Origin of the sequence: Pseudooceanicola aquaeponti, assembly GCF_050897975.1 — a bacterium.
Taxonomy (GTDB): Bacteria; Pseudomonadota; Alphaproteobacteria; order Rhodobacterales; family Rhodobacteraceae; genus Pseudooceanicola.
In genome coordinates this window covers 446,891-500,753 of the sequence record NZ_JBPAXY010000002.1, presented here as the reverse complement: position 1 = coordinate 500,753, position 53,863 = coordinate 446,891, and the positions used below count along the sequence as shown (strand labels likewise).

The window sequence follows — 53,863 nt, the reverse complement described above, 5'->3', positions numbered from 1 at the left end:
CTTCCTCGCGTTCCTTTTCCTCGCGGGCGCGGCGTTCGGCGTCTTCGGCCTCACGCGCCTTGGCGGCGGCCACGGCCTTCAGGCGGCGTTCCATTTCGGCATCGGTGATGCCCTTGGGCCGCTTGTTGGGATCCCCCAGTGCCGGGTTGCCACCAGATTTGCCCGAGCCCGGCTTGGGCACGACAACGCGTTTGCGCTTCGTCACCACTTCGACGTTCTTGGTGCGGCCGTGGCTGAAGCTTTGCTTCACGTTCCCCGCACGGGGACCGCCGCCTCGAACACCCAGAGTCTTTTTACCGTCGTTGTCGCTCATATTGGCCAATCTTCCTTTCAGGCGGGACCCTCCCGCCTCATGCGTCAGGCACGCAGACCTCGCAGTCTTGCGGCCTCCTCTACAACACGTTTGCTCAAACCGCCAGTTCCTAAGGCGGCGTGTATGACAGTTTCCCGACCGAAGGCCAAGCCCAGCTCATCTGCCGTAAGCCAGCCGATGTAGTTGCCCCGGTGGGGGGTCGACAGTTTGGTCTTGCCTCGGGTCGACCCGTCGCTGGCCTGGATGAGGGCGGTGGCCTCTTCCTTCGCCAGCATGTCCTTCACCTTCTCATAGCCCGCGACCGCATCCCCGGACTTCCGCGCCAGCGCCAGAAGTTCGCAGACCCGCTTCGCCAGAAGGGTCTCGACCATGTCCGACAGATTGTCGGGCACGGTCACCTGTTGCTTGGCCGACCGCGAAAACAGCTTCTTTTTCGCGGCGGTGTCGATCGCCTCGCGCTCGGAGGTGACCCAGATGCCCCGGCCGGGCAGCTTGCCCGCAAGATCCGGCACCACCTGGCCCTCGGGCCCGACGACAAAGCGGATCAGACCGGCCTTGGGCTGTGCCTCGCCGGTGACGATGCACTTGCGTTCGGGCCCGTCCTCACGGTCCTTGGTCTTGCCGCCTCGGCTCATCGACGCGTCTCCGTTCCCGGTTTCAGCTTTCGGCCTCGTCGCCCTCGGCCTCGCCCTCGATCTCGTCGTCCTCGACCTCGGGGTTCAGCTCTTCGGGATCGACCCAGCCCAGCAGGACGCGGGCGGTCATCACCAGCTGCTGCGCCTCTTCCAGCGAGACATCGAATTTCTCAAGAAGACCGTCGTCCTTCTGGCGTTCGCCATCGACGGTGGTCCAGCCGCCAGCCAGTTCCCAGTCGGCGCAGGTGGCGAAGTCTTCCAGCGTCTTGATGCCGTCTTCCGCCAGCACTTCCACCATCTGGGGGGTCAGGCCGTCGAATTCAATAAGGCTGTCCTCGGCGCCCAGCTCGCGGGCCCGGTCCAGGGCCGCCTTGGCCTGGGCCTCGAGCACGTCACGCGCCCGGGCTTGCAGCTCGTTGGCGGTGTCCTCGTCCACACCGTCGATCACCAGCAGCTCGTCGATCTCGACATAGGCCACCTCTTCGAGGTTGGTGAAGCCTTCGGACACCAGAAGCTGGGCAAAGAACTCGTCCAGGTCCAGGGTGTCCATGAACAGCTTGGTGCGGTCCTCGAACTCTTTCTGACGGCGGGCGGATTCTTCCTCTTCCGTCATGATGTCGATGTCCAGGCCGGTCAGCTGCGAGGCCAGGCGCACGTTCTGGCCGCGACGGCCGATGGCCAGGCTCAGCTGCTCTTCCGGCACCACGACCTCGATGCGCTCGGCTTCCTCGTCCAGAACCACTTTCGACACTTCGGCCGGTTGCAGCGCATTCACCAGGAAGGTGGGCATGTCTTCCGACCAGGGGATGATGTCGATCTTCTCGCCTTGCAGCTCGTTGACCACGGCCTGCACACGCGAACCGCGCATACCGACACAGGCGCCCACGGGGTCGATCGAGCCGTCATGCGAGATCACGGCGATCTTGGCGCGCGAACCCGGATCACGGGCCACGGCGCGGATCTCGATGATGCCGTCGTAGATCTCGGGCACTTCCATCTTGAACAGCTCGGCCATGAACTGCGGATCGGTGCGGCTGAGGAAGATCTGCGGCCCGCGGGTCTCGCGGCGCACATCCTTGATGTAGCAGCGGATGCGGTCGTTCGGGCGATAGGCTTCGCGGCCGATCTTCTCGTTGCGGCGCAGGATCGCTTCGCCCCGGCCCACGTCGACGATGACGTTGCCGTATTCCTCGCGCTTGACCACGCCGTTGATGATGGTGCCGACGCGATCCTTGAACTCGTCGTACTGGCGGTCACGCTCGGCCTCGCGGACCTTTTGCAGGATCACCTGCTTGGCCGACTGGGCGGCGATCCGGCCCATTTCCACCGGCGGGATCTCTTCGACGAAGGTGTCACCGATCTGCGGGTCGGCCATGTACTGCTTGGCCTGCTGGACGGTCATCTCGGCCTGGTAGTTCTCCAGCTCCTCGTCCTCGACCACGGTGCGCACGCGGGTAAAGGTGGCGCGGCCGGTCTTGCGGTCGATCGACACGCGGATGTCCATCTCGGACCCGTAGCGGCTCTTGGCGGCGCGGGCGAGGGACTCTTCCATCGCTTCGACCACGAGACCGGGGTCGATCATCTTCTCGCGCGCAACCGCCTCGGCGGTTTGCAGCAGTTCAAGCTGGTTGGCAGAGGTAATCGCCATAATCAGTCCTCCTGGGAACCCGGATCGGTCTCGATCTCGTCGAAAGTCTCTTCGTTCAACACGCCGGCGGCTTTCCGGGCCTTCAGCATTTCCTTGATCAACTCGTCGGTCATCACCAGCTTGGCATCCGCCAGCCAGTCAAAGTTCAGACCCACGGTGACCTCTTCGCCCTGATCCTCGATGTTGATCAGAACGTCGTTCTCTTCGACCCCGGCCAGGATGCCACGGAACCGCTTGCGGCCGTCGATCAGCTCGGCGGTTTCCACCTTGGCCTCATAGCCTTCGTAGGCGTCGAAATCCTTCAGCCGGGTCAGCGGCCGGTCGATCCCGGGCGAGCTGACCTCGAGGTTGTACATGTCCGAGATCGGATCCTCGACATCCAGCACGGCAGAGACCGCGTTCGAGATATCGGCGCATTCGTCCACCTCGATCCCGCCGTCGGGCCGTTCGGCCATGATCTGCACGGTCTTGGTGTTCTTGGTGCCGCCCATCACGCGGATCCGCACCAGCTCGAACCCGAGGTCCTCGATGACGGGGCCCACGATCTCTGCCAGGCGGCGGTCGATGGCGGTTTTTGCGATAAGGTCGGTCATGCTCTTCCGGGTCGGGGCCGTCGGGCGCGGGGCCGTCTGGGCACAAAAAAACGGGCGCGCGGCCCGTCGAAATTCCGGTGGAGTGTCGTTCCCAGAGGGTCCGACGCGCCGCTGTTGACGGGCATATACGCCTTGACGCGGCGAATCGCAAGCCCCGCTGCGGTTCAGCCCCCGCGGGGGCGCCCTCAGCCCCGCGCAACGCGGTCCATGACCTGCACCAGTTTCGCGGTGATGCCCGGTTCCGACAAGGCGTGGCCGGCATTCGGGATCATGTGCAGATCCGACCGGTCCCAGGCGCGCGACAGGGCCCAGGCGGTGCGCGGCGGGCAGATCATGTCCAGCCGCCCCTGCACGATGTCGCCGGGGATATGGGCGATGCGGTCGATGTCGCGCAGGATCTGCCCCTCTTCGATCCAGCCCAGGTTGGTGAAATAGTGGTTCTCCAGCCGGGCGAAGGCGCGGGCATATTGCCCCGGCGGTTCGCCCCCCATGCCGTTGCTGGCCACCGAGGCCAGGGCGTTTTCCCAGGCCGACCAGGCCTTGGCAAAGCGCACCTCCTCGATGGGATCGCCGGTGAACAGCCGCCGGGCATAGGCGCCGATCAGATCGTCGCGTTCCGCCGCCGGGATCGGCTCGATGAACCGCGCCCAGGTCTCGGGCCAGAAGGCCCCGGCACCGCCGCCATAGAACCAGTCCAGCTCGGCCCGCGTCATCAGGAAGACACCGCGCAGCCCGAGGTGCAGCACCCGGTCGGGGTGGGTTTCGGCGTAAAGCAGCGACAGGGTCGCCCCCCAGGAGCCGCCGAAGACGCACCACTGGTCGATGCCCAGGGTCTGGCGGATCGCCTCGATGTCGCGGATCAGATGCCAAGTGGTGTTATGCTCGACGCTGGCGAAGGGGCGCGAGCGGCCACAGCCGCGCTGGTCGAACAGGATGATCCGATAGCGGGACGGGTCGAAATAGCGCCGCATGGCCGGGGAACAGCCGCCCCCCGGGCCGCCATGCAGAACGATGACGGGAAGGCCCTTCGGATTGCCCGATTGCTCGACATAGATGTCATGCCCCTCTCCCACCGCCAGCATTCGCTGATCGAAGGGATCGACAGGCGGGTACAACATCTGGCTTGCGCTCTTTTGACCCGAGTTTCTATCCATCTCCGTCCCATATAAGAGGGGTTACGCCACCATGACCCCAAGGAGCGCGGAATGCAAACCGACAACACCACCGTGGACCCCGCGGAAGTCGCCAAGTTCGAAGCCATGGCGGCCGAATGGTGGGACCCCACCGGCAAGTTCAAGCCGCTGCACATGATGAACCCGGTGCGGCTGGACTATATCACCCGCCAGATCGCCGCGGAATATGACCGCGACCTGGGCCAGGATCGCCCCTTCGACGGGCTGCGCCTGCTGGATATCGGCTGTGGCGGCGGCCTTTTGTGCGAACCCATGGCGCGCCTCGGGGCCACCGTGGTGGGCGTCGACGCCGCCGCGCGCAACATCCCCGTGGCCATGACCCATGCCGAGCAATCGGGGCTGGAGATCAACTATCGCCACGACACCGCCGAGGCGATGGCGGCGGCGGGCGAACAGTTCGACGTGGTGCTGAACATGGAGGTGGTCGAGCATGTGGCCGATCCCCTGGCCTATCTGACCGCCTGTCACGATCTGTTGAAGCCCGGCGGCCTGCACCTGTGTTCGACCATCAACCGCAATGCCAAAAGCTTTGCCATGGCCATTGTCGGTGCCGAGTGGGTGATGCGCTGGCTGCCCAAGGGCACCCATGAATGGGCCAAGTTCATCACGCCCGACGAGCTGTACGAGCTGATCCGAAAGGCGGGCATGACGCCGGTGGACCGCAAGGGCTACGTCTTCAACCCGGTCAGCTGGCAATGGTCGATCTCGGCGCGGGATCTGTCGGTGAACTACGTCACCGCGGCGCTGCGCCCCGAGTAAGGCCCCCCGGGGGGCCTTGCCCGGGCGGGAACCTGCGCGGGCGGGCGGCGTTGAGGCTGCGATGAGACAGTCCCGCCCCTGCCCCGCCAACCCGGTCCGCGCCGCCGATGTTCGCTGATCTGCCCCCCGCCCTGGTGCTGGGGCTTTTCGCCGCTTTCGCCCTGGTGATCGCCCTGGTGGGCGTGCGGATGACCGATTACGCCGACCGCATCGCCGACCGCTCCGGTCTGGGCGAGGCCATCGTCGGCGGGGTGATTCTGGGCGCCGCCACCTCGCTGTCGGGCACCGTGGTCTCGGTCTCGGCGGCGATGGAGGGGCGTGCCTCGCTGGCCTTTTCCAACTCGATCGGCGGTATCGCGGCGCAGACCGCCTTCCTGGCGCTGGCCGACATGGCCTTTCGCCGCGCCAACCTGGAACATGCCGCCGCCGAGCTGACCAATGTGTTCCAGGGTATCCTGCTGATCTTCCTTTTGCTTCTGCCCCTCGGCGCCCTGGTCACGCCAGAGGTGACCTGGCTGGCCATCCACCCGGTGTCCTTCCTGATCCCGACCTTCTACGTGGCGGGCCTGTTCATCTCGAAGACGGTGCAGGAACGGCCCATGTGGACCCCCGTGCGCACCCGCCACACCCGCACCGACGCCCCGGAAGAAGAGGATGCGACCTCGGCGCGCAAATCCAACGCGCGCCTCTATGGCGAGTTCGCCCTGCTGATGACGATCATGGGCGTGGCGGGCTATGGCATCGGCCAGGCGGGCTCTGCCCTCAGCGACCGGATCGGGCTGTCGGCCTCTCTGGTGGGGGCGCTGATGACCGCCGTGGCGACCTCGCTGCCGGAACTGGTCACCACCCTGGCCGCCGTGCGGCGCGGCGCGCTGCAACTGGCCGTGGGGGGCATCATCGGCGGCAATACCTTCGACACGCTGTTCCTGCCGCTGGCGGATGCGGCCTATCGCGACGGCTCGCTTTACCACGCGGCGACCAGCCAGGATTACTTCTGGGTGGTCACCGCCGGGCTGATGACGGCGGTACTGATCGGCGGGCTGGTGGTGCGCGAACGGCGCGGCCCTGCGGGCATCGGCTTTGACAGCTCGGCCCTGCTGGTGATCTACGCGGGCGCCATTGCGGTGCAGGTGCTGGCCTTCGGCGGTGTTGCTGCGGGGAGCGGCGGTTAACGCTCGTCGTCCAGCTTGCCACGCAGCTCGCGCAGCATGGGCAGCATGGCGCGCACCTTCTCGTCGGGTATCTCGTCCAGCATCCCGGCGAACAGCGGCGCCACCGCCGACAGGGCGGCGTCGCGGGCCTGGCGCCCGGCGGGGCTGATCGCCACCATCTTGCGCCGCGCGTCGTCCCAGTCGGGGCGAATGTGCACGTAGCCCGCCCATTCCAGCTTGCCCAGGGTGTTGGTCATCGCGCCGCGCGTCACGTGAAACGTCTGCGCCAGCTGCGCCGGGCTGCGTTCCGTGCCGGTGCGCGCCAGGTGGTTCAGCACCGAGAAATGCGACAGCTCCATCCCCTTGGGCAGCACCTTGGACAGACGGTTGCGCACCATCTGGTCCAGCGCCAGGATTTCCGAGAACAGCGCGATGGCGAGGGAATTTCTGGGTCCGTCCATGGGTCTCAGAGCGCGGAAGAATCGAGGGTGAAGGGCCGGTCATGGCCCAGCGAGGGAACGCGCCCGCGCGCGCGGGCGACGGCGGCGGGGTCGATCTCGGCATAGCCGATGCCCGGTTCGGTGCCCATGTCCAGCAGGACCTCACCCCAGGGCGCCACCACCAGGGAATGGCCATGGGTGCGGCGTTCCTTCTCGCCCGGGCGGGTGTGCAGCCCGGTCTGCGCGGGCGCCAGCACGTAACAGCCGGTCTCGATGGCACGGGCCCGTTGCAGCGGTTCCCAATGGGCGGCGCCGGTGACCGGGCTGAAGGCCGCGGGCGCCGTCAGGATCGTCGCGCCCGCCTTGGCCAGCGCCCGGTGCAGATAGGGGAACCGCACGTCGTAGCAGATGGTCATCCCCACCGTACCAAAGGGCGTCGCGGCCACCACCGCGCGGTCGCCGGGGCGGTAACCGTCTGATTCGCGGTAGGTTTCATGGGCATCGACCTGCACGTCGAACATATGGATCTTGTCGTACCAGGCGGCGATGCCGCCCTTGGGGTCGATCAGGAAGGACCGGTTGGCGAAGCGCCCGTCGGCCTCGCCCGTCTTGACGCCTAGCGAGCCGATCAGCAGCCAGATCCCCAGTTCTGACGCCTGGGCGCGCAAGCCCGCCAGCACCGCATCCTCGTCCTGCATCCGCAGCACCTCGCGCTGGTGCGCGCGCGAATTGGACAGGCAGTTCGACACCTCGGGCGTCAGCACGAAGCCCGCGCCATTGCCGGCGGCCTCGGCCACCATGGCGCGGATCATCGCCAGATTGTCCTGCGGCTGATCGGTCGAGGTGATCTGAAGAAGGGCGGCTTTGACGGGCTCGGCCACGGCGCTCACTCCATCGCCAGCAGCGGATCAAGCTTGCCCGCGCGTTCCAGCGCGAACAGGTCGTCGCAGCCGCCGACGTGGATCTCGCCCACGAAGATCTGCGGCACGGTGGACCCGCCAGAGGCACGGCTGATCATCTCGCCCCGGCGGTCGGGGTGCAGGGCGATGTCGATCTCGGTGAATTCGGCGCCCTTTTGGGTCAGCAGGCGCTTGGCGGCATGGCAAAAGCCGCAGGTCGGCTTGGTGTAAATCTCGATGGGCTGCATGGGGAGCGCCTCCGTTTTCCGGTTCGGCGGCCAACCTAAGGTGCTTTGCCGACCCGCGCCAGTGCCAGTACCGCGACCGTGACCGCCCCGGCGCGCAGGCAGGCCCGGGTTGCCGCCGAAAGGGTCGCCCCCGAGGTCAGAACATCATCGACCAGCAGAACCGGGCGGCCCCGCAGCGCGGCCCGGTGCGCCGCCGTCACCGTGATCGCGCCCTCCAGCAGCGCCCGCCGTTCGGCCCGGCTGCGCCCGTCCAGCGACGGCGTGGCGCGGCGCCGTTCCAGCAGGTCGGGGCAATCCATGATCCCGCTTGCGGCCAGCTGCCGCGCCAACCCGCGCGACAGCAGCGCCGACTGGTTGTAGCCGCGCCGCACCCGGCGCCGCCAGTGCAGCGGGATCGGCGCAACAAGGGCACCGTGCGCCACGATCCCGGCGGCAGCCTCGGCCAGCCAGGCAGCGGCGGGGGCGGCGATGTCGTGGCGGTCGCCATGTTTCAGCCCCAGGACCAGCTTGCGCCCCATCCCATCATACAGCATCACCGCACGGCCCTGGGCCCAGGGTGGCGGATCGGCCAGGCAGCTGTCGCAGCGCGCCACCTCGCCCGGGCGCCCGCCGGGCAGCGGCAGGCCGCAGCCATCACAGGCCAGCCCGCCGATGAAGGGCGTATCGCGCCAGCACGGCCCGCAAAGGCCAAAGTCGCTTTCCACCAGCCCGCCACAGCCCAGGCAGCGCGGCGGATAGATCAGCCGCAAGGCCATTTGCACAGCACCGCCGAAGCCCCTATCTAGTCGCGCATGACCCATCCGATCCTCACCGATACCCGCGCCCTGGCCCGTAACCGGGCCCGCGCCCGCGCCGAGGCGCTGTTCCTGCATGACCGCGCGGCGCTGGACCTTCAGGATCGCGTCGAGATGGTTAAGAGAGAGTTTACCGATCCCCTGCTGATCACCCCCTACCCAGACCATTGGCGGCAGCTGGTGGCGCCCTTCCCGGTGACGCCCCGCATCCTGCCCACGGCCCAGGTGCTGGAGGTCGAGCCCGGCTCGGCCGATCTGGTGATGCATGTCTTCGATCTGCACTGGTCCAACGACCCGGTGGGCCAGCTGATCCAGTGCCGCCGCGCCCTGCGCCCGGACGGGATGCTGCTGGCGCTGTTCCTGGGCGGCCAGACCCTGACCGAGCTGCGCGCCTGCCTGGGCCAGGCCGAGATCGAGGTGACCGGCGGGCTGTCGCCCCGCATCGCCCCCATGGGCGAGATCCGCGACATGGGCGCCCTGCTGCAACGGGCCGGCTTCGCCCTGCCGGTGGCCGACAGCGACGTGGTGCGCGTCGATTATTCCTCGCCGCTGAAGCTGCTGTCGGACCTGCGCGCCATGGGCGAGGGCAACGCCCTGAACGAACGGCTGCGCCGCCCGACCCGCCGCGCGGTGATGATGCGCGCGGTCGAACTGTACCTGCAAACCCATGGCGACGCCGAGGGCCGGGTGCCCGCCACCTTCGAGATGGTCACCCTGACCGGCTGGGCCCCGCATGAAAGCCAGCAACAGCCGCTGCGCCCCGGCTCGGCCCGGGCCTCGCTGGCGCAGGCGCTGAGCACGGTGGAAAACCCGCTGAAACCCTGACCGCGCGGCGCGGCCCTGCGGCCATATGACGTGACGCATTGACCCGGGGCGTGAACCCTCTATCTCCGGGAACGACAGAGCCAGGAGAGCCCCCATGGATGACGCCACCCGCCCCGACCACGCCCCCGCCAGCCACCCGGCCATCCCGCGGGAGAAGGTGGGCGTTCTCTTGGCCAACCTCGGCACCCCGGATGCCACCGACTACTGGTCGATGCGTCGCTACCTGTCGGAATTCCTCAGCGATACCCGGGTCATCGACTATCCCAAGTGGAAGTGGCAACCGATCCTGCAAGGCATCGTCCTGTCGATCCGCCCGTTCAAGTCGGGCAAGGCCTATCGCACGATCTGGAACACCGAAGACGACGAATCGCCGCTGATGACGATCACCAAGGCGCAGACCGCCGCCCTGACCGCCGCGCTGGAAGAACGCTATGGCGAAGACGGGGTGATGGTCGATTTCTGTATGCGCTACGGCAACCCCTCGACCCCTTCGGTGGTGCGCCGGATGATCGCGGCGGGCTGCACCAAGATCCTGTTCTGCCCGCTCTACCCGCAGTACGCGGGCGCCACCACGGCCACCGCGAATGACCAGTTCTTCCGCGCCCTGATGACCGAGAAATGGCAGCCCGCGACCCGCACCCTGCCGCCCTATTTCGACAGCCCCGCCTATATCGAGGCCCTGGCCGCCTCGGTCGAACGCAAATACGCCGAGCTGGACACGCCGCCCGACGTGCTGGTCTGTTCCTACCACGGCCTGCCGTTCCGCTATCTGACCGAGGGCGACCCCTATCATTGCCAGTGCGTGAAGACGACGCGCCTGCTGAAGGAACGGCTGGGCTGGGAGGACAGCCGGATCACCACCACCTTCCAGTCCAAGTTCGGCCCCGAAGAGTGGTTGCAGCCCTACACGGTGGAAGAGGTCGCGCGCCTGGCCGAGGCCGGCAAGAAGAACATCGCGGTCATCGCCCCGGCCTTCTCGGCCGACTGCATCGAGACGCTGGAAGAGATCAACGAAGAGATTCGCGAAAGCTTCGAACATGCGGGGGGTGAGCGGTTCGCCTATGTGCCCTGCCTGAACGACGACGAAGAGCACATCGCGGCCCTGGCCTTCGAGATCGAGAAGAACCTGCAAGGCTGGCTGGACTGACGCCGCCCCGGGCGGGCCCCCGCGGCCTGCCCGACGCACAGGCGGGCCAAGGCGGCTGGCCTGGCAGACGGGTCCAAACGGCAGACATGAAAAAAGGCGGTGGATTGCTCCACCGCCTTCTTTGTTTGCTTTGCGCCTGCCGAATTAGTCGGCGATAGCGGCAGCAACCACGGCCAGCAGGATCAGCGGCAGGATGATGCCGGCGGACGAGCTGGTGGTTTCTTCGACAACGACCGGTGCTTCGATGACCGGCTCGGAGTATGCGCCAGCGGAAGCGGTGGTTGCAGCTGCGGCCAGAGCGGCGGCGAGAACGAGTTTTTTCATTTTATCCTCCAGATAAAGGCCTGCCGACAAAAAGACATAGATCGACCGGCACCCAAGACTTACCTCGTGATTCCGTCATACGCGGGGCGGGGCGCAAAATGCAATTGGCAACATGCGTAAGGTCCAACCCGCACAGGGAAATGTCGTCAAATAAGCAACACCTGAGTGCCCACTTGCGACAGTTCGAACAGCTCGAGGATGTGTTCGTTGTACAGGCCGATGCAGCCGTTGGAGGACCGGCGGCCGATCTTGCGGGTGTCGTGGGTGCCGTGGATTCGGTAGTAGGTCCAGCTGAGATAAAGCGCCCGCACCCCCAGAGGGTTGTCCGGTGCGCCGCCCTCGACCACGTCGGGCCACTCGGGATTGCGCTCTCGCATCGAGGGCGTCGGGCGCCAGGTCGGGTTCTCGACCTTCTGCACCACCGAGGTGCGGCCGCGCCGGGTCAGATCCTCGGTCAGCGGGACCGAGGTCGGATACAGGCGATAGACCGACTGATCCTCGGACCAGAAGTGCAACGCGCGGCTGTCGATATCGACCAGGATCGCGCCCTTGCGGGTGTTGCTGAAATAGGGCCGCCAGTCGAGCGACCGGAAGGACGAAATATTGCGGCGCGCCGTCTCGTTCGGGTCGCGCTCGACCTCGGTCGAGTTCTCGAACGGGGTCGCGTAACCGCCACCGCCGGGTGCGCTGCCGCCGACGACCTGGCTCAGGGCCGGGCTGGCAAGCACAGCCGCACCGCCGGCAAAGAAGGCGCGCCGCGTGGGAAATTTGGGGAAAGTCATACTAAACTCCGTATCCGATCTGGCCAAATGGCGCCGGACCTGCGGCGGCATCTTATGGCGAAGTTGCCGCAGTCGCAATTCAAACGCATGTCATTGAACCCCTTCACGGGCATGTGCGTTTGAAAAGGTCACCGCGCCGCGCTAAGCGGTCATAGCTAACCCCAACTCGGCGGAGCCCCGATGCGTTTCATCCTTCTTCTACTTCCTGCGTTTCTTTTCCTTTCCGGCTGCGTCAGCACCTCGGTGCCGCAGACCACCACCCTGGCCGCCGACGGCAAGCCGCTGCCGAAGCTTTACCGGATCGGGGTCAACGGTCGGAACAAGATCCCCTACGAGGTGCTGGATTCGGTGAACACGCTGCGCGCCGCCGCAGGCGCGCCGCCGGTGCGGCTGGACCCGCGCCTGACCGCCGCCGCCGCCACCCATTCGCGCGACATGTCGAACCAGAACCGGCCCTGGCATTTCGGCTCTGACGGCTCTTCGCCCATCGACCGGGTGCAGCGCGTCGGCTATCCCGGCGGCCTGATCGGCGAGAATATCTCGGAAACCTACGAAACCGAGATGGAGACGATTTCCGCCTGGATGGACAAGGACGACACCCGCCGCGTCCTGCTGTCCAAACGCGCCACCGACATGGGCTTTGCCTGGCATCAGGAAACCAACGGCAAGATCTGGTGGACCCTGATCATGGGCGCCCAGCCCCCCGCCAACCTGGCGATGGCCCAGTAAAGGGCCCGGGTTCCCGAAATAGTATCAGCCAGTTACGCAAAAGGGCGGCCCTCGGGCCGCCCTTCGTCTGTCTGTGCCGCGCGCCGGTCTGGCGAGCCGATCACGGGTGGATGTAGATCGGCGTATCGTCCTGCACCATGGCGTAGATCTCTTCCATCTCCTTGTCCGAAACCGAGATGCACCCCGCCGTCCAGTCGCGCGGCGTGTCGCGATACTTGCGCGGCTTGCCATGGATGAAGATGTCACCGCCGGGGCTGCGGCCCTGCTCTTCGGCAAAGGCCACGTCGGCCTCGTTGGGATAGGAGACGCCGATCGACAGGTGGAACTCGGAATTGGGGTTCCGGCGGTCGATCATATAGGCGCCCTCGGGGGTCTTGCCGTCGCCCTGAAACTGCTTGTGACCGACCGGCGCGAAGCCCAGGCCGATGTCATAGGCCTTCAGCACCTCGCCCTGATGCATCAGGTACATGCGCCGCTCGCCCTTCAGGACGTGAATGCGCGTGACCTCGGGGCCACGGTAGGTCTGGAACTTGGAACAGGCCGAGGCGATCGCCGCCAGGACCAGGGAAAGCACTGCCCGTCTTTTCATTGATCTGCTCGTATTCGGGGTTTTCCCCAGTCTACCAGCCCGCCCCCGACGCCAAAAGCGGCAAGGGGGCGATCACGACTTGTTGAGCGAAAATCCCGCCACCAGTTCCACATGGGGCGACCAGCGGAACTGGTCGACCACCGTCACCGGCCCCATGGCATAGCCCGCCGCCAGCAGGTGGCGGGCGTCGCGGGCGAAGGTGACGGGGTTGCAGCTGACGGCGGCGATCACCGGCATCCGGGCCTCGGCCAGGGCGCGCATTTGCGCCTCGGCGCCCGCCCGCGGCGGGTCGATCACCGCGGCCTGGATCCCCTTCAGATCGTCGCCCTCCAGCGGGTTGCGGAACAGATCGCGCTGCATCGCCCGCAGGGCGTGCAGCCCCCCGGCCCGGCGCCAGCCCTCTTCCAGGGCGGCGGTCATGGCGCGGTCGCCCTCGACCGCCAGCACCTCGGCCCGTTCCGCCAGCGGCAGGGCAAAGGTGCCGCAACCGGCAAACAGGTCGGCCACCTTCTTGGCGCCCTGCACGATCTCCAGCACATGGGCCAGCAGCGTCTCTTGCCCGTGCAGCGTGGCTTGCAGGAAGGCGCCGGGCGGCGGCACCACCTGGGCGCGGCCGAAGCGCTGGAAGGGCGGGTTGCGGGTGACGATCAACTCGCCCTCCCACGACAGCCGCGCCAGATCCAGGGTCTGGGCCTCGGCGCTCAGCGCCAGGCGCAGGGGTTCGTCCAGGGTCTTGCCGCCGGTGACCGAGATATCCAGGCCCGCCTCCGACAGGGTGGCCAGCACCGACAACTCGCCCTTGCGGGCGCCGCCCGCCACCGCCAGGGCCTGGGCCACGGGGATGGCGCGCATCAGATCCGGGTGCAGCAGCTGGCAGTCGGGCACCTCGACGATGGCGCCCGAGGCGCGCCCGTGAAAGCCCGCGATGGCCCCCGATTTCGTGCGCCGGGCCGACAGGGACGCGCGGCGGCGGGACTGCGCGGGCGAGGTGTCGACGCCCGAGATCTCCGCCTCGATCCCCTGGGCGGTCAACGCGGTTTCCACGATGCCGCGTTTCCAGGCGGCCACGTAATCCTCGCCCGCGTGCTGCACCGCGCAGCCCCCGCAAGAGCGGAAATGGCGGCAGGGCGCGGCGACCCTCTCGGGGGCGGGATCGAGGATCTTCACCCCCTCCAGCCGGTCGCCCGAAAGGGTGCCGGACACCCGTTCCCCGGGCAGGGTCATGGGGGCGAAAATCGGGCCTGTGGGACCGGCGGCGATCCCGTCGCCGTGATGGCCCAGTCGCTGGATCTGGAACTCTTGCATGGCGCAGCCCCTACAGCAGCCGCAGGGTTTCGCCTAGCCCCCTTGGACCCGGGGCGCGCTGTTCGGGGGCCTCGCACGGCCCTGGCGGGCCTACTCGGCGGCGGCCTCTGCGTCCTCGGCCTCGTCGGTGCCCAGGAAGCCGCCTGATTGCCGCGCCCAGTAGCGGGCGTAAAGGCCTTCGCGCGCCAGCAGGTCGCGGTGGCTGCCCAGTTCGGCGATCTGGCCGTCATGCAGCACCACGATCCGGTCCATGTGGGAAATGGTCGACAGCCGGTGCGCGATGGCCAGCACCGTCTTGCCCTCCATCACGTTCTCCAGCGCCTCCTGGATCTGCGCCTCGACCTCGCTGTCCAGCGCCGATGTCGCCTCGTCCAGCACCAGGATCGGGGCGTCCTTCAGGATGGCCCGGGCCAGGGCGATGCGCTGCCGCTGCCCGCCCGACAGTTTCACCCCGCGCTCGCCCAGCCGGGCGTCGTAGCCGGTGCGCCCCTCCAGGTCGATCAGATCCTCGATGAATTCATGCGCCTCGGCCTTGTCCGTGGCCTCCAGCAGCTCGGCCTCGCTGGCGTCGGGGCGCCCGTACAGGATGTTTTCCCGCGCCGAGCGGTTGAACATCGAGGTGTCCTGGGTGACCAGCGCGATCTGGCGGCGCAGGCTGTCCTGGGTCACCCCCGCGATGTCCTGCCCGTCAATCAGGATGCGCCCCTTCTCGGCGTCGTAAAGGCGCAGCAGCAGCGAGACCAGCGTCGATTTCCCCGCCCCCGAGGCGCCGACGATGCCCAGTTTCTCGCCCGGGCGGATGGTCAGGTCGAGGTCTGTCACCCCGCCCTTTTCCTGGCCATAGGCAAAACCCACATGGTCGAACCGGATCTCGCCCGCAGGCACCACCAGATCGGTGGCGCCGGGTTTGTCGTGCAGGCGCACCGGGCGGCCCAGGGTGCGCATCCCGTCCTCGACCTCGCCCACCGAGGCATAGATCCCCATCAGGGCAAAACTGACCCAGCCGGTCATCTGCGCCACCCGCACCGCCACGGCGCCCGCCGCCACGATGTCGCCCACGCTGGCCGTGCCCCGCGACCAGAACAGCAGGGTGCCGCCCACCAGAAGCACCGGCAGCAGCCCGCCGATGATGGTCAGCAGCGCCCGGAAGGCGGTGGAAATGCGCCCGAAGGCCAGCGAGGTCTGGCGAAAGCTTTCCAGCGCGCCCAGGGCGGCGCGGTCCTCATGTTCGGTATGGGCGAACAGCTTGACCGTCTTGATATTGGTGATCGTGTCGACCACCACCCCCGAGACCATGGCCCGCGCCGCCGCCCGCTTGGCCGAACGTTGGCGGATGCGCGGCATGAAGGCGCGGATCAGGGCGAAATAGCCCGCCAGCCAGACCAGAAAGATCACCCCCAGCCAGCCGTCGATGGACAGCAGCAGGGCGACCGAGCCACCCAGGGTGGCCAGGGCAAAGGCCACCACGTTGATCATCTCGAAGGCCACATCGGTCATGGCGCGCGAGGTCTGCATCTGTTTCTGGCTGATGCGCCCGGCGAAATCGTTGTCGAAATAGACCACCGACTGGCCCATGGTCCAACGGTGCACGCGGCTTAGCACCAGCGAGAAGAGGTTGGGTTGCAGGATCATCGAGGTCGCGGCGGTGGACAGGCCCATGAACAGCGGCCGCGCGATCAGGAAGAATCCAAGCGCCCCCAGCAGAAGCGACAGGTTCTGCACCGAGAAGAAATCCTCGCGCCCCATGGCCTGCGCCCCGTCGACCACGGCGCCCAGGATCCAGGCGGTGCTCGCATCCGCCGCCCCCGACAGGGCCGCCAGCAGCGCGCCCAGGATCAGCCCCGGCCAGGCGCCCTTCAGGCACCAGCCCATGAAGGCCAGCAGGGTTTCCGGCGGTGCCCCCTCTGCGGGGCGGTAAGGGTCGATCAGTTTCTCGGAGAGGGTCTTGAGATTGAGCATGACGGGCCCCTTTCGCCCCCTTATCCCCGCGCGCGCCCGGGGATACAAGCGCCGCCCCCGACCGGCGCGGGCGTCCGGGCAGAAGCTAGAGCGCGGCCAGCAATGCGCCAGCCCCCAGGGTGAAATCCGAGGCGATCCAGGCCGCCTCGGCCCGGCGCAGGGCGGCGCCCAGCTCGGCCCCCTGAAAGCGCGGTTGCAGGTCGCGGGCGGTCAGCGGGAAGGTCTGGGCGGCGCCGAAGGCGGCCCGGGCCATCGCCTCGGGGGGCAAGGGCATTTCCAGCAGGGCGGCGCGCAGGATCAGCATGGCCTGCGCCTCGGCCGCGCCATGGCGCCAGCCCAGCTCGGCGGGCGCGCGGGGGCCTGCGGCCTCGTCGCGCAGGCGGGCGATGCGGGCGGCGTCCTTCTTGGGCAGGCGCAGGGCGGCGCCGGGGTCTTCGCCGCCAAGGGCCGCCAGGCGCAGCACCGGATCGGGGGCCAGACCCCCCTGCCCCGCCAGATGCACCAGCGGGCCAAGGGCACGAAGGCCGGCACCCGGCAGGACATGGCGCAGCACGCCGGTCTGCTCCATCGCCGCCAGGGCGCGCATCGGGTCGGGCACCGACAGCAGCTTCAGCAGCTCGGCGCCTATGCGTTCGCGCGACAGGCTGTCGATGCCATCCGCATTGGCGGCGATGGCGGCCAGGGCCTCGGGGTCCATCCCGGCCTCGGGGTCGCCAAAGCGGGCGTGAAAGCGGAAATAGCGCAGGATGCGCAGGTAATCCTCGCGGATGCGCTGATCTGGATCGTCGATGAACCGCAGGTGCCGCGCGGCCAGATCGGCCAGCCCCTGGCCCAGCGGATCGGCCACGCGGCCCTCGGGGTCGGCATAAAGGGCGTTCATGGTGAAATCGCGCCGATGCGCGTCCTCTGCCATCGTGTCGGCAAAGGCCACCACGGCGTGGCGGCCATCGGTTTCCACGTCGCGGCGCCAGGTGGTCACCTCATGGGGGATACCGCCCGAGATCACCGTGATGGTGCCGTGATCCAGCCCCGTGGGCAGGGCCTTCAGCCCCGCCGCCTTCGCCAGGGCCAGGGTCGTCTCGGGCCGGGCGTCGGTGGAAATGTCGATGTCGCCCACGGGCACGGACAGCAGCGCGTCGCGCACGCAGCCGCCGACGAACCAGGCCTGATGCCCCGCCCCGGTCAGCGCGTCACAGACCGCCCGGGTGGCAGGCGCCGTTAGCCAGGCGCCAGTGATCCGGGGGGCGTCCTCGGTCATGGCCCGGCCTCGCCAGCCTCGACCGCCTCGGCCAGCACCCGCAGCATCCGCGCCGTGGCGCCCCAGATGTAATAGGGCCCCCAGGGCACGGTGAAATAGTGCCGCATGGAGTTCTGCCAGCGCCGCGACTGGATGGAATAGTTCCGCCGGTCCAGCACATGGGCCAGGGGCACACGAAAGATCTCTTCGACCTCGCCGGGTTCGGCCCGCTCGGCGAAGGGGGCGGTGACCCGGGCGATCACCGGGGTCACCTGAAAGGCGGTGACGGTGCGATGCGTCGGCAGGGTGCCCAGCACCTCGACCGCGCCGGGCGGCAGGCCGATCTCTTCGTCCGCCTCGCGCAGGGCGGCGGCGATCGGATCGGCATCGCCCGGATCCTGCTTGCCACCGGGAAAGGCGATCTGGCCGGGGTGATGTTTCAGCCGGGACGAGCGTTTGGTCAGGATCACATGGGGCACACCCCGCAGATCCTGGATGGCGCAAAGCACGCCTGCGGGCCGCGTCTTTACCCCCGCCAGCAGATGCGCGTCATCGTTCAGATCGAAATCGGAAGAGGGCTCCGTGGCGCGGGTCAGCGCCACGGAGAGCAGGTCATAGGGATCGCGCGGATCAGTCCTTTGCCACGGGGTTGCCAAGGGCATCCTTCCCTTCGGCCTCGAACCCGACGGTGGCCGGATCCAGCACGTAATGGGCGCCGCAGAACTGGCAATCGGCGGTCACCGTGCCTTCGTCGGTGGTCATCTTCTCGATGTCCTTCGACGAATAGATCGACAGCGACTGGCGCACCTTGTCTTCCGAGCAGGAACAGCCGAACTTCACCGGCTGGGCGTCGAAGACGCGCGGCCCTTCCTCGTGGAACAGGCGCACCAGAAGGTCGGTCGGCGCCACCGAGGGGCCGATCAGTTCCAGCTGATCCACCGTATCCAGATGCAGGTTCACCCGGTTCCAGTTCTCTTGCTTCTCTTCGCTGCCCTCGACCAGGTCATTGGCGGTCAGCAGGCCCTTTTCGCCGGTGCCTTCGGTGACATGCATCCCCGCCTCGGGCATCATCTGCAACATCACGCCGCCGGCGCGCCAATGCTCGACCCCGCCTGCCTCGCGCGACAGGCCGTAGGACAGGTTGAACCGGGTCGCGATCTGCTCGGACTGGGCGAAATAGGCCTCGGCACAGGCGCGCAGCGAGCGGCCGGTCAGGGGAGAGATCCCCTGATAGGGCTGCATCCCCTGCCCCTGGTCGATCAGGATCGCGAAATAGCCCTCGTCGCCCAGCTGGGCCCAGGGGTCATCGCCGGTCACCTTGTCCTTGTCGTAAGAGGCATAGGCGCGGATGCGCGCCGGTTCGCCCTCGGCCGAGGGGCCGTAGTAATCGGTGGCGATCATCCGCACCGCGCCGCCCTTGGTCTGCACCTGCAGGGACAGCTTCCAGCGCAGCTTGATCGTCTGGCCGATCAGCGCGGTCAGCAGGGCCATCTCGGCCACCAGCGCCTCGACGGCGGGCGGGTAATCGTGCTGCTTCAGGATACCGTCCAACACCCCATCCAGCCGCGCGACGCGGCCGCGAATGTCGGCATTGTCCAGTTGGAACGGCAAAACGGTGTCGTCCCAGGCGATCTTGCTGCTGAGGGTCATATGTGGGGTCCTATCCGCTTGCTCTTGGCATAACCCGGTGCCACGTAAGGGGCAAGCAAGCCTGCTTCAAGGAGAAGATATGCGTCGCTATGGCAAGCCTCCCCTGTCCGACACGCAATACACCCTGCGGCCCGGGGCCTATGCCATCCTGCCACGGGACGGAAAACTGCTGCTGACCTTCCAGGCGCGGCCCGAGCCCGAGGTGCAGCTGCCCGGCGGCGGCATCGACCCCGGCGAAAGCCCGGTGCAGGCCCTGCATCGCGAGGTCTGGGAGGAAACCGGCTGGACCATCGCGGCGCCGCGCCGTCTGGGGACCTATCGCCGGTTCGTCTGGATGCCCGATTACGACATCTTCGCCGAGAAGCTGTGCCATATCTACCTGGCCCGCCCGGTGCTGGCGAAATCCGACCCGATCGAGCCCGACCACACCGCCCTGTGGATGGCCCCCGATCTGGCGGTCGACCTGCTGGGCAGCGAAGGCGACGCCGCGCTGCTGCGCCAGATCCTGTAATCCCGGCCCATCCTGCCCGCCGCGCGCCCCCTACCGGGGCGGCGCGACGGGATAGTCCAGCAGCACGGCGGAAATATCGTCGGGCATCTCCTCTTCCCCGGCGTAGTCCCCCAGCCGCCACAGCAGCCCTTCCAGAAAGGCGGTGCCCGAGGCGCCGCGCAACTCGCGCAGCATGGGGATCAACCCGTCGCTGTCCAGCAACCGCCCCGAGGGGTCGGGGCATTCGGTGATCCCGTCGGACTGGATCAGCAGCCGGTCGCCCGGGCGCAGGTCCAGCACGGTTTCCTCGAAACTGACCTCGGGCAGCAGGCCCACGGGGACGCCGGGCAGGCCAACCTCGGCGATCCGGCCATCGGCGCGCTGCAACAAGGGATGCGGATGGCCCGCCTGCACCAGCCGCACCCGGCCCGTGGCCATTTCGACATGGGCCAGAACCATGGTGAAGTAATGCTCGGTCGTCATCTCGCCCAGCACCAGGTCGTTCAGATGCGCCACCACCTGGGCCGGGTCGCGCGGGGCATAGCCGCCATCGGGCAGCGCGCGGATCGCCACGTTCTGTTCCGGCACCGCCGAGGACAGATAGCCCGCCAGCCGCGCCGTCATCAGGGCCGAGCTGATGCCATGGCCCGAGACGTCAATGGCGAAACAGCCGAAGGTCGCCGCGTCGATCGGGTAAAATCCCACCAGGTCGCCCCCCACCCGTCCCGCCGGGCGCAGCAGCAGCGAGATTTCCAGCGGCCCAAAGGCGCGGTGGCGGTCACGCACCAGACTTTGCTGCAACTTGCGCGCCTCGATCAGGTCGCTGTCGATCACGTCATGGGCGGCCTGCAAGCGGCTGAGGGTCTGGCGGATGATGCGGTTCTTCGCCGTCAGTTCGTCCTGCATCGTCAGGATCCGCTCGCCCGCGTTCAGCCGCGCCCGCAGCTCGGCCTTGTTCACCGGCTTGGTCAGGAAATCGTCGGCCCCGGCATCCAGGCCCTGGGCCGCGTGGACCTTCTCGTTCTTCGAGGTCAGCAGCAGGAAATAGCCGTAGGTCTCGCGCGGCAAGGCGCGGAACTGCTTGCAGAATTCCAGGCCGTCCATGCCGGGCATCATCCAGTCGCTGATCACCAGATCGGGGGGCCAGTCGCGGCAGATCGCCAGCGCCGCCTCGCCGCTGTCGGCCTCGCGCAGATCGTAGCCCCACAGCGCCAGCGAGGACATCAGGATGCGCCGCTGCAACCGGCTGTCGTCCACCACCAGCACGCGCCGCGCGCTGGCCGGGCCGGGTGATGGCCCGGTCAGTACCGCCCCCGCCGCGCCTGGACGTGGCCCGCCGCGCCGCTCTGGCGCCGCCGCCCTTTGGTCATTGCCTAGTTGCACGGTCCCGCCATGACTGCCCGCCTTTGCCGTCCTGCCCGGCCCGCAACCGGACCAGCCCCGCAGCCATAGGCGCCCACCCTTAAGAGCCGCTTAAAGCTCGACTTTTCCCTAAAAGCCCGGCGGCTTTCAGCGGCGGTTAAACCTTTGGCCACAGCCTGAGCGGGCCCCCGCGGCAGGAAGGGTCGCGCAGAACACGGGGTATTGCAGGGGCGTCAAGGGAAAGGGCCGCAAAGATGATCACCTGGTCCCAGGTCACCGAACTGCGCAACGATGTCGGCGCCGAGCATTTCGACGAGGTGGTCGAGATCTTTCTGGACGAGGTCGAAGAGACCCTGGCGCATCTCGCCGCCGGGCCCGATCTGGAACAGGTGCTGCACGCGCTGAAGGGCTCGGCGCTGAACCTGGGGTTCAGCCATTTCTCGGGGCTCTGTGCCGAGGGCGAGGCCCGGGCCGCGCGGGGCGAGGGCGCGACGGTGGATCTGGGGGCGATCCGCACGAGCTATGCCGAGAGCAAGGCCATCTTCCTGGCCGAACTGCCCGCGCGGTTGGCGGCCTGAGGGCGGCACCCTGGCGTCTTTACAGAGATCACGCAGATCACACGGTGGATCTGAACCTCGACCCTCTCGCGATTGCCCAGATCAAATGTCCCGCCCGGCGGGCACCGCCGGGCAGCGCCCGACCCGCCCCCAGGGCGGGCGCTACACGTCCCCCCCTCGGGCCGGGCGCTGCCCTCAGCACAAGGCGGCACGGATCAGATCAAAAATTCCGACAGCACCGGGTCGGTCGTGATGTCACGATAGGTAAAGCCCGCCGCATCCATCCGCGCGTAAAGCGCGTCCAGGTTCTCGGCCCGCTTGGTCTCGATCCCGATCAGCACCGAACCGAAGTTGCGCGCCGATTTCTTCAGGTATTCGAACCGGCTGATGTCATCCTCGGGCCCCAGCATTTCCAGGAAATCGCGCAAGGCGCCGGGGCGCTGCGGCAGGCGCAGGATGAAGTATTTCTTCACCCCCGCGTAGCGCTGCGCCCGCTCCTTCACCTCCGGCAGGCGTTCGAAATCGAAGTTGCCCCCCGAGGTGACGCAGATCACCCGCTTGCCCGCGATCTGACCCTTCAGATCCTCCAGCGCGTTGATCGACAGGGCGCCCGCGGGTTCCAGCACCACCCCCTCGACATTCAGCATGTCCAGCATGGTGATGCAGATGCGATCCTCGGGCAGGGTCAGCACATCGGCCGGATCCACATCCGCCAGCCGCGCGAAGGGCCGCGCGCCGATCTTGGCCACCGCGGCCCCGTCGACGAAGTTGTCCTCGATCTTCACCGTCACCGGCGCCCCGGCCGCCAGCGCGGCGCGCAGCGACGGGCCCCCCGCCGGTTCGACGAACCGATAGGCGATGCGGTCGCCGAAATAGCTGCGCACCCCAGACGACAGGCCACCACCGCCCACGGGCAGGACGATCATGTCCGCCAGATCGGGCAGTTGCGCCTCGATCTCGGCGGCGACAGAGGCCTGGCCCTCGATCACGTCCAGATCGTCGAAAGGCGCCAGGAAATGCCCGCCCACCTGGGCGCAATGACGCTGCGCCTCGGCCAGGGTGTCGTCGAAATAGTCGCCCACCAGCTTGATCTCGACGAAATCGCCGCCAAAGATCCGCGTCTTGTCGATCTTCTGCTGCGGCGTGGTGACCGGCATGAAGATCACGCCGTTCACCTGGAAATGACGGCACATGAAGGCCATGCCCTGGGCGTGATTGCCCGCGCTGGCGCAGACGAAGGCCGAGACCTCGCCCGCCGCCAGCACCTTGCGCATGGCGTTGAAGGCCCCGCGCAGCTTGTAGCTGCGCACCGGCGACAGATCCTCACGCTTCAGCCAGATCTCGGCGCCGTACTTGGCCGAAAGGTGATCGTTGCGCATCAGCGGCGTGGCGGGAAAGACCGCGCGCATCGCCTCCATGGCGTCGCGGGCGGCCTGAACGAATGTATCCATGCCTCAGGGGTGCCGCAGGTCGCGCCATTTGGCAAGAGCGGGCAGCACGGGACCGCGCCCCTCAGTCCAGGCTGCGCCCCTCGACGTAGTGGCCGTAGAAGACGCAAAGCAGCGTGGCGCCCAGCACCGTGGCCACCATCTGGAAGACCGCCATATAGGCCACCATCAGGATCATCATCACGACCATCGCCCCGCCCCCGGCCTGCGCCAGGAGGACCAGCAGGAAATAGGGGATCTCGGCCAGGATGACGAAGACGATCACCAGCAGCAGCACCGCCAGATAGGTCCAGCCCTGGCCCTTGGTCCGCGCCAGGGTCTCGCGCAGGGACAGCGGCGCGCCGATGGCCATGCCCGGCAGGCTGGTCGACAGGCGCATCCCGAGGACATACAGCGCCAGCATCGCCGCCAGGCCCAGAAGCCCCAGCAGGATCATTCCCGCCCCGGCACCGCTGCGGGTTTCGGCCATCAGCGCAACGGGCACCCCCAGCACCACCCCCAGCGCCACGAAACAACCCAGCATGATCAGCACGATCAGCAGGCCGCGCAGCAGGCTGGCCCAGATCTCGGGGCCGCGCCATTGCGGCAACAGCCCCCCGGGCCGTTCGGCCAGCAGGATGTAGCGGAACCAGGCCACGAACAGCCAGGTCATCAGCACGATATTGGCGAGGCTCGCCAGCAGCAGGAACAGGCCATAGCCCGCCGACATGCCGCCATAGGGGTTGGCCAGGCTGGCCGCCATGGCCACCGCCATGATCACGGCGAACAAAAGGATGGTCGGCACGAAGATGCGAAAGGCCATGCCGAGATTGCGAAACACGATCTGAAGCGCCTTACGGAACAGGTTCCAGGCCATTTGAATACCTCCTTGAAATAGGCAGTCGCGGCACGGGGATGCCGCAGGAAATAGCGCCAGAATGCCCCGCCCCGCCGCCAAGGCAAAGAAAACCCGACCCCGGATCCCTGTTGGCGGCAATCTGTGGCCCGGGGGCCGCGCCCGGGCCCGGGCGTTTCGGCGGCAGAAGGCCAATCCGGCCCTGACAGAAAAGGGGCTTTGCAGGCCCGTCGCTTGCCCTGCCCCGCAAAACCCGCTATCGCCGCTCTCGCATCCGCGAAAAGGGAACAGATATGTCCGCGCCCAAGAAAGTCGTCCTGGCCTATTCCGGCGGCCTCGACACCTCGATCATCCTGAAATGGCTTCAAACCGAATACGGTTGCGAAGTCGTCACCTTCACCGCCGATCTTGGCCAAGGCGAAGAGCTTGAGCCCGCCCGAGCCAAGGCAGAGATGCTGGGCGTGAAGGAAATCTTCATCGAGGATGTCCGAGAAGAATTCGTGCGCGACTTCGTCTTCCCGATGTTCCGCGCCAATGCGGTCTACGAGGGCCTGTATCTGCTGGGCACCTCGATTGCCCGCCCGCTGATTTCCAAGCGGCTGGTGGAAATCGCCGCCCAGACCGGCGCCGATGCCGTGGCCCATGGCGCCACCGGCAAGGGCAACGACCAGGTGCGCTTCGAGCTGGCCTGCTACGCCCTGAACCCCGAGATCAAGGTCATCGCCCCCTGGCGCGAATGGTCGCTGAACTCGCGCACCTCGCTGCTGGACTTCGCCGAGAAGAACCAGATCCCGATCGCCAAGGACAAGCGCGGCGAGGCGCCCTTCTCGGTCGACGCCAACCTGCTGCACACCTCCTCGGAAGGTCGCGTGCTGGAAGACCCCGCCGTCGAGGCGCCCGATTACGTTTACCAGCGCACCGACGACCCGGTCCTGTCGGCCCCGAACGAACCGCAATACGTTGAAATCACTTTCGAAAAAGGGGATGCGGTTGCCATCGACGGCGTCGAGATGAGCCCGGCCACGATCCTGACCAAGCTCAACGAGCTGGGCAAGAAACACGGCATCGGCCGCCTCGACTTCGTCGAGAACCGCTTTGTCGGCATGAAGTCGCGCGGCATCTACGAGACCCCCGGCGGTGAGATCCTGCTGGAGGCGCACCGCGGCATCGAGCAGATCACCCTGGACAGCGGCGCCGGTCACCTGAAGGATTCGATCATGCCGCGCTACGCGGAACTGATCTACAACGGCTTCTGGTTCTCGCCTGAGCGCGAGATGCTTCAGGCGCTGATCGACAAGAGCCAGGAGTTCGTCACCGGCACCGTGAAGCTGATGCTTTACAAGGGCTCCGCCCGCACCGTGGCGCGCTGGTCCGATTACTCGCTCTACTCCGAGGCCCATGTGACCTTCGAAGACGACGCGGGCGCCTACGACCAGAAGGACGCAGCCGGGTTCATCCAGCTGAACGCCCTGCGGCTGAAGCTGCTGGCGGCACGCAACAAGCGCGTCAAGTAACCTCGTCCGCCGGGTCCTGGGGCCTGTCGGATACCTCGTCGGAACGGCGCCTTCGGGCGCCGTTTTGCGTTTGTGGACGGCGGGAGACGCGGCTGACGTGACGTTTACGTAAGCGCCCCCAACGTCACCCTTGGCAGGGCCGGGCCTGCCCCCTCAACTGCGCGCGACCATGAGGGAGGGACGACAATGACCATGGAAGAGATCGCCGCCAAGATCGCCCGCGGGCTGGAGAAGCGGCCGGTGGAGGATCGGTTCAAGTTCGACTGCGGCGAGGACGGCGCGATCACCATCCGCGACGGCGGCGTGGTGCTGGGCGACGAAAAGGCCGATTGCACCATCCACATCAGCCGCGCCAACCTGGTGAAGCTGATGGCGGGCGACCTGAACCCGATGACCGCCTTCGCCTTCGGCAAGATCAAGGTTTCGGGCGACATGGGCCTGGCGATGAAGCTGGGGAAGGTGCTTGGATAGAAAAGAACAGCCGTAGAACATACGGTATGGACTCCACTGACGCGGATTCGCTACACTATATCTGCGGATGGGAATCGCCCCCGCAACAAGACCTAGCCTCATCAGGCTTGGGCAGTAGCTCAGGAAGGAGGTGAATTGGATGGCGAAAACGACCCGCAAGGTGGGCCGAAGCGCGGTCACTGGCCGCTTCACTTCGGTCTCCACGGCTCGCAACAAACCAAAGACGCATGTTGTCGAGACCGTGAAAAAACCAAAGTCCGGTAAGGGCAAGTAAGGTTCAGGGCGGTTTACTCTTGGCGGGGTGACCGCCCTGTTTCTTTAGTATCCCATCGTAAGATTGTGGATTCAATATTTATTTTCAACGCGTTAATTATCCGCTTCGCCGATGGAACGCGGGAGTCTTTTCAAAGACTTAGTGCTTTTCAATCGGTCAAACACAACATAACCGCATCGCACCGAGGGCAGCGACCGACCCGGGGGGGCGCGATAGCGCCGCCCATGGGGCGGGTCGGCGCTGCCCGGCGGTGCCGCCGGGCGGGGCAGAATTCCCGGCGTCGGCTCTGAAAGTGGGGCACACCCCGTTCACCAAAAAATCGACACCCTCCCCGATATCTCAACTTTCCCTTGTGCGACTCGACCAAGCCGCGTAGGGGTCGCGCGCTTACGTTTTTCTATTTCGACAGCTGTCTCCTCTAAACCGGCGCTCAGTCTTTCTCGATCCAGACCGACCACGCCACGCTGCCGCATCCTGCGGGCAGGTTTATTGAAGGAGTACACGACATGGCCAATGGCGTCGTGAAATGGTTCAACACCACCAAGGGCTTCGGCTTCATCGCACCGGAAACCGGCGGCAAGGATGTCTTCGTGCACATCTCCGCCGTGGAACGCGCAGGGCTGACCGGCCTGGCCGACAACCAGAAAGTGACCTTCGACGTGGAAGCCGGCCGTGACGGCCGCGAATCCGCCTCGAACATCGCCCTGGCCTGAGGCCACAGCGATCTTCACGATCCGAAACGCGGTGCCCACGGGCGCCGCGTTTTGCGTTTCAGCCCCCGCGCCCCCCTTGCCCCCCGCGTTTCACGTGACACAGTCAGGGCAACCGACAGGAGGCCCGCCATGTTCTGGAACGACCGTTTCGACACCCCCGACTATGTCTATGGCACCCAACCCTCGCAGGGGCTGCGCCGCCATGCCGAGCTGCTGCTGCCCGGCCAGACCGCCCTGTCCATCGCCGATGGCGAGGGGCGCAACTCGGTCTACCTGGCGGAGAAGGGCCTGACGGTCACCGCCTTCGACGGCGCCCCCAATGCGGTGGCCAAGGCGCAAAGGCTGGCGGGAACGCGCGGCGTGACTGTGCAGACCCGTGTGGCCGACATCCTGACCTATGACTGGGACGCGCAGAGCTATGACCTTGTCGTCGGCATCTTCTTTCAGTTCCTGACGCCCGCAGAGCGCACCCAGGTCTTCGACGGAATGATCCGCGCCACCAGACCGGGCGGCACCATCCTGCTGCATGGCTATACGGTCGAGCAGCTGGCCCATGGCACCGGCGGACCGCGCGTGGCCGACCAGCTTTACACCGCTGACCTGCTGCGCGACGCCTTCAGCACCTGCGAGATCCTGGATCTGACCTGCTACGAGGCGGTGCTGGACGAGGGCGCGGGCCATTCCGGCCCCTCGGCCCTGGTGGATCTGGTGGCGCGGCGGCCCCTCTAGGGCCGCAACCGGCAGGCCGCCAGGGCCTGATAGGCGGGCATCGCCCCCTCGGCCAGCCGGGCCATCTCGCCGGTCAGCGTCGGCATCTCGCCCTCTGCCCCGGCAAAGCCGGTCGAGCCATGCACGGCATTGTACCAATGCGCAGCCCAGACCCCGTCAAAGGGCTTCGGCCCCGCATGCCAGGCCAGCATCGCCGGATCCCAGTCCAGCCCCAGCCGGTCGCAAAGCGCGCGCAGCATCCCCTCGGGGTCGGCGCGGATGTCCTGGCTGTCGATGACCACCGGGTCGTGCCCCTCGGCCAGCAGCTGCTCGAACAGCTCGGCCTGTTGCAGAAAGCCGATCTCGGACAGCTCCGGGTTGTCGTATTTGGCCGAGAAACTGGCCACCACCCGCGCCGGATGGCGGATCAGGAAGACATGGCGCATCTCCCCGAACCAGTCGCGCGGGATCTGGGGGATCATGTGCTGCGCCATATGCTTGTGATAGACATGGGGCGTGGCATCGGGGGCGGTCAGGGCGGCGATGACCTCGGCCGGATCCTGGGGCTGCGCCGCCAGGATCTGGTCCTGCATCGGATGCACCCGGCCCGTCAGCGCCAGATAGGCGGCGTAAAAGGGTTCATCCACCGCCGCGCAATCGGCACGGTTGCCGAAGGCATACATCATCGCGGTCGAGATATTGCGCGGGCCGGACCAGCAGGCGATCTTCATTTTGCCGCCTCCGACGCCACCAGATCCTTGTAAAGGCCGCGCAGCCGTTCGGTGACAGGGCCCAGCTGGCCGGTGCCGATCTGCCGCCCGTCGATCGACCCCACCGGGGTCTGGGCGCCGAAGGTGCCGGTCAGAAAGGCCTCGTCGGCGCCGTAGGTATCGACCAGAGAGAAATTCCGCTCGAACACCGGGATGTCATTGACACGGCACAGGTCGATCACCTTCTGCCGGGTGATCCCGTTCATGCAGTAGTCCCCGGTCGAGGTCCAAACCGCGCCCTTCCGCACGATGAAGAAGTTGCAGGAATTGGTGGTGTTCACGAAGCCGTGCACATCCAGCATCAGCCCCTCGTCGGCGCCGGCCTTCTCGGCGGCGATACAGGCCAGGATGCAATTCAGCTTGGAATGGGAATTCAGCTTGGGATCCTGGGTCATCGGCAGGCCGCGCAGATGCGGCACGGTGGCCAGACGGATGGGGCGGCCCAGCACGGGTTTGGAATGCTCCATGATGATGGCCACGGTGGGGCCCGAGCGCGACAGCGAGGGATGCTGGAAGGGCCGGTCCTTCACGCCGCGGGTGACCATCAGCCGGGCATGGGCGTCTGTCTCCATCCCGTTGGCGGCGCGCAGCTCTTCCAGGGCCACCTCGATCTCGCCTCGGGTCAGGCCGATGTCCAGGTCGATGGCCAGGGCCGCCTCGAACAGCCGGTCGAGGTGTTCATCCAGAAAGGCCCAGTGGCCGTCATAGAGGCGCAGCCCCTCCCAGATGCCATCGCCCAGCATGAAGCCGCTGTCGTAGATCGACACCACCGCCTCGGCCTTGCCGACGATGCGGCCGTTCAGCCAGAATTTCAGGTCGTCGTTGCGGGCGTCCTGTTCCGCGTCATGGGCGGTCTGTTCACGCGTATCGCTCATCGTCACCTCCGTCTTTGCGGTGACGCTAGGAGGCGCGGGCCGGAATGCCAACCAGCGCCCCCCTATTTCTTGGCCGGAAATATCCTTGGGGGGCTGAGGGCCGGAAAAGAAATCGTTCGGGGAACGATTTCAGGTCCGAAGGGGCGGAGCCCCGGGAATTGGCGCCCAACAGGGCGGCAAGAGGGGGGCAAACAGCCCCCCTCCCCTTGGCCTCAACTCACTCGGCGGTGACGACGGTCATCACCAGCTTGCCGTCCGGCTTGATCGGGCCGTCCTCGGTGGCGCCCAGGGTGTATTCGAACATGCCCGTGGTCATGCCGCCGGCCTCGGAATGGACCATCAGCATCAGCATCTCACCCGATGCCACCTCTTCTTGCAGGATGGCAGCCACGTCCATGGTCTCGCCGCCGCGCAGGGGGGCATAGCCCACCACCGGGCCGGGCTTCATCTCGGCGTCGGTGCGGTGCACCACCAGCCAGCCGTTCTCGGGGGCCACAACCTTGGTGGCGCTGACGACGCCGTTGGACACGTCCTGATCCATGGCCTCGACCATGGGGGCCATGTGGTCATCGGCCAGGGCGGCGGAGGCGATCAGGCTCAGGCTGGCGGCTGCGAAAATGGTCTTCATGGGGTCTCTCCCTTGTCTGTCTCGGGACCGCCCCGGTCGGGGTCGGTTGCCTTGAGTCACGCAAGCGAGAGGGGCAAGTTTCAGAGAAACCCGCCCCCCGCGATCACGACCACTGACAGCGGCGTGATCGCGGGGGGCTGGGATTACAGCTCATCCCGGGCCGGGATCACGTCGGCGGTGCCCAGCCGGGTGACCATCAGCGCGGCGGCGCGGGTTGCAAGCTCGATGGCCCCGGCCATGTCGAGGCCCTGTTCCAGACCCGCCACCAGATAGCCGGTGAAGGTATCCCCCGCCCCGGTGGTGTCGACCGGGGTGACCTGGGGCGCGGCGAAATCGCGGCTGCCCTCGGGGTCGATCCAGCGGGCGCCCTTGGACCCGAGGGTGATCACCACGTCGCGCACCGGCAGGGCTTCGGGCGCCAAGCCGGTGGCGGCCTGCAACTGCGCGGCCTCGACCTGGTTCACCACCAGCAGGTCCAGCAGCTCCAGCAGGGGGGCCACGGCCTCGGCGTTGAAAGGGGCTGCGGCATGGGCCAGGGGCAGGCCGCGCGCCTTGGCGGCCTGGGCAAAGTCCAGCAGGCCGTTGGTTTCGGCCTGGAACAGCGCCCAGTCGCCCGCCTCGGCGCCCGACAGGATCTCGTCAAAGCCCATGATGTCGATCCGGGCATTGGTGCCGGGCAGGATGATGATGCGGTTCTCGCCCTTGTCGCCGCGGATGTCGCTGGTCGACAGCTCGATCACCGCCTGGCCAGAGGGCCCGTCCAGCGTGGCCAGATGGGCGACCGACACGCCATAGCCCGCCAGCCGGTCCTTCATCCAAAGGCCATCCTCGCCCACGGCGCCGATATGTTCGACCCGCGACCCGGCGCGGGCCACGGCCACCGACATATTGGCCCCCTTGCCGCCCAGGCCCCGGGTCAGCTCGGTCGCGGCCAGGGTTTCGCCCGGCCCCGGCAGATAGGGCACATGGAACACCAGATCGGCGTTGACGGAACCCAGGGTCCAGACGGTCACGTCACTTCACCTTGCAGGCGGCCATGACCGCCATGTTCAGGATGTCGTTCACCGTGGACCCGGTCGAGCAAAGCTGCACCGGCTTGTCGACGCCCGACAGGATCGGGCCAATCACCGTGGCGCCGGCCATTTCCTGCATCAGCTTGACCGAGATCGAGGCCGAATGCCGCGCCGGCACCACCAGGATATTGGCGTTGTCGGTCAGCCGCGAGAACGGGTAATGCGCCCGCGCCTTGGCGTTCAGCGCCACGTCGACGGTCATTTCGCCCTCGAACTCGAAATCGACGCCGCGCGCCTCCAGCACCTTGGGGGCCAGGTGCATCTTTTCGGCCCGTTCCGACACCGGATAGCCGAAGGTCGAGAAGCTGACGAAGGCCACGCGCGGTTCCAGACCCAGATCGCGGGCCACCTCGGCGCTGCGCTCGGCGATGTCGGCCAGGTCGTTCTCGTCCGGCCATTCCTGCACCAGGGTGTCGGCGATCAGCACGATCCGCCCGTTCAGCAGCACGGCGGTGGTGCCCACGGCGCCGTCCTTGGGGCCCGCGTCGAAGACGTGGTTGATCAGCTCCATCACATGGGCCGACTTGCGGGTGGCGCCGGTGATCATCGCATCCCCATGGCCATGGGCCAGCATCAGCGCCGCGAAGACGTGGCGATCGCGCGCCGCCAGGCGGTGCACATCCTGCTGGTCCATCCCCTTGCGTTGCAGGCGCTTGTAAAGGAAGTCCTTGTACTCGCTCAGGTATTCGGTGTTGGCGGCGTTCACCACCTTCAGCTCCTCGACCGCGTCGCCCAGGCCTGCGGCCTCCAGCTTGGCCTTCACGTCGGCCTCGCGGCCCACGATGATGGCCTCGCCCATGCCGGTCCGCTGATAAGCCACGGCGGCGCGCAGCACGCGGGGGTCGTCGCCCTCGGCAAAGATCATCCGGGCCTGGGCGTTCTTGGCCCGGGTGTGCAGCGCCCGCAGGATCGAGGCAGTCGGATCCAGACGCGCCTTCAGCTGCTGCTCATAGCCGTCCATGTCGACGATGGGGCGCCGCGCGGCGCCGGTTTCCATGCCCGCCTGGGCCACGGCGGGGGGGATCACATAGATCAGCCGGGGGTCGAAGGGCGTCGGGATGATGTAGTCGCGGCCAAAGGACAGGGCCTTGCCATAGGCCATGGCGACCTCGTCGGGCACATCCTCGCGCGCCAGCTTGGCCAGGGCCTGGGCGCAGGCGATCTTCATCTCGTCGTTGATGGCGCGGGCGTGGATGTCCAGCGCGCCGCGGAAGAGGTAGGGGAAGCCCAGAACGTTGTTCACCTGGTTGGGGTAGTCCGAGCGGCCGGTGGCGACGATCACGTCCTCGCGCACCTCGTGCACCTCTTCCGGGGTCACCTCGGGGTCGGGGTTGGCCATGGCGAAGATGACGGCGTTCGGCGCCATCGACTTGACCATGTCCTGGGTCACGGCGCCCTTCACCGAGACGCCAAGGAAGACATCGGCGCCGTCCATGGCCTCGGCCAGGGTGCGGGCATCGGTGGTGGCGGCATGGGCCGACTTCCACTGGTTCATGCCTTCCTTGCGGCCCTGATAGATCACGCCCTTGGTGTCGCACATGATGCAGTTGTCATGGCGCGCGCCCATGGCCTTGAGCAGCTCAAGACAGGCGATGCCGGCGGCCCCTGCCCCGTTCAGGACGATCTTCACATCCTCGATCTTCTTGCCCGAGATATGCAGCGCGTTGATCATACCGGCGGCACAGATCACGGCGGTGCCGTGCTGGTCGTCGTGGAAGACGGGAATGTCGCAGTCTTCCTTCAGGCGCTGCTCGATGATGAAACACTCGGGCGCCTTGATGTCCTCAAGGTTGATGCCGCCGAAGGTGGGCGCCATCAGCTTGACCGCCTTGATGATCTCTTCGGGGTCTTCGGTGTCCAGCTCGATGTCGATCGAGTTCACATCGGCAAAGCGTTTGAACAGGACCGACTTGCCCTCCATCACCGGCTTCGAGGCCAGCGCGCCCAGATTGCCCAGGCCCAGAACGGCGGTGCCGTTCGAGACCACGGCCACAAGGTTGCCCTTGTTGGTGTAGTCATAGGCGGTTTCCGGCGTCTCGGCGATTTCCTCGCAGGGCACGGCGACGCCCGGGGAATAGGCCAGCGACAAATCCCGCTGGGTGGTCATCGGCACCGTGGCCTTGATCTCGAACTTGCCGGGGCTGGGTTCGAGGTGAAATGCCAGCGCGTCTTCGCGGCTGATCCGGTTCTTGGACATGGTACACTCCCTTCAAGGCTCTCCGCTCTTACACAAGGTCAGGCGACCTGCCAACAGGGCCAGGTTTCACCTTTCGTCGCGCCCATAGCCCCGATAGATTGCCCGAAAGACCCGGGGGATCCATGAGCACAGCTGCCAACGTCACGCCGATGATGGCGCAATACCTTGAAATCAAAGAACAATATCCGCACGCCCTGCTGTTCTACCGGATGGGCGATTTCTACGAGATGTTCTTTGCCGATGCCGAGGCGGCGGCCAGCGCGCTGGACATTGCCCTGACCAAGCGGGGCAAGCATCTGGGCGAGGACATCCCCATGTGCGGCGTGCCCGTCCATGCGGCGGAAAACTACCTGCTGACGCTGATCCGCAAGGGGTTCCGCGTCGCCGTCTGCGAACAGATGGAAGACCCGGCCGAGGCCAAGAAACGCGGCAGCAAGTCGGTGGTGCGCCGCGACGTGGTGCGCCTGGTCACCCCCGGCACCCTGACCGAGGATAGCCTGCTGGAGGCGCGGCGCCACAACTTCCTGGCCGCCTTCGCCACCCTGCGCGGCGAAAGCGCGCTGGCCTGGGTCGACATCTCGACCGGCGCGTTTCACGTGATGCCCCTGGCGGCGGTGAAACTGGGCCCGGAACTGGCCCGGCTGACGCCGAGCGAGCTGTTGGTCAGCGAGGCCGACGAGGCCGAGCTGCGCCCCCTGGTGGAAGAATTCGGGATCTCCCTCACCCCCCTGTCGCGCGGCAGTTTCGACAGCGCCGGCGCCCAGACCCGGCTGACCGAGCTGTTCAAGGTGGGCACGCTGGAAAGCTTCGGCAGCTTCACCCGCCCCGAGGTCTCGGCCATGGGCGCCGTGGTCGACTATCTGGAGATCACCCAGAAGGGCAAATTGCCCCTGCTACGCTCGCCGCAGCGCGAGGCGCTGGACGGCAATGTGCAGATCGACGCGGCCACCCGCCGCAACCTTGAGATCACCCATTCCATGACCGGCGCCCGGGCGGGCTCGCTTCTGTCGGCCATCGACCGCACGGTCACCGCCGTGGGCGCCCGCCTGCTGGAACGGCGCCTGTCCTCGCCCTCGCGCGCTCTGTCGGTGATCACGGGTCGGCTGGATGCGGTGGATTTCGCCGTGGATCACACGCGCCTGTCGGCGGATCTGCGCGAGGCCCTGCGCAAGGTGCCCGACCTGGACCGCGCCCTGTCGCGCCTGGCCCTGGACCGGGGCGGCCCGCGCGACCTGGCCGCCATCCGCGCCGCCCTGGGCCAGGCCGAGGTGCTGTCGGCGCGTCTGTCCGACGCCCCCCTGCCGCCGCTTCTGGCCGAGGCCGCGCGCGACCTGACCGGACTGGAGGAACTGCTGGCCCTGCTGGACGTGGCCCTGGTGGCCGAACCGCCCCTGTTGGCCCGCGACGGCGGCTTCATCGCCCCGGGCTATGACACCGAGCTGGACGAGGTCCGCCGGTTGCGCGACGAGGGGCGCGGCATCATCGCCCAGATGCAAAGCCAATACGCCGAGGAAACCGGCATTTCCTCGTTGAAGATCAAGCACAACAACGTGCTGGGCTATTTCGTCGAGGTGACGGCCACCCATGCGGACAAGATGCTGAACCCGCCCCTGTCGGACGCCTTCAAGCATCGCCAGACCACGGCCAACCAGGTGCGCTTTACCACGCCCGACCTGACCTCGCTGGAAACCCGCATCCTGAACGCCGCCGGTCAGGCCCAGGCGATCGAGACGCGGCTCTTTGCCCTGCTGCGTGAGGCGATCCTCGACAAGGCGCCCGAGATCACCCAGCTGAGCCAGTCGATGGCCGAGTTCGACCTGGCCACGGCGCTTGCCGACCTGTCCCGCGCCGAGGACTGGGTGCGCCCCCGCGTGGACATGTCCCGCAAGCTGGAAATCGAGGGCGGCCGCCACCCGGTGGTGGAACAGGCCCTGCGCCGCGAGGGCGCGCCCTTCATCGCCAATGACTGCACCCTGACGCCCGAGGGCGAGGCCGCGGCGATCTGGCTGCTGACCGGCCCCAACATGGCCGGTAAGTCGACCTTCCTGCGGCAGAACGCGCTGATCGCCCTGCTGGCCCAGATGGGCAGCCATGTGCCCGCCACCACGGCCCATGTGGGCCTGGTCAGCCAGATCTTCAGCCGTGTGGGGGCCAGCGATGACCTGGCCCGGGGCCGCTCCACCTTCATGGTGGAAATGGTGGAAACGGCGGCGATCCTGAACCAGGCCGATGACCGCGCGCTGGTGATCCTGGACGAGATCGGGCGCGGCACGGCCACCTATGACGGGCTGTCGATCGCCTGGGCGACCATGGAACACCTGCACGAGGTCAACCGCACCCGGGCGCTTTTCGCCACCCACTACCACGAGATGACCGAGCTTTCGAAACGCCTCGGCGGCGTGGAGAACGCCACCGTCACCGTGCGCGAACACGACGGCGAGGTGATTTTCCTGCACGAGGTGCGCATGGGCGCCGCCGACCGCAGCTATGGGGTGCAGGTGGCGAAACTGGCGGGGCTGCCCGACAGCGTCGTGGCCCGCGCCCGCGAGGTGCTGGCCTCGCTCGAAGACAACGCGCGCAAGGGCGGCAGTCCCAAGGCGGTGATCGACGACCTGCCGCTGTTCGCCGCCGCGCCCCCGCCGCCCCCCGCCACCAGCGCCAAGATTCCGGCGGAATTGCAGGCCCTGGGCGCGCTGGTCGAGGAGATGAACCCCGACGACCTGAGCCCGCGCGAGGCCCTGGAGATGCTCTATCGGCTGAAGGATGCATCCCGCGGATAAGGAAGGTGCATTTCATGCACCCTACGGGCTCTGGTCCCGTCGGTGCGGTGAAAAGGGGGCTCTGCCCCCCGCCTTCGGCTCCCCCCGGAGTATTTTCAGCCATCGAATGGGAAAAGGGCGCGCCTCCGATCCTGGAGACGCGCCCTTCCTCTATTCGATGGCCAGAAATACTCCCGCCGGAGGCAATCGGCCAAAGGCCGATCCCCCTAGATCAGCCGGTAAAGCTGGACACGCCCACCTGAGCGGGGCGCAGCAAGCGGTCATGCAGCATGAAGCCCTCGGCCGAAACCTGGATGATCTCGCCCGCCTTGGTGCCAGGCACCGGGGCCTCGAACATCGCCTCGTGTTCGTTGGGGTCGAACTTGTCGCCCACTTCCGGCGCGATCGGCTCGATGCCGTGCTTGCGGAAGGTGTTCAGAAGCTCGCGCATGGTCAGCTCCAGCCCTTCGATCAGGGCGGCGTTTTCCTCGGTCTTCTCGCCGGCCGCTTCCACGGCACGTTTCAGGTTGTCATAGACCGGCAGGATGTCGCGCGACAGCTTGGCGCCGCCGTAGTTCTCGGCCTCGCGGCGCTGCTTGTCGGCGCGTTTGCGGGCGTTTTCCGCATCCGCCAGGGCACGCATCCATTTGTCCTTCAGCTCGTCCCGCTCGGCTTTCAGCGCGTCGAGTTCTGCCGCGTCATCGTCGATCTCTTCCACTTCGACCTCATAGGCCTCTGCTTCGGCCGTCTCGATGTCGTCCAGGAAATTCTCGTCCTTCGGCTCTGCCATCTCTCACCTCATCCAGGCCTAGCGTCGGTCGGTCAGCATCCGCCCGACCAGCTGTGCCGTGTAATCCACAATCGGAACGATGCGCCCGTAGTTGAGCCGCGTGGGCCCGATCACACCGACCGCACCGATGATCTTCCGGTCAGCGTTCATATATGGAGAGACCACCAGAGAGGAACCCGAAAGTGAGAAAAGTTTGTTCTCTGACCCGATAAAAATGCGCACGCCGTCGCCGTCCTCGGTCAGTTCCAGGAACTCGGCGATGTCGCGCTTGCGTTCGAGGTCGTCAAAGAGGACGCGGATGCGATCCAGGTCTTCCTCCTGGGTGTCCAGCAGGTTCGCCCGGCCCCGCACGATCAGCCGTTCGCCGAAATCCCCCTCGCCCTCCCAGACGGCCACGCCGCTTTCCACCAGGGCGCGGGCCAGGCCGTCGATCTGCTGACGCCGCGCCTCGATTTCACGTGAAACAGCCGAGCGCGCCTCGCTGAGCGTCTTGCCCTCCAGCACCGCATTCAGGAAATTCGCCGCTTCGCGCATGGAGCTGGGGGTCTGGCCGGGGGGCGGCGTGAACAGGCGGTTCTCGACGTGGCCATCGGCGGTGACCAGCACCACCAGCGCCCGGTCGGGGGCGAGACTGATGAACTCGATATGCTTGATCGGCGCCTCGTGCTTTGGCGTCAGCACCAGCGAGGCGCCATGGGTGGCCAGGCTAAGGGCCGATCCGATCCGGTCCAGCAGGGTGCCGGTGTCGCCGCCATTGCCCACCGTGGCGTCGATCTTCTCACGCTCGGTCACATCCAGGTCGCTGACCTCAAGCAGGCCATCGACGAACATCCGCAGCCCCTGCTGCGTCGGGATGCGCCCGGCGCTGATATGGGGGCTGCCCAGCAGGCCCAGATACTCCAGATCCTGCATCACGTTGCGGATGGTCGCCGCCGAGACCTTCTCGCTCATCACCCGGGTCAGGCTGCGCGAGCCCACGGGCTCGCCGGTGTCCAGATAGCCTTCGACCACGCGGCGGAACACCTCGCGCGAGCGGTCATTCAGGTCTTCCAGGGTCGAATGTTTGTCGGCCATTCTCGTCTCGTCTGCCCAGATCGTCATTAAAGAGAGGCCCCCGGTAAGGTCAACGGGGTTGCCATCGCACCGCCCCCCTGCCTATCACGGCGCGGAACAAGAGGGGTAATCATGCGACCGTCTGGAAGAGATTTAAGCGAAATGCGTCCGGTTTCAATCGAGACCGGGGTCACCAAACACGCCGAGGGCAGCTGCCTGATCAAGGTGGGCGACACCCATGTGCTGTGCACCGCCACCATCGAGGACCGCGTGCCGCCCTTCATCAAGGGGTCCGGCCTGGGCTGGGTGACGGCGGAATACGGAATGCTGCCGCGCTCCACCACCAGCCGGATGCGCCGCGAGGCGGCCATGGGCAAGCAGGGTGGAAGAACCGTTGAAATTCAACGGCTTATCGGTCGATCCCTGCGCGCGGGCGTGGACCGGGTGGCCCTGGGCGAACGCCAGATCACCATCGACTGCGACGTGATCCAGGCCGATGGCGGCACCCGCTGCGCGTCCATCACCGGGGGCTGGGTGGCCCTGAAACTGGCGGTAATGAAGCTGATGAAGGCTGGCGACGTGATCAGCGACCCGCTGGTCGATCCGGTGGCCGCAGTCAGCTGCGGCATCTATGCCGGTCAGCCGGTGCTGGACCTCGACTATCCCGAGGACAGCGAGGCGGGCGTCGACGGCAACTTCATCATGACCGGCTCGAAAAAGCTGATCGAGGTGCAGATGTCGGCCGAGGGCAGCGTGTTTTCCCGCGACCAGATGAACCAGCTGATGGACCTGGCCGAAAAGGGCGTGACCGAGCTGGCCGCGATCCAGAAGGCCGCCCTGGATGCGTAAGTTCGACGGGCAAAAGCTGGTCCTGGCCAGCCACAACAAGGGCAAGCTGCGCGAGATCGCAGAGCTGCTGGCCCCCTATGGGATCGAGGTCAGCAGCGCCGCCGATCACGGGCTGGAAGAGCCGGTGGAAGACCAGGACACCTTCGTCGGCAACGCCCGGATCAAGGCGCATTACGCCGCCAAGGCCACCGGCCTGCCCGCCCTGTCGGACGACAGCGGGATCACGGTGGATGGTCTGGACGGCGCGCCGGGGGTCTATACCGCCGACTGGGCGGAAACGCCCAATGGCCGCGACTTCCCCATGGCGATGAAGAAGACCTGGGATCTGCTGGAAGAGCGCAATGCGCCCTACCCCCGCACCGCGGCCTTCAACTGTACCTTCTGCCTGGCCTGGCCCGATGGCCATGACGAGATCTTTGCAGGGATCTGCAAGGGCCGCGTCGAATGGCCGATGCGTGGCGCAGAGGGGCACGGCTACGACCCGATCTTCGTCCCCGAAGGCTATGACATCACCTTCGGCGAGATGGACCCCGCCGAAAAGAACCGCATCAGCCACCGCGCCGATGCCTTCGCCAAGCTCAAGGCCTGCTTTGAGTAACGCGGATCAGGATTGGCAGAACGCGGGCTTCGGGATCTACATCCACTGGCCCTTCTGCCAATCCAAATGCCCCTACTGCGACTTCAACTCTCACGTCTGGGACAAGGTCGATCAGGCGCGCTGGCTGACCCCCTATATCACCGAGCTGGAACGCTATGCGGCCCTCACACCGGGCCGTGTGGTGCAATCGGTGTTCTTCGGCGGCGGCACCCCGTCCCTGATGGAGCCTGCCACCGTAGAGGGCATCCTGAACGCCATACGGCGGCTTTGGCCCCAGGCCAATGACACCGAGGTCACGCTGGAGGCCAACCCGACCTCGGTCGATGCGGGGCGTTTCGCGGGCTATTCCATGGCCGGGGTGAACCGCGTCTCGATGGGCTTTCAGGCGATGAATGACGAGGATCTGCGCCGCCTGGGCCGGTTGCATTCGGTGGACGAGGCCCTGCGCGCCTTCGACATCGCCCGCAACCAGTTCGAGCGGGTCAGCTTCGACCTGATCTATGCCCGGCAGAACCAGACCCTCTCGGCCTGGGAGGCCGAGCTGCACCGCGCCCTGTCCTTGGCCATAGACCACCTGTCCCTCTACCAGCTGACCATCGAAGAGGGCACCGCCTTTGGCGACCGCTACAAGCGCGGCGGGCTGAAGGGGCTGCCCGACGAGGATCACGCCGCCGACATGTGGGAGCTGACGCAAGAGGTGACCGCCGCCCACGGGTTCGAGAATTACGAGGTCAGCAACCACGCCCGCGACGGCGCCCGGTCGCGGCACAATGTCCTTTACTGGCGCTATGGCGATTACATCGGCGTCGGCCCCGGCGCCCATGGCCGCGTCACCCTCGACGGTCAGCGCCACGCCACCGAACAGCCGCGCGCCCCGGGCAAGTGGTTGGCCATGGCCGAGGCCGGAAATGCCGACAGCCTGGTCGAATCGTTAACTGGACAGGAACAGGCCGAGGAATACCTTCTGATGGGCCTGCGCCTGCGCGAAGGGATCTCTCTGGACCGGTTCGAGAAATTGAGCTCAGCGCCGCTTTACGGGTCCCAGGTCGACGAGTTGCGCGACAGAGAGCTGGTGAAAGTCGAAAAAGGTCGGATTTTCGTTACGGATCAAGGACGTATGCTGCTGAACGCCGTGATAAACAAACTGCTGGATTCCTAGGAAATGCGGCTGATCTGGCTGATTTCCGGGCTTTTGGCCATGGGTCTTGGCCTTGTGGGGGTTTTGCTGCCGCTTTTGCCGACGGTGCCCTTCATGTTGCTGGCGACCTTCTGTTTCGCCCGCTCTTCCGACCGGCTGCACACCTGGCTGACCCAGCACCCGACCTTCGGCCCCTCGATCGCCGACTGGCACGAACGCGGCGCGATCTCGCGAAAGGCAAAACGCCTCGCCACCGTCATGGTGGGAGGCGTTTTTCTTTTGTCTGTCTTGATGGGCCTGCGCCCGGCGATCCTGCTGATCCAGGGGCTGACCCTGACCTGCGTGATGATCTTCCTCTGGACGCGGCCCAGCTAGGCCCAGCCGGTCAGTTGCCGCTGCCCAGGATCTGGCAGATGTCATCCAGCGCTTCCAGCGAGGGGTAGCTGATGGTGATCTGGCCCGATTCCTGCCCCGCCACATGGTCGATCTGCACCTTGTAGCCAAGCGCGGCCGACAGATCGGCCTCTAGCGCCTTGGTGTCCGCGTCTTTCTCGCCCAGGCTTTTCGGGGCGCTGCGGGTCACCTTGGGCTTCTCGACACCCGGTTTCGGCTTCTTCGCCAGGGCCTCGGTGGCGCGCACCGACAGGCCCTCGGCCACGACTTTTTTCGCCAGCGTCACCGGATCGTCAGAGGTGATCAGCGCCCGGGCATGGCCCGCCGACAGCTTGCCCTCTTCCAGGTACTCGCGCACCTCGTCGGGCAGTTGCAGCAGACGCATCAGGTTGGCGATATGAGAGCGGCTTTTGCCTAGGGCCTGGGCCAGTTTTTCCTGGGTATGGCCGAACTTCTCCATCAGCTGGCGGAAACCGGCGGCCTCTTCGATGGGGTTCAGATCGGCACGCTGGATGTTCTCGATAATCGCGACTTCCAGCACCTCGGTATCGTCGAAATCGCGCACGATAACCGGCAGTTCATGCAGTTTCGCCCGCTGCGAGGCGCGCCAACGGCGTTCCCCCGCGACGATCTCGAACTTGCCCTCTTCCCCCGGTTTCGGCCGCACGATCAGCGGCTGGATGACGCCCTTTTCCTTGATCGAGGCGGTCAGCTCTTCCAGGTGATCCTCTGTAAAGCTGCGCCGGGGCTGGTCCGGGTTGGGCACCACATTCTCGATCGGCACCATCATGTCGGGGCGGCGCACGGCAGCGCCCCCAGGTTTAGTGGTGGCCGGCTGCTCGTTCACATCGGCCATCAGGGCCGACAGCCCCCGGCCCAGACCCCGGCTCTTTTTCTTTTCCATAGTGCTCTCCACTCGCCTCAGGCGGCGACGCTTTCGTGTTTTTCCAGCAGCTCTCGCGCCAGCGCGCGATAGGCGGTGGCGCCTTTCGAGTTGGTGTCGAATTCCAGCACCGGAACCGAGAAGGACGGCGCCTCGGACACGCGGACATTGCGCGGAATGATGGTGCGGAACACCAGATCGCCCAGGTTCTCGCGCGCGTCCTCTTCCACCTGCTGGCTCAGGTTGTTGCGGCTGTCGTACATGGTCAGCACGATGCCCTCGATCCGCAGATCGGGGTTGGCCGATTGCCGCACTTCGCGGATCGTCAGCATCAGCTGCGACAGGCCTTCCAGGGCGAAGAACTCGCTTTGCAGCGGCACCAGCACCGAATGAGCGGCGACCATGGCGTTGACCGTCAGCAGGTTCAGCGACGGCGGGCAGTCAATCAGGATGTAATCGTAGTTCAGCGCGGCCATGGCGGGCTGGCGCAGCGCATCATGCAGCAGGAACGACCGTTTTTCGTTCGAAATCAATTCGATATCCGCAGAGGATAGATCGACGGTGGCGGGCACGATATCCAGGCCCTGCACGTCGCTTTGCATGATGATCTGGTCCAGCTGCGCATCGTCCAGCATCAATTCATAGCTGGTATAGGTGCGGTCATCGGGTTCGACACCCAGTCCGGTCGAGGCGTTGCCCTGCGGGTCGATGTCGATCAGCAGCACCCGCTGCCCCTGCTCTGCCAGTGCGGCCCCGAGGTTGATCGCGGTCGTGGTCTTGCCCACGCCCCCCTTCTGATTGGCGATGGCGACGATACGCGGACCATGCGCCGAGAGCAGGTTAGACACGTTCGATTCCTCCGATTTTCAGGATCACAGCCTCTGCCTCGGTTGTACTCGCCACCGCATCGCAGGAAAAGCGCCAATGGGCCTCGGCCGCCTGAACTTCCTCGCGCCAACGGGCCCCTTTGGGGAAAAGCGCCACTCCGCCGGGCGCCAGATGCCGTTCGGCGAAGCCCAGAAGCCCGTCCAGCTGCGTCAGCGCCCGCGCGGACAGCACATCGGCCCCCTGCGGCGGGGCAGATTCGATCCGTTTCGTCAAAATCGCCAATTTCAGCCCGCATTCCCGCGCCACCGAGCGCAGAAAGGCGCATTTGCGCTGGTCCGATTCGATCAGGGTAAAGGAGGCCTCGGGTTGCCGTTCTGCCGCCAGAATCGCCACGACCAACCCGGGAAAGCCGCCACCGCTGCCCAGATCCACCCAATGGGCGTAGCTGTCCGGCGCCAGATCGGCCACCTGGACCGAATCCAGCAGGTGCCGTGACCACAGATCGGGGATGGTGGATTTCGACACCAGGTTGATCTTGGGGTTCCAGCGGGTCAGCAGCTCTGCGTAGATGTCGAGCCGCTGCAATGTTTCACGTGAAACATTGGCGGCGATTTGCTCCCTGCTCACGCCGATTTTTCCCGTTTTTCCCGGTTCAGGCGCGATAGGATCAGGGCCAGCGCCGCCGGGGTCATGCCTTCGATGCGGCCCGCCTGGGCCAGATTCGACGGGCGAATGCGGACCAGCTTGGATTTCAGCTCATTCGACAGCCCATCCAGGCGGTCATAGTCGAAATCCGCCGGAATCCCCCGCGCCTCATCCTTTTGCAGCGCCTGGGCATCGTTCTGCTGGCGCTGGATATAGGTGGCGTAAAGGGCGTCGCGGCGCAGCTGTTCCTGGGTTTCCGCGTCCAGATCGGCCAGTTCCGGCGCCAGCGGGGCCAGATCGGGCACCGTCAGGTCGGGGAAGGCCAGAACCTGGTAGAGCGAGCGCTGCTTGCCGTCCTCGCCCACCCGGATCCCCGCCGCGTTCAGCTGTTTCGGCGTCACCAGGGTATTTTCCAGCACGTCGCGCCCTGCCCCGATGCGCGCCATCTTGGCCTCGAAGGCGGCGCGCCGTTCGGCGCCCACCAGACCGGCCTCGATCCCCTTGGGCGTCAACCGCTGGTCGGCATTGTCGGCCCGCAGCGACAGGCGATACTCGGCGCGCGAGGTGAACATGCGGTAGGGTTCCGACACGCCCCGCGTTGTCAAATCGTCGATCATCACCCCGATATAGCTGTCGGACCGGCTGAAACCCACAGGATCTAGATCCAGCGCCTCTTTCGCGGCATTCAGACCGGCGACCAGCCCCTGGGCCGCCGCCTCTTCATAGCCCGTGGTGCCGTTGATCTGCCCCGCCAGGAACAGCCCCGGCAGGTCGCGCAGCGCCAGACGCGTGTCCAGGGCGCGGGGATCGACGTAATCGTATTCGATGGCATAGCCCGGTTGCAGGATCTCGACGTTTTCCAGACCCTTCATCGAGCGCACATAGGCGTGCTGCACCTCTTCGGGAAGCGAGGTCGAGATGCCGTTGGGATAGACCGTGTCGTCGCCCAGCCCCTCGGGCTCCAGGAAGACCTGATGGCTGTCCTTGTCGGCAAAGCGCACCACCTTGTCCTCGATCGAGGGGCAATAGCGCGGCCCCACCCCGTCGATATGGCCGCCATACATGGCCGAGCGGGCCAGGTTGTCGCGGATGATCTGATGGGTCGCGGCGTTGGTATGGGTGATGCCACAGGGCACCTGCGCCAGGTTCACCCGGGTCGAGAGGAAGGAAAACAGCACCGGATCCTCGTCGCCCGGCTGTTCCTCCAGCACGTCCCAGTTGATCGTCTTGCCGTTCAGCCGCGGCGGCGTACCGGTTTTCAGCCGACCCATCGGCAGATCCAGCGCGCGCAGCCGGTCGCCCAGACGGTCGGCAGCGCTGTCACCCATCCGACCGCCGCCATAGCTGACATCGCCGATATGGATCAGACCGCGCAGGAAGGTGCCGGTGGTCAGCACCACGGCACGCGCGGCGATCTCGGCGCCATCGCCGAGGACGACACCGGCGACGCGGTCCCCCTCCATGCGGAAATCGACCACCTCGCCCTCGACCACGGTCAAGCCCGGCGTATTGGTCATTTCCTGAAGCATTTCAGCACGATAGACCGCCCGGTCCGCCTGGGCGCGCGGCCCCTGCACCGCAGGCCCCTTGCGTCGGTTCAACAGGCGGAACTGGATCCCGGCCAGATCGGCCACACGGCCCATGACCCCGTCCAGCGCGTCGATCTCGCGCACCAGGTGGCCCTTGCCCAGGCCGCCGATGGCCGGGTTGCAGGACATGACGCCGATGCCCGACAGCTTCAGCGTAACCAGCGCGGTGCGGGCCCCGGCGCGCGCGGCGGCGGCGGCGGCGTCACATCCGGCGTGCCCCCCCCCCACGACGACAACATCGAAATCAGAATGTTTCACGTGAAACATCTCCCTCACTTACCGATGCAGAAGGACGAGAAAATCTCGCCCAGCAGGGTTTCGACATCCACGATGCCTACCAGAGAATCGAGCGCCCTGATAGCCGAGCGCAGTTCCTCGGCGATCAGGTCTTCGCTATAGGCGGGATCCCGCAGCATTGTGCGGGCCTGGGCCAGATCGTCCAGGGCACGCAGGATGGCGACGCGGTGGCGTTCGCGGGTGGCGGTGGCCACCAAGGCGCTGCGCTGGCTGAAAACGTCGGTCAGACGGGCGACCAGGCGGTCGATCCCCTGCCCGGTCGCGCCGCTGATGCCGTCCGGATCGCCGGTCAGATCGGCCTTGCCGTGCAGCAGGATGTCATCCTCGCGCAGGTCGATCTGCGGCGCCTCGCCCGGTTCCAGCAGGTAGATCCGCAGGTCAGCGCCTTCGGCCCGGGCCTTCGCCCGCGCAATGCCGATGGATTCAACCTCATCTTCGGTCTCGCGCAGGCCGGCGGTGTCCAGCAGGGTCACCGGCAGGCCGTTCAGGTCCATCCGCACCTCGATCACGTCGCGGGTGGTCCCAGCGACGGAAGAGGTGATGGCGGCCTCGCGCCCCGCAAGCGCGTTCAGCAGCGTGGATTTGCCAGCATTCGGCGCGCCCAGAATGGCCACCTCGAACCCCTGGCGGACCCGCTCCGCCACCGCAGCGCCGCGCGCCTGGGTTTCCAGAGAGGCAGCCACGCCGTCCAGCAGCGCGTTCACCTCCGGCCGCACGTCGACGGGCACATCTTCGTCGGCAAAGTCGATCACCGCTTCCAGCAGGGCGGCGGCGCGGATCAGGTCGCGGCGCCAGCCCTGCACCACTTCGCCCAGCTTGCCGGAAAAGACCCGCTGCGCCTGGCGCCGCTGCGCCTCGGTCTCGCTGTCGATCAGATCAGCCAGGCCTTCGACCTGCGCCAGGTCCATCTTGCCATTCTCCAGCGCACGGCGGGTAAACTCCCCCGCCTCGGCCAGACGCGCGCCCTCGACCTCGGACAGCATCCGCAGCACAGAGGTCACGATGGCAGGCGAGCCGTGCAGGTGCAGTTCCACCACATCTTCGCCGGTGAAACTGGCGGGCCCGGGAAAGGCCAGGATCAGCGCCTGGTCGACCACCTCGTCCCTGTCGCGCAGCACCCGCAGGGCGGCGGCGCGCGGGGCGGGCGCAGTCAGGCCAAAACGCGACAGGGCCGGGAACGCTCCCGGCCCAGAAAGTCTGATGACGGAGACGCCAGCCCGGCCGGGGGCCGAGGCGAGCGCAAAAATCGTGTCCATCTCACCCTCGCGTGGCGGATCAGGTGTTCATCGAATCGAAGAATTCCGAGTTGGTCTTCGTCTGCTTCAGCTTGGAAATCAGGAACTCGATGGCATCGGTAGTGCCCATCGGGTTCAGGATGCGGCGCAGGACAAAGGTCTTTTGCAGATCGCCCTTGTCGACCAACAGATCCTCTTTCCGGGTGCCGGATTTGAGGATGTCCATCGCCGGGAAGACGCGCTTGTCAGCCACCTTGCGGTCCAGCACGATCTCGGAGTTGCCGGTGCCCTTGAACTCTTCGAAGATCACCTCGTCCATGCGCGAGCCGGTGTCGATCAGCGCGGTGGCGATGATGGTCAGCGAGCCGCCCTCCTCGATGTTCCGGGCAGCACCAAAGAAGCGCTTGGGCCGTTGCAGGGCGTTGGCGTCGACACCCCCGGTCAGAACCTTGCCCGAAGACGGGACAACGGTGTTGAAGGCGCGACCAAGTCTTGTGATCGAATCCAGCAGGATCACAACATCTCGTTTATGCTCAACCAGACGCTTGGCCTTTTCGATCACCATCTCGGACACGGCAACGTGGCGCGTGGCAGGTTCGTCGAAGGTCGAGGAGATCACCTCGCCCTTCACGTTCCGCTGCATGTCGGTCACCTCTTCCGGGCGTTCGTCGATCAGCAGGACGATCAGATAGCACTCTGGGTGGTTGGTCTCGATGCTGTGCGCGATGTTCTGCAACAGAACCGTCTTACCCGTGCGCGGCGGCGCCACGATCAGCGACCGCTGGCCCTTTCCGATCGGCACCACCAGGTCGATGATCCGGGCGGAACGGTCCTTGATGGTGGGATCCTCGATCTCCATCTTCAGCCGCTCATCGGGATAAAGCGGCGTCAGGTTGTCGAAGGCGATCTTGTGACGGGCCTTTTCGGGCGCCTCGAAATTGATCCGGGTGACCGAGGTCAGGGCAAAGTAGCGTTCGTTGTCGTCGGGCTGCTTCATCAGCCCTTCGACGGTGTCGCCGGTGCGCAGCGAATGCTGGCGGATCATGTCGGGCGAGACGTAGATGTCATCGGGGCCCGGCAGATAGTTGGCCTCGGGCGAGCGCAGGAAGCCGAAGCCGTCTTGCAGCACCTCCAGCACGCCATCGCCGCCGACCGTCCATTCGTCATCGGCCAGTTCCCGCAGGATCTGGAACATCATCTCGCCCTTGCGCATGGTCGAGGCGTTCTCGATTTCGAGTTCCTCGGCCATGGCCAGCAGATCCTTGGGGCTTTTGGCCTTCAGATCGGACAGGTTCAAATGGTTCTCGGTCATGGAAACAGGGTCCTTCGTCCGGCCCCGGGGGGCGCGCGGTACGGATAGATGCATGGAAGATCGACTCGCCCGGACGGGCGGCTTGGCGCCCCAGATAGGCGCTCAGCCTTTCTGAGTCAATAAAATCAGAACTTCACGACGACAGAAGCGACGATCAGGATCATCAGCAGCGTCGGAACTTCGTTCATCATCCGGTAGGTGCGACCGGTGCGGCTGTTGGTCCCCCGGACGAAATCCTTTCGCCGCAGGCCCAGCCAGTGATGAAACCAGGTCATCGCCAGGACCGAGATCGCCTTCAGCCAGGGCCAGACATCGCCCCAGTAGACGATCCCCGGGGTGAAGACGAGCGCCAGGCCAAAGACCCAGGTGGCGATCATCGCCGGGTTCATGATGCCGCGCAGCAGGCGCCGCTCCATCGTCTGGAACAGCTGGTCGGTGGTCTCATCCAGCTTCTGTTCGGTGTGATAGACGAAGAGACGGGGCAGGTAGAAGATCCCCGCCATCCAGGAAATCACCGAGATGATGTGCAGGAACTTTGTCCAGGGATAGGCCAGGGCGAGGAAGTCGAGCATGGGGAACTCCGGTCTGTCTCTCTCCCCCTAATAAATAAGAAAGAAAAAAAGAAGTTGTTGTTTGTTGTAGTCTGCTCTCTGCCTGTGGATCCTTTTCTTCCGCACAGGTTTATCCACAGGGGGATAACTCTGGGGGGAATCGTTAGCGAATCGAGGAGAAGTTTTCGCGAGATTCCGAAAAGCGCCGGATTCCAGCGGCTTGCGCGGGGAAAATCCTGTGGGAAAGTCGGACCCCCCTGTGGGGATCGAATCCGGGGAGTCTTCGGGATACGGAGTTTTCCAGTTGTCCTTTTCCCTCGGTGGGAGTCTTTCGCATCGCTGTGAGGGACTCGGGGGTTTACGCACAGCGCCGCGCCGGGTCTTGCGTCAAGGCGCAATTTTTCCCAGAACTGTCACAGGCCCATCACCCAGTTTTCCGTCGGTTTATCCACATGCCCGCACCAATCCTTCTGGCGTCCGGTTCCGAAATCCGGGCAGAATTGCTGCGCCGGGCGGGGGTTCCCTTCGAGGTCAGCAAAGCACGCATCGATGAAGAGATGGTAAAAGCCTCTCTGCGCGCCGAGGGCGAGCGGCCGCGCAACATCGCCGACGCCCTGGCGGGGCTGAAGGCGGAAAAGGTCGGGTTGAAGCGCCCCGAGGCCTTCACCATCGGCTGCGATCAGGTGCTGGAGCTGGACGGAGAGATCTTTTCCAAGCCCGAAAGCGCCGAAGAGGCCCGCGCCCAGATTGAACGGCTGGCCGGGCAGCGCCATTCCCTGCATACGGCTGCGGTGATCCATAACGAGGGCCGCCCGGTCTGGCGCAAGCTGGTCGAGGTGAAGATGACCATGCGCCGCCCCTCGCCCGCCTATCTGGACGATTACATCGCCCGCAACTGGCCCGCCATCGGCTGGTCCTGCGGCGCCTACCAGCTGGAAAACGAAGGCGCGCGGCTGTTCACCCGGGTCGATGGCGATTACTTCGCCGTTCTCGGCCTGCCGCTGCTGGAAATTCTCGATTATCTGGCCCTCAGAGGAGCCATCGCCGCATGAGTGACGACAAGATCCCCCTGGCCGGTGTCATCGGTCGCCCCATCGTGCATTCCCGCTCGCCGCAGCTGCATGGCTACTGGCTGAAATCCATGGGGCTTCCCGGGCACTACATCCCGATGGAGGTCGCCGCCGAAGACCTGCGCGAGGTGCTGCGGACCCTGCCGAAGATGGGCTTTGTCGGGGTGAACGTGACCATCCCGCACAAAGAGGCGATCCTGGAAATTGCCGATCTGGTCACCGACCGGGCCACGGTCATAGGCGCCGCCAATACCCTGATCTTCCGCAAGGACGGCAAGATTCACGCTGATAATACAGATGGTTACGGCTTCATCGAGAACCTGCGCCAGAACGCCCCCGGCTGGGATCCCACCGCCGGGCCCGCCGCCCTTCTGGGCGCGGGTGGTGCTGCGCGGGCGGTGATTTCCTCGCTGCTGGACGCGGGCGTGCCCGAGATCCTGATCTCGAACCGCACCCGGGCGCGGGCGGAAAAGCTGCATGACGATTTCGGCCGCCGCCTGCGGGTGGTGGAATGGGTCCAGGCCGGCAACGCCATTGCCGACGCGGCGACGGTGGTGAACACCACCTCGCTGGGGATGCTGGGCAAGCCAGAGCTGCGGGTGCCGCTGGATGGGCTGAACAAGCACCAGGTGGTCACTGACCTGGTCTATAACCCCTTGAAAACCCACCTTCTGGCCGAGGCCGAACAGGCCGGCGCCACCGTGGTGGACGGCCTGGGGATGTTGCTGCACCAGGCGGTGCCCGGCTTCGAACGCTGGTTCGGCAAACGCCCCGAGGTCACCCCCGAGGCCCGGGCGGCGGCCCTGGCATGAGCGTTGTTCTGGGCCTCACCGGCTCTATCGGGATGGGCAAATCGACCACGGCGCAGATGTTCGTCGACGAGGGCTGCGCCCTGTGGGATGCCGACGCGGCGGTGCATCGCCTTTACGCGGCGGGAGGCGCTGCGGTGGCGCCCCTGGGCCAGCTTTGGCCGCAGGTGATCCAGGAGGGCGCGGTGTCGCGCCCGGCGCTGAAACAGGTGATCGCCGCCGATCCCACGGCCCTGGGCCGGATCGAACAGATCGTCCATCCCCTGGTGGCCGAAGACCGCCGCGCCTTCCTGGCCGGGACGCAGGCGGATATCATCGTGTTGGACATTCCGCTGCTCTTCGAAGGCGGAGCGGAGCGGGCGATGGACGCGGTGGTCGTGGTCTCGGTCGCGCCCGAGGAACAGAAAGCCCGCGTTCTGGCGCGCGGCACGATGTCCGAGGCGCAGTTCGAGATGATCCGCGCCAAGCAGATGCCCGATGCCGAGAAACGCGCCCGGGCGGATTACGTGGTGATCACCGACACGCTGGACCATGCCCGCGCGCAGGTCCGGGCCATCGTTTCGGAAATCAGGTCAAATGTGCAAGATGCGTGAAATTGTAATGGATACGGAAACGACCGGCTTCGAACCCGAGCAGGGCGACCGCCTGGTCGAGATCGGCGGGGTCGAGCTTCTGAACCATGTGCCTACGGGCGAGACCTTTCACGTCTATATCAACCCGCAGCGCGACGTGCCCGAGGATGCCTTCAAGGTGCACGGGCTGTCGTCGGAATTCCTGGCCGACAAGCCGCTCTTTCGCGATGTGGCGCAGGATTTCCTGGATTTCGTCGGCGATGCCAAGCTGGTGATCCACAACGCCGCCTTCGACATGAAATTCCTCAACGCCGAACTGGGCTGGCTGGGGATGCCGAAACTGCCCTGGGAACAGGCGATCGACACCCTGGCCATCGCGCGCAAGAAATTCCCCGGCTCGCCCGCCTCGCTGGATGCGCTGTGCCGCCGCTTCGGCATCGACAACTCGGCCCGGACCCTGCACGGCGCCCTGCTCGACAGTGAAATCCTGGCCGAGGTCTATCTGGAACTGATCGGCGGTCGCCAGCCCGACCTGGTGCTGGGCGGCGGTCGCAAAAGCCGCGACACCGGCCCGGTGGACGAGAACTGGCGCCCGCGCCCGCGTCCGACCCCCCTGCCCTCGCGGCTGACCGAGGACGAACGCGCCGCCCATCAGGCCTTCGTCGAAAAGATGGGCGAAGCCGCCCTCTGGTCGAAACTCGGCTGACCCCGCAGGCCGCCCCGTTGGCGGAGGTTCCAGCCGGGGCGCCGCCGGGTCTTCGGGGCGCCGCCCTCTCCCCTGGCCCGGCCCTCCTCTCATTCGACGGCCAAAAATACTCTCGCCGAAGGCCTCGGCCCGCCAGGGCCGACCCCAGCCATGAAAAAGGGCGCCCCGCAGGACGCCCCTCTTACCTGGCCTGAGCCCGGATCTCAGTTGGCGGGGGTGGCCGCCTGCTGGGCCGCGACGCGGCGCTGGATCTCGGTGCGGTACAGCGCGACGAAGTCGATCGTGTCCAGGTTCAGCGGAGGGAAACCCCCGTCGCGGGTCACGTCCGACACGATGCGGCGGGCGAAGGGGAAGATCATGCGCGGGCATTCGATCAGCAGGAAGGGGTGGATCTGCTCTTCCGGCACGCCTTCGATGTGGAAGACGCCGACATATTCCAGCTCCAGCAGGAACATCGGCTCGTCCGTGTCCTTGGCCTTCGAGGTGATCGTCAGCTTCATGATCACTTCGTACTGGTGTTCGGCCTCACGCTTCTTCGCGTCCAGGGCCACCTGCACCTTCACGTCCGGCTGCACAGACCCCGAGACGGGCTTGCGCGCCAGGATGTTCTCGAACGACATGTCCCGGATGTACTGGGTCAGCACGTTCATCTTCACTTGCGGCGCCTGTTGGGTCGGCGCTGCACCGTTGGTCGTCTCTTCGGCCATGGGGCCCTCCTGCGTCTTGTCAGCTTGGGCGTTGTCCTAGCAGCTTGGCCGCAGGGCCTCAACGTTGCATCGCAGGTCTTAGTGCCGTGTCCAGCCGGAGGGGTGCGTCGGGCGCTTTTCGGGGTCGACTTCGGTGAATTCGCCGTCGATCACCTGGTCGTCGGGGCGGCCGCCGCGATACTGCGGCCCCCCACCAGGACCTGGACCAGGCCCGGGCCCCGCCTGCTGGGCCCCGGGGCCCGCGGTGGTAAAGCTGGCGACCTTCACCCGCTTGCGCAGCCACAGGAAGGCCACGCGGCGGAAGGCCGGCGTCAGCAGGGCGAAACCGACCGCATCGGTGAAGAACCCCGGCGTCAGCAGCAGCGCGCCCGACAGCAGGATCATCGCCCCGTCGGCCAGCGGCTCGGACGGGTCCGACAGTTCGGAAAAGCTGCGCTGGATATTGGCCAGCGCCTGGCGCCCCTGCTGTTTCACCAGCCAGGTCCCCATCACCGCCGTCAGCAGCACGATGGCCAGGGTCCAGCCCAGGCCAATGGCCCCGCCAACCTGGATGAACAGGGCGATCTCGATCATCGGCACCGCGATAAAGGCCAGAAGAAGCCACATATCCCAAAACTCCTTTCCCCGGCAGATGTAGACTTGCACCTGCCCAGCACCTACATAGGGACGGACCCCGGGCGATGCCATGCCCGGAGGCCCGTTAGGAGGTTCCACCCTTGCCGATTATCCAGCTTCTGGTTCTTGCCGGTATTGCCGTTTTCCTGATCCTGCGTCTGAAAAACGTGCTGGGCACACGCGAGGGATTCGAGAAGCCGCCGGTCACCGGCCAGCCCGCGCCGACCCCGGTGCAGCGCTCTGGTTTCGAGGTGATCGAGGGCGGTCCCGATCGCGACATCACCGACCACGTGGCCGAGGACAGCCCCGCGGCCCGCGCCCTGGCCGAGATGAAGAAGGCCGAGCCGAGCTTCTCGGTTTCGGAGTTCCTGGGCGGCGCCCGCCAGGCCTATGAGATGATCCTGATGGGCTTCGAACGTGGCGAGCTGGCCGATATCCGGCCCTTCCTCTCCGATGAGGTCTACCAGACCTTCGCCGAGGTGGTCGAAGCGCGCGACGCCCAGGGCCTGACCGTCGAGGCCGACTTCATCGGCGTGCGTGAGTTGAGCCTGACCGAGGCCGAGTTCGACCCCGCCACCGGCCTGGCCGAGCTGACCGTGCGCTATGTCGGCCAGCTGACCCAGGTGGTGCGTGACCGCGCCGGCGACATCGTCGAGGGCGACGAGGGCAAGGTGAAAACCCAGAAGGACAGCTGGACCTTCGAGCGCCGCATGGGCACCGACGACCTGAACTGGCAACTGGTCGCAACGGGGGAATAAGGCGCGTCATGACCTGGCGGAGGATCGCGGCATATCTGGCGCTGGCGCTCCTTCTTCCGGGCCCCGCCCCCCTGTTGGCCCAGAGCGCCGACCCGGACGCGCCCGCCGAGGCGCCGACGGTCACCGTTCTTGATTTCTCTGACCTACCCGGATGGGCGGCCGACGATCACGCGGCCGCCCTTGCCACCTTTACCGCCACCTGCGGCGACATGCGCGCCCCCGACTGGATCGCGGTCTGCAAGATGGCCAAGGCGCAAAGCCCCGCCAGCGCGCGCACCTTCTTCGAGCTGTTCTTCTCGCCCGTGCTGATCCAGGACGGCACCCCGGCGCTCTTCACCGGCTATTACGAGCCCGAGTTGCAGGGATCTCGGGTGCAAAGCGCGCGCTATCGCTATCCGGTCTACCGGATGCCCCCCGAGGCCCAGGTGACCCGCCCCTGGCTGACGCGGGCACAGATCGAACAGGGTCAGGCCCTGGCCGGGCGCGGGCTGGAAATTGCCTGGGTCGACGACCCGGTGGCGCTGATGTTCGTGCAGATCCAGGGCTCTGGCCGCATCCTGCTGCCCGACGG

59 protein-coding genes (2 of these 59 cut by a window edge) are annotated in these 53,863 nt (G+C 66.4%); 23 read left to right on the top strand and 36 right to left on the bottom strand.

Annotated features, from left to right (window positions below; all coding sequences use genetic code 11):
* From infB to pip, 5 genes are all read right to left on the bottom strand, one after another.
* On the bottom strand, positions 1-313 hold the 5' portion of the coding sequence (gene infB / locus ACRARE_RS06020) for a translation initiation factor IF-2 (RefSeq protein ID WP_432655505.1). Its footprint begins 2,186 nt before the window's first position; the window shows 313 of its 2,499 coding nt (coding positions 1-313); the start codon lies at positions 311-313; its stop codon lies beyond the left edge, outside the window.
* 44 nt (positions 314-357) lie between these two features.
* Positions 358-948 (bottom strand): RNA-binding protein, encoded by a 591-nt coding sequence (locus ACRARE_RS06015; RefSeq protein WP_432655504.1) that lies wholly within the window; start codon positions 946-948, stop codon positions 358-360.
* Positions 949-970: 22 nt separating this feature from the next.
* Positions 971-2,596 (bottom strand): transcription termination factor NusA, encoded by a 1,626-nt coding sequence (nusA, locus tag ACRARE_RS06010; RefSeq protein WP_432655503.1) that lies wholly within the window; start codon positions 2,594-2,596, stop codon positions 971-973.
* A gap of 2 nt (positions 2,597-2,598) precedes the next feature.
* Positions 2,599-3,189 carry a ribosome maturation factor RimP gene (gene rimP / locus ACRARE_RS06005; protein ID WP_432655502.1) on the bottom strand — a complete coding sequence of 197 codons (591 nt, stop codon included), beginning with the start codon at positions 3,187-3,189 and terminating at the stop codon, positions 2,599-2,601.
* A gap of 185 nt (positions 3,190-3,374) precedes the next feature.
* Positions 3,375-4,343, bottom strand: coding sequence for a prolyl aminopeptidase (gene pip / locus ACRARE_RS06000; RefSeq protein ID WP_432655501.1), 969 nt, complete (start codon positions 4,341-4,343; stop codon positions 3,375-3,377).
* A 51-nt stretch (positions 4,344-4,394) separates the two neighbouring features.
* Here pip and ubiG point away from each other — a divergent pair, with 51 nt between their 5' ends.
* Positions 4,395-5,141, top strand: coding sequence for a bifunctional 2-polyprenyl-6-hydroxyphenol methylase/3-demethylubiquinol 3-O-methyltransferase UbiG (gene ubiG, locus ACRARE_RS05995; protein ID WP_432655500.1), 747 nt, complete (start codon positions 4,395-4,397; stop codon positions 5,139-5,141).
* 107 nt (positions 5,142-5,248) lie between these two features.
* Entirely contained in the window at positions 5,249-6,313 is a 1,065-nt protein-coding gene (locus ACRARE_RS05990; RefSeq protein ID WP_432655499.1) for a sodium:calcium antiporter, read from the top strand.
* Here ACRARE_RS05990 and ACRARE_RS05985 read toward each other — a convergent pair.
* From ACRARE_RS05985 to ACRARE_RS05970, 4 genes are read right to left on the bottom strand one after another with little or no spacing between them, the layout of a single operon-like run.
* Entirely contained in the window at positions 6,310-6,753 is a 444-nt protein-coding gene (locus ACRARE_RS05985; protein ID WP_432655498.1) for a MarR family winged helix-turn-helix transcriptional regulator, read from the bottom strand. The two genes, ACRARE_RS05990 and ACRARE_RS05985, sit on opposite strands and share 4 nt — an antisense overlap.
* 5 nt (positions 6,754-6,758) lie before the next feature.
* Entirely contained in the window at positions 6,759-7,613 is an 855-nt protein-coding gene (locus ACRARE_RS05980; RefSeq protein WP_432655497.1) for a carbon-nitrogen hydrolase family protein, read from the bottom strand.
* Positions 7,614-7,618: 5 nt separating this feature from the next.
* Positions 7,619-7,879: a glutaredoxin 3 gene (grxC, locus tag ACRARE_RS05975; protein WP_432655496.1), complete on the bottom strand. Its 261-nt coding sequence runs from the start codon at positions 7,877-7,879 to the stop codon at positions 7,619-7,621.
* A 35-nt stretch (positions 7,880-7,914) separates the two neighbouring features.
* The gene (locus ACRARE_RS05970) at positions 7,915-8,634 is read right to left on the bottom strand and encodes a double zinc ribbon domain-containing protein (protein ID WP_432655495.1); all 720 of its coding nucleotides are present in this window, start codon (positions 8,632-8,634) and stop codon (positions 7,915-7,917) included.
* Between the two features lie 36 nt (positions 8,635-8,670).
* Here ACRARE_RS05970 and ACRARE_RS05965 point away from each other — a divergent pair, with 36 nt between their 5' ends.
* A complete protein-coding gene (locus tag ACRARE_RS05965) occupies positions 8,671-9,498 on the top strand; it encodes a methyltransferase domain-containing protein (protein ID WP_432655494.1) in 828 nt (275 codons plus the stop codon).
* 94 nt (positions 9,499-9,592) lie between these two features.
* Complete coding sequence (hemH, locus tag ACRARE_RS05960) at positions 9,593-10,645, top strand: ferrochelatase (protein WP_432655493.1); 1,053 nt, start codon at positions 9,593-9,595, stop codon at positions 10,643-10,645.
* 144 nt (positions 10,646-10,789) lie between these two features.
* Here the strand turns inward: hemH and ACRARE_RS05955 are convergent, their stop codons facing one another.
* Both ACRARE_RS05955 and ACRARE_RS05950 read right to left on the bottom strand, forming a co-directional pair.
* A complete protein-coding gene (locus ACRARE_RS05955; RefSeq protein WP_085889569.1) occupies positions 10,790-10,969 on the bottom strand; it encodes a hypothetical protein in 180 nt (59 codons plus the stop codon).
* 146 nt (positions 10,970-11,115) lie between these two features.
* Entirely contained in the window at positions 11,116-11,751 is a 636-nt protein-coding gene (locus ACRARE_RS05950; protein WP_432655492.1) for a L,D-transpeptidase, read from the bottom strand.
* A 180-nt stretch (positions 11,752-11,931) separates the two neighbouring features.
* On the opposite strand from ACRARE_RS05950, the gene dalA reads away from it, so the two are divergent.
* Positions 11,932-12,480, top strand: coding sequence for a divisome-associated lipoprotein DalA (dalA, locus tag ACRARE_RS05945; protein ID WP_432655491.1), 549 nt, complete (start codon positions 11,932-11,934; stop codon positions 12,478-12,480).
* A 100-nt stretch (positions 12,481-12,580) separates the two neighbouring features.
* Here dalA and ACRARE_RS05940 read toward each other — a convergent pair whose 3' ends face one another.
* From ACRARE_RS05940 to hslO, 6 genes are all read right to left on the bottom strand, one after another.
* Positions 12,581-13,069 (bottom strand): L,D-transpeptidase family protein, encoded by a 489-nt coding sequence (locus ACRARE_RS05940; RefSeq protein WP_432655490.1) that lies wholly within the window; start codon positions 13,067-13,069, stop codon positions 12,581-12,583.
* Positions 13,070-13,141: 72 nt separating this feature from the next.
* Entirely contained in the window at positions 13,142-14,374 is a 1,233-nt protein-coding gene (locus ACRARE_RS05935) for a class I SAM-dependent RNA methyltransferase (RefSeq protein WP_432655489.1), read from the bottom strand.
* A 90-nt stretch (positions 14,375-14,464) separates the two neighbouring features.
* Positions 14,465-16,333 (bottom strand): ABC transporter ATP-binding protein, encoded by a 1,869-nt coding sequence (locus tag ACRARE_RS05930; RefSeq protein ID WP_432655488.1) that lies wholly within the window; start codon positions 16,331-16,333, stop codon positions 14,465-14,467.
* 85 nt (positions 16,334-16,418) lie between these two features.
* Positions 16,419-17,591, bottom strand: a complete 1,173-nt coding sequence (locus tag ACRARE_RS05925) for a CCA tRNA nucleotidyltransferase (protein ID WP_432655487.1) — start codon at positions 17,589-17,591, stop codon at positions 16,419-16,421.
* Complete coding sequence (locus ACRARE_RS05920) at positions 17,588-18,226, bottom strand: CoA pyrophosphatase (RefSeq protein ID WP_432655486.1); 639 nt, start codon at positions 18,224-18,226, stop codon at positions 17,588-17,590. Before ACRARE_RS05920 ends, ACRARE_RS05925 begins: the two co-directional genes overlap by 4 nt.
* Positions 18,201-19,220 (bottom strand): Hsp33 family molecular chaperone HslO, encoded by a 1,020-nt coding sequence (gene hslO, locus ACRARE_RS05915; RefSeq protein ID WP_432655485.1) that lies wholly within the window; start codon positions 19,218-19,220, stop codon positions 18,201-18,203. Before hslO ends, ACRARE_RS05920 begins: the two co-directional genes overlap by 26 nt.
* A gap of 79 nt (positions 19,221-19,299) precedes the next feature.
* Here hslO and ACRARE_RS05910 point away from each other — a divergent pair, with 79 nt between their 5' ends.
* A complete protein-coding gene (locus ACRARE_RS05910; protein WP_432655484.1) occupies positions 19,300-19,731 on the top strand; it encodes an NUDIX hydrolase in 432 nt (143 codons plus the stop codon).
* Between the two features lie 30 nt (positions 19,732-19,761).
* Here the strand turns inward: ACRARE_RS05910 and ACRARE_RS05905 are convergent, their stop codons facing one another.
* Entirely contained in the window at positions 19,762-20,976 is a 1,215-nt protein-coding gene (locus tag ACRARE_RS05905; RefSeq protein ID WP_432655483.1) for a PP2C family protein-serine/threonine phosphatase, read from the bottom strand.
* A 350-nt stretch (positions 20,977-21,326) separates the two neighbouring features.
* Here ACRARE_RS05905 and ACRARE_RS05900 point away from each other — a divergent pair, with 350 nt between their 5' ends.
* On the top strand, positions 21,327-21,650 hold the full coding sequence (locus tag ACRARE_RS05900) for an Hpt domain-containing protein (RefSeq protein ID WP_432655482.1): 324 nt from the start codon (positions 21,327-21,329) through the stop codon (positions 21,648-21,650).
* Between the two features lie 194 nt (positions 21,651-21,844).
* Here the strand turns inward: ACRARE_RS05900 and ilvA are convergent, their stop codons facing one another.
* Together ilvA and ACRARE_RS05890 are read right to left on the bottom strand one after the other, a co-directional pair.
* Positions 21,845-23,080, bottom strand: coding sequence for a threonine ammonia-lyase IlvA (gene ilvA, locus ACRARE_RS05895; RefSeq protein ID WP_432655481.1), 1,236 nt, complete (start codon positions 23,078-23,080; stop codon positions 21,845-21,847).
* Between the two features lie 61 nt (positions 23,081-23,141).
* Positions 23,142-23,933 carry a hypothetical protein gene (locus tag ACRARE_RS05890; protein ID WP_432655480.1) on the bottom strand — a complete coding sequence of 264 codons (792 nt, stop codon included), beginning with the start codon at positions 23,931-23,933 and terminating at the stop codon, positions 23,142-23,144.
* Between the two features lie 272 nt (positions 23,934-24,205).
* On the opposite strand from ACRARE_RS05890, the gene ACRARE_RS05885 reads away from it, so the two are divergent.
* The 5 genes from ACRARE_RS05885 (at position 24,206) to ACRARE_RS05865 (ending at position 27,613) form a co-directional block, all read left to right on the top strand.
* Positions 24,206-25,426, top strand: coding sequence for an argininosuccinate synthase (locus tag ACRARE_RS05885; RefSeq protein WP_432655479.1), 1,221 nt, complete (start codon positions 24,206-24,208; stop codon positions 25,424-25,426).
* A 186-nt stretch (positions 25,427-25,612) separates the two neighbouring features.
* The gene (locus ACRARE_RS05880) at positions 25,613-25,897 is read left to right on the top strand and encodes an SCP2 sterol-binding domain-containing protein (RefSeq protein ID WP_432655478.1); all 285 of its coding nucleotides are present in this window, start codon (positions 25,613-25,615) and stop codon (positions 25,895-25,897) included.
* 139 nt (positions 25,898-26,036) lie between these two features.
* Positions 26,037-26,171: a hypothetical protein gene (locus ACRARE_RS05875; protein ID WP_432655477.1), complete on the top strand. Its 135-nt coding sequence runs from the start codon at positions 26,037-26,039 to the stop codon at positions 26,169-26,171.
* Positions 26,172-26,677: 506 nt separating this feature from the next.
* Positions 26,678-26,884 carry a cold-shock protein gene (locus ACRARE_RS05870; RefSeq protein ID WP_222475805.1) on the top strand — a complete coding sequence of 69 codons (207 nt, stop codon included), beginning with the start codon at positions 26,678-26,680 and terminating at the stop codon, positions 26,882-26,884.
* A 129-nt stretch (positions 26,885-27,013) separates the two neighbouring features.
* Positions 27,014-27,613 (top strand): SAM-dependent methyltransferase, encoded by a 600-nt coding sequence (locus ACRARE_RS05865; RefSeq protein WP_432655476.1) that lies wholly within the window; start codon positions 27,014-27,016, stop codon positions 27,611-27,613.
* On the opposite strand, the gene ACRARE_RS05860 is transcribed toward ACRARE_RS05865, so the two are convergent.
* From ACRARE_RS05860 to ACRARE_RS05840, 5 genes are all read right to left on the bottom strand, one after another.
* Positions 27,610-28,323 carry a sulfotransferase-like domain-containing protein gene (locus tag ACRARE_RS05860; RefSeq protein WP_432655475.1) on the bottom strand — a complete coding sequence of 238 codons (714 nt, stop codon included), beginning with the start codon at positions 28,321-28,323 and terminating at the stop codon, positions 27,610-27,612. The genes ACRARE_RS05865 and ACRARE_RS05860 overlap by 4 nt on opposite strands.
* Positions 28,320-29,237 carry a D-amino acid aminotransferase gene (locus tag ACRARE_RS05855; RefSeq protein WP_432655474.1) on the bottom strand — a complete coding sequence of 306 codons (918 nt, stop codon included), beginning with the start codon at positions 29,235-29,237 and terminating at the stop codon, positions 28,320-28,322. Before ACRARE_RS05855 ends, ACRARE_RS05860 begins: the two co-directional genes overlap by 4 nt.
* Positions 29,238-29,454: 217 nt before the next feature.
* The gene (locus tag ACRARE_RS05850) at positions 29,455-29,865 is read right to left on the bottom strand and encodes a DUF7282 domain-containing protein (RefSeq protein WP_432655473.1); all 411 of its coding nucleotides are present in this window, start codon (positions 29,863-29,865) and stop codon (positions 29,455-29,457) included.
* A gap of 143 nt (positions 29,866-30,008) precedes the next feature.
* Positions 30,009-30,878, bottom strand: a complete 870-nt coding sequence (locus ACRARE_RS05845; RefSeq protein ID WP_432655472.1) for a ribokinase — start codon at positions 30,876-30,878, stop codon at positions 30,009-30,011.
* A 1-nt stretch (position 30,879) separates the two neighbouring features.
* On the bottom strand, positions 30,880-33,135 hold the full coding sequence (locus ACRARE_RS05840) for an NADP-dependent malic enzyme (protein WP_432655471.1): 2,256 nt from the start codon (positions 33,133-33,135) through the stop codon (positions 30,880-30,882).
* A gap of 122 nt (positions 33,136-33,257) precedes the next feature.
* Here ACRARE_RS05840 and mutS point away from each other — a divergent pair, with 122 nt between their 5' ends.
* Entirely contained in the window at positions 33,258-35,915 is a 2,658-nt protein-coding gene (mutS, locus tag ACRARE_RS05835; RefSeq protein WP_432655470.1) for a DNA mismatch repair protein MutS, read from the top strand.
* A 211-nt stretch (positions 35,916-36,126) separates the two neighbouring features.
* Here mutS and ACRARE_RS05830 read toward each other — a convergent pair whose 3' ends face one another.
* Entirely contained in the window at positions 36,127-36,684 is a 558-nt protein-coding gene (locus tag ACRARE_RS05830; RefSeq protein WP_432655469.1) for a nucleotide exchange factor GrpE, read from the bottom strand.
* Between the two features lie 18 nt (positions 36,685-36,702).
* Entirely contained in the window at positions 36,703-37,758 is a 1,056-nt protein-coding gene (hrcA, locus tag ACRARE_RS05825; RefSeq protein ID WP_432655468.1) for a heat-inducible transcriptional repressor HrcA, read from the bottom strand.
* 111 nt (positions 37,759-37,869) lie between these two features.
* Between hrcA and rph the strand changes: the two genes are divergently transcribed.
* Genes rph through ACRARE_RS05805 form a run of 4 tightly spaced genes read left to right on the top strand, consistent with a single transcriptional unit; the run spans position 37,870 to position 40,697 of the window.
* A complete protein-coding gene (gene rph, locus ACRARE_RS05820) occupies positions 37,870-38,586 on the top strand; it encodes a ribonuclease PH (protein ID WP_432655467.1) in 717 nt (238 codons plus the stop codon).
* Positions 38,579-39,184 carry an RdgB/HAM1 family non-canonical purine NTP pyrophosphatase gene (gene rdgB / locus ACRARE_RS05815; RefSeq protein WP_432655466.1) on the top strand — a complete coding sequence of 202 codons (606 nt, stop codon included), beginning with the start codon at positions 38,579-38,581 and terminating at the stop codon, positions 39,182-39,184. The genes rph and rdgB overlap by 8 nt, the downstream gene beginning before the upstream one ends.
* Positions 39,150-40,343 (top strand): radical SAM family heme chaperone HemW, encoded by a 1,194-nt coding sequence (gene hemW, locus ACRARE_RS05810; protein ID WP_432655465.1) that lies wholly within the window; start codon positions 39,150-39,152, stop codon positions 40,341-40,343. The genes rdgB and hemW overlap by 35 nt, the downstream gene beginning before the upstream one ends.
* A 3-nt stretch (positions 40,344-40,346) precedes the next feature.
* Entirely contained in the window at positions 40,347-40,697 is a 351-nt protein-coding gene (locus tag ACRARE_RS05805) for a YbaN family protein (protein WP_432655464.1), read from the top strand.
* A gap of 10 nt (positions 40,698-40,707) precedes the next feature.
* Here the strand turns inward: ACRARE_RS05805 and ACRARE_RS05800 are convergent, their stop codons facing one another.
* From ACRARE_RS05800 to hemJ, 7 genes are all read right to left on the bottom strand, one after another.
* The gene (locus ACRARE_RS05800) at positions 40,708-41,619 is read right to left on the bottom strand and encodes a ParB/RepB/Spo0J family partition protein (RefSeq protein ID WP_432655463.1); all 912 of its coding nucleotides are present in this window, start codon (positions 41,617-41,619) and stop codon (positions 40,708-40,710) included.
* Positions 41,620-41,636: 17 nt separating this feature from the next.
* Positions 41,637-42,446, bottom strand: a complete 810-nt coding sequence (locus tag ACRARE_RS05795; RefSeq protein ID WP_432655462.1) for a ParA family protein — start codon at positions 42,444-42,446, stop codon at positions 41,637-41,639.
* Complete coding sequence (gene rsmG / locus ACRARE_RS05790; protein ID WP_432655461.1) at positions 42,439-43,053, bottom strand: 16S rRNA (guanine(527)-N(7))-methyltransferase RsmG; 615 nt, start codon at positions 43,051-43,053, stop codon at positions 42,439-42,441. The genes ACRARE_RS05795 and rsmG overlap by 8 nt, the downstream gene beginning before the upstream one ends.
* Positions 43,050-44,927: a tRNA uridine-5-carboxymethylaminomethyl(34) synthesis enzyme MnmG gene (gene mnmG, locus ACRARE_RS05785; RefSeq protein WP_432655460.1), complete on the bottom strand. Its 1,878-nt coding sequence runs from the start codon at positions 44,925-44,927 to the stop codon at positions 43,050-43,052. Before mnmG ends, rsmG begins: the two co-directional genes overlap by 4 nt.
* 5 nt (positions 44,928-44,932) lie before the next feature.
* Positions 44,933-46,213, bottom strand: a complete 1,281-nt coding sequence (gene mnmE, locus ACRARE_RS05780) for a tRNA uridine-5-carboxymethylaminomethyl(34) synthesis GTPase MnmE (RefSeq protein WP_432655459.1) — start codon at positions 46,211-46,213, stop codon at positions 44,933-44,935.
* 19 nt (positions 46,214-46,232) lie between these two features.
* On the bottom strand, positions 46,233-47,504 hold the full coding sequence (gene rho / locus ACRARE_RS05775; RefSeq protein ID WP_432655458.1) for a transcription termination factor Rho: 1,272 nt from the start codon (positions 47,502-47,504) through the stop codon (positions 46,233-46,235).
* A 125-nt stretch (positions 47,505-47,629) separates the two neighbouring features.
* Entirely contained in the window at positions 47,630-48,076 is a 447-nt protein-coding gene (gene hemJ / locus ACRARE_RS05770; protein WP_432655457.1) for a protoporphyrinogen oxidase HemJ, read from the bottom strand.
* A gap of 431 nt (positions 48,077-48,507) precedes the next feature.
* Between hemJ and ACRARE_RS05765 the strand changes: the two genes are divergently transcribed.
* The 4 genes from ACRARE_RS05765 to dnaQ are packed head-to-tail and all read left to right on the top strand — an operon-like array spanning position 48,508 to position 51,212.
* Positions 48,508-49,107: a Maf family protein gene (locus ACRARE_RS05765; RefSeq protein WP_432655456.1), complete on the top strand. Its 600-nt coding sequence runs from the start codon at positions 48,508-48,510 to the stop codon at positions 49,105-49,107.
* Positions 49,104-49,937, top strand: a complete 834-nt coding sequence (locus ACRARE_RS05760) for a shikimate dehydrogenase (protein WP_432655455.1) — start codon at positions 49,104-49,106, stop codon at positions 49,935-49,937. The genes ACRARE_RS05765 and ACRARE_RS05760 overlap by 4 nt, the downstream gene beginning before the upstream one ends.
* Positions 49,934-50,527, top strand: a complete 594-nt coding sequence (gene coaE, locus ACRARE_RS05755; protein WP_432655454.1) for a dephospho-CoA kinase — start codon at positions 49,934-49,936, stop codon at positions 50,525-50,527. Before ACRARE_RS05760 ends, coaE begins: the two co-directional genes overlap by 4 nt.
* Positions 50,520-51,212: a DNA polymerase III subunit epsilon gene (dnaQ, locus tag ACRARE_RS05750; RefSeq protein ID WP_432655453.1), complete on the top strand. Its 693-nt coding sequence runs from the start codon at positions 50,520-50,522 to the stop codon at positions 51,210-51,212. The genes coaE and dnaQ overlap by 8 nt, the downstream gene beginning before the upstream one ends.
* A 203-nt stretch (positions 51,213-51,415) precedes the next feature.
* Here dnaQ and secB read toward each other — a convergent pair whose 3' ends face one another.
* Both secB and ACRARE_RS05740 read right to left on the bottom strand, forming a co-directional pair.
* The gene (secB, locus tag ACRARE_RS05745) at positions 51,416-51,919 is read right to left on the bottom strand and encodes a protein-export chaperone SecB (protein WP_432655452.1); all 504 of its coding nucleotides are present in this window, start codon (positions 51,917-51,919) and stop codon (positions 51,416-51,418) included.
* Between the two features lie 78 nt (positions 51,920-51,997).
* Positions 51,998-52,525 (bottom strand): FxsA family protein, encoded by a 528-nt coding sequence (locus ACRARE_RS05740; RefSeq protein ID WP_432655451.1) that lies wholly within the window; start codon positions 52,523-52,525, stop codon positions 51,998-52,000.
* 110 nt (positions 52,526-52,635) lie between these two features.
* Here ACRARE_RS05740 and ACRARE_RS05735 point away from each other — a divergent pair, with 110 nt between their 5' ends.
* Together ACRARE_RS05735 and mltA are read left to right on the top strand one after the other, a co-directional pair.
* On the top strand, positions 52,636-53,292 hold the full coding sequence (locus ACRARE_RS05735) for a Tim44/TimA family putative adaptor protein (RefSeq protein ID WP_432655450.1): 657 nt from the start codon (positions 52,636-52,638) through the stop codon (positions 53,290-53,292).
* An 8-nt stretch (positions 53,293-53,300) separates the two neighbouring features.
* Positions 53,301-53,863: the 5' portion of a murein transglycosylase A gene (gene mltA / locus ACRARE_RS05730; protein ID WP_432655449.1), read on the top strand. 517 nt of this gene lie beyond the right edge of the window; 563 of the gene's 1,080 nt are visible here — the first part of the coding sequence; it begins with the start codon at positions 53,301-53,303; its stop codon lies off the right edge, out of view.

What these genes read in the sequence shown, in the direction of transcription:
- ACRARE_RS05830 (WP_432655469.1), bottom strand. Translation starts at nt 36,684, where the DNA reads ATGGCAGAGCCGAAGGACGAGAATTTCCTGGACGACATCGAGACGGCC.
- hemW (WP_432655465.1), top strand. Translation starts at nt 39,150, where the DNA reads ATGCCTTCGCCAAGCTCAAGGCCTGCTTTGAGTAACGCGGATCAGGAT.
- ACRARE_RS05910 (WP_432655484.1), top strand. Translation starts at nt 19,300, where the DNA reads ATGCGTCGCTATGGCAAGCCTCCCCTGTCCGACACGCAATACACCCTG.
- hslO (WP_432655485.1), bottom strand. Translation starts at nt 19,220, where the DNA reads ATGACCCTCAGCAGCAAGATCGCCTGGGACGACACCGTTTTGCCGTTC.
- rdgB (WP_432655466.1), top strand. Translation starts at nt 38,579, where the DNA reads ATGCGTAAGTTCGACGGGCAAAAGCTGGTCCTGGCCAGCCACAACAAG.
- ACRARE_RS05850 (WP_432655473.1), bottom strand. Translation starts at nt 29,865, where the DNA reads ATGAAGACCATTTTCGCAGCCGCCAGCCTGAGCCTGATCGCCTCCGCC.
- ACRARE_RS05950 (WP_432655492.1), bottom strand. Translation starts at nt 11,751, where the DNA reads ATGACTTTCCCCAAATTTCCCACGCGGCGCGCCTTCTTTGCCGGCGGT.
- ACRARE_RS06015 (WP_432655504.1), bottom strand. Translation starts at nt 948, where the DNA reads ATGAGCCGAGGCGGCAAGACCAAGGACCGTGAGGACGGGCCCGAACGC.
- ACRARE_RS05890 (WP_432655480.1), bottom strand. Translation starts at nt 23,933, where the DNA reads ATGGCCTGGAACCTGTTCCGTAAGGCGCTTCAGATCGTGTTTCGCAAT.
- ACRARE_RS05900 (WP_432655482.1), top strand. Translation starts at nt 21,327, where the DNA reads ATGATCACCTGGTCCCAGGTCACCGAACTGCGCAACGATGTCGGCGCC.
- ACRARE_RS05955 (WP_085889569.1), bottom strand. Translation starts at nt 10,969, where the DNA reads ATGAAAAAACTCGTTCTCGCCGCCGCTCTGGCCGCAGCTGCAACCACC.
- ACRARE_RS05990 (WP_432655499.1), top strand. Translation starts at nt 5,249, where the DNA reads ATGTTCGCTGATCTGCCCCCCGCCCTGGTGCTGGGGCTTTTCGCCGCT.
- ACRARE_RS05970 (WP_432655495.1), bottom strand. Translation starts at nt 8,634, where the DNA reads ATGGCCTTGCGGCTGATCTATCCGCCGCGCTGCCTGGGCTGTGGCGGG.
- dnaQ (WP_432655453.1), top strand. Translation starts at nt 50,520, where the DNA reads ATGCGTGAAATTGTAATGGATACGGAAACGACCGGCTTCGAACCCGAG.
- hemJ (WP_432655457.1), bottom strand. Translation starts at nt 48,076, where the DNA reads ATGCTCGACTTCCTCGCCCTGGCCTATCCCTGGACAAAGTTCCTGCAC.
- ACRARE_RS05885 (WP_432655479.1), top strand. Translation starts at nt 24,206, where the DNA reads ATGTCCGCGCCCAAGAAAGTCGTCCTGGCCTATTCCGGCGGCCTCGAC.
- grxC (WP_432655496.1), bottom strand. Translation starts at nt 7,879, where the DNA reads ATGCAGCCCATCGAGATTTACACCAAGCCGACCTGCGGCTTTTGCCAT.
- ACRARE_RS05930 (WP_432655488.1), bottom strand. Translation starts at nt 16,333, where the DNA reads ATGCTCAATCTCAAGACCCTCTCCGAGAAACTGATCGACCCTTACCGC.
- ACRARE_RS05765 (WP_432655456.1), top strand. Translation starts at nt 48,508, where the DNA reads ATGCCCGCACCAATCCTTCTGGCGTCCGGTTCCGAAATCCGGGCAGAA.
- ACRARE_RS05855 (WP_432655474.1), bottom strand. Translation starts at nt 29,237, where the DNA reads ATGAGCGATACGCGTGAACAGACCGCCCATGACGCGGAACAGGACGCC.
- ACRARE_RS05840 (WP_432655471.1), bottom strand. Translation starts at nt 33,135, where the DNA reads ATGTCCAAGAACCGGATCAGCCGCGAAGACGCGCTGGCATTTCACCTC.
- ACRARE_RS05965 (WP_432655494.1), top strand. Translation starts at nt 8,671, where the DNA reads ATGACCCATCCGATCCTCACCGATACCCGCGCCCTGGCCCGTAACCGG.
- dalA (WP_432655491.1), top strand. Translation starts at nt 11,932, where the DNA reads ATGCGTTTCATCCTTCTTCTACTTCCTGCGTTTCTTTTCCTTTCCGGC.
- secB (WP_432655452.1), bottom strand. Translation starts at nt 51,919, where the DNA reads ATGGCCGAAGAGACGACCAACGGTGCAGCGCCGACCCAACAGGCGCCG.
- rho (WP_432655458.1), bottom strand. Translation starts at nt 47,504, where the DNA reads ATGACCGAGAACCATTTGAACCTGTCCGATCTGAAGGCCAAAAGCCCC.
- mnmG (WP_432655460.1), bottom strand. Translation starts at nt 44,927, where the DNA reads ATGTTTCACGTGAAACATTCTGATTTCGATGTTGTCGTCGTGGGGGGG.
- mnmE (WP_432655459.1), bottom strand. Translation starts at nt 46,213, where the DNA reads ATGGACACGATTTTTGCGCTCGCCTCGGCCCCCGGCCGGGCTGGCGTC.
- ACRARE_RS05935 (WP_432655489.1), bottom strand. Translation starts at nt 14,374, where the DNA reads ATGCAAGAGTTCCAGATCCAGCGACTGGGCCATCACGGCGACGGGATC.
- ACRARE_RS05860 (WP_432655475.1), bottom strand. Translation starts at nt 28,323, where the DNA reads ATGAAGATCGCCTGCTGGTCCGGCCCGCGCAATATCTCGACCGCGATG.
- rph (WP_432655467.1), top strand. Translation starts at nt 37,870, where the DNA reads ATGCGACCGTCTGGAAGAGATTTAAGCGAAATGCGTCCGGTTTCAATC.
- ACRARE_RS05740 (WP_432655451.1), bottom strand. Translation starts at nt 52,525, where the DNA reads ATGTGGCTTCTTCTGGCCTTTATCGCGGTGCCGATGATCGAGATCGCC.
- ACRARE_RS05985 (WP_432655498.1), bottom strand. Translation starts at nt 6,753, where the DNA reads ATGGACGGACCCAGAAATTCCCTCGCCATCGCGCTGTTCTCGGAAATC.
- ACRARE_RS05925 (WP_432655487.1), bottom strand. Translation starts at nt 17,591, where the DNA reads ATGACCGAGGACGCCCCCCGGATCACTGGCGCCTGGCTAACGGCGCCT.
- ACRARE_RS05805 (WP_432655464.1), top strand. Translation starts at nt 40,347, where the DNA reads ATGCGGCTGATCTGGCTGATTTCCGGGCTTTTGGCCATGGGTCTTGGC.
- ACRARE_RS05880 (WP_432655478.1), top strand. Translation starts at nt 25,613, where the DNA reads ATGACCATGGAAGAGATCGCCGCCAAGATCGCCCGCGGGCTGGAGAAG.
- hemH (WP_432655493.1), top strand. Translation starts at nt 9,593, where the DNA reads ATGGATGACGCCACCCGCCCCGACCACGCCCCCGCCAGCCACCCGGCC.
- ACRARE_RS05875 (WP_432655477.1), top strand. Translation starts at nt 26,037, where the DNA reads ATGGCGAAAACGACCCGCAAGGTGGGCCGAAGCGCGGTCACTGGCCGC.
- ACRARE_RS05940 (WP_432655490.1), bottom strand. Translation starts at nt 13,069, where the DNA reads ATGAAAAGACGGGCAGTGCTTTCCCTGGTCCTGGCGGCGATCGCCTCG.
- ilvA (WP_432655481.1), bottom strand. Translation starts at nt 23,080, where the DNA reads ATGGATACATTCGTTCAGGCCGCCCGCGACGCCATGGAGGCGATGCGC.
- ubiG (WP_432655500.1), top strand. Translation starts at nt 4,395, where the DNA reads ATGCAAACCGACAACACCACCGTGGACCCCGCGGAAGTCGCCAAGTTC.
- ACRARE_RS05865 (WP_432655476.1), top strand. Translation starts at nt 27,014, where the DNA reads ATGTTCTGGAACGACCGTTTCGACACCCCCGACTATGTCTATGGCACC.
- mutS (WP_432655470.1), top strand. Translation starts at nt 33,258, where the DNA reads ATGAGCACAGCTGCCAACGTCACGCCGATGATGGCGCAATACCTTGAA.
- ACRARE_RS05760 (WP_432655455.1), top strand. Translation starts at nt 49,104, where the DNA reads ATGAGTGACGACAAGATCCCCCTGGCCGGTGTCATCGGTCGCCCCATC.
- ACRARE_RS05870 (WP_222475805.1), top strand. Translation starts at nt 26,678, where the DNA reads ATGGCCAATGGCGTCGTGAAATGGTTCAACACCACCAAGGGCTTCGGC.
- hrcA (WP_432655468.1), bottom strand. Translation starts at nt 37,758, where the DNA reads ATGGCCGACAAACATTCGACCCTGGAAGACCTGAATGACCGCTCGCGC.
- rimP (WP_432655502.1), bottom strand. Translation starts at nt 3,189, where the DNA reads ATGACCGACCTTATCGCAAAAACCGCCATCGACCGCCGCCTGGCAGAG.
- nusA (WP_432655503.1), bottom strand. Translation starts at nt 2,596, where the DNA reads ATGGCGATTACCTCTGCCAACCAGCTTGAACTGCTGCAAACCGCCGAG.
- ACRARE_RS05800 (WP_432655463.1), bottom strand. Translation starts at nt 41,619, where the DNA reads ATGGAAAAGAAAAAGAGCCGGGGTCTGGGCCGGGGGCTGTCGGCCCTG.
- coaE (WP_432655454.1), top strand. Translation starts at nt 49,934, where the DNA reads ATGAGCGTTGTTCTGGGCCTCACCGGCTCTATCGGGATGGGCAAATCG.
- pip (WP_432655501.1), bottom strand. Translation starts at nt 4,343, where the DNA reads ATGGATAGAAACTCGGGTCAAAAGAGCGCAAGCCAGATGTTGTACCCG.